Here is a 55611-nt window from a genome sequence, read left to right as displayed (position 1 = left end):
ACGAAGGCGGTCGAGATCTGCCGTGTCAGGATCGCTGCGATGAAGGCGACGATGGCCAGGAAGATGACCATGGTCAGGAGAAAGACCTGCGGGCTCGACAATTTGTGTGGATCGTAGATCAGCACGTCGGAGCGCCTGCCCATGCCGAAGGATCTGAGAAAAGCCATCCGTGCCCCGTTTCCGATGCCGCTGCCGCCGATCACGTCGTCGGCGACTCTAAACGGAATTGTGACCAAATTGAATGGTGCTTGGCAATATTGCCGCCAGCAGTTTCAGAGACGGTTGATGACCAGGCAATCGACCATCGCCGCCAGATGCAGGCCTGCGCCGGTGACCACGAAACCATGCCACAGCGCGTTGTGGAAGCGCAGCCCCTTCCAGGCGAAGAAGATCACGCCGCAGGAATAGACGACGCCGCCGGCGACGATGAGCACGATCGCCGTCGTCGGCAAGGTAGCGACGAGCGGCTCGACCAGGACGATGCCGCTCCAGCCGATGGCGAGATAGAAGACGATCGCCAGCCGGTCGAAGCGGCCGGGGAAAAACACCTTTATGGCGATGCCGATAATGGCCGCGGTCCAGACCAGGACGATCATCCAGCCGGCCAGCGCCGAGCCGTCGAGCTGCGCGAGAAAGGGCGTGTAGGTGGCGGCGATGAGCAGATAGATCGCAGCGTGGTCGAAACGCCGCAAAATCCATTTCACCGGCGAAGTCACCGGCCATAGATTGTAGGTCAGCGACACCGAGAGCACGGTGAGCAGCGACACGACATAGAAGGCGGCGGCGATGTATTCGCCCGGTCCGACCCGAAAGGCGGCCAGCGCCAGCAGCGCCGAACCGGCCGCGATCGCCAGCACGATGCCGACGGCATGGACGATGCCGTCGGCGATCATCTCGGCACGCGAATAGTGCCATCGTCCGACAAAGGGGATCTCGATCTGCGGCGGCGTCTTGATCATCATCGTCCTGCGTCAACCCTATCTGGGCAAGCGCCGGACAGTATTTCAAGCTTTGTTTGCCGTTTTGCGACTGCGGCGCTTCAGCGCGGCGGGGATTTGATATTACTCCGCGCTTATTCCTGCTTCAGCGGGCAGCGAGCGGCTTTTTCACGGCCTTCAGGAGGGCGCGCTGGATGATCTCGTTGCCGGCGACGACCGAACCGTTGTCGAGCATGTCCTGGCCGCCGTCCATGTCGGAGGCGAACCCTCCTGCTTCACGGATCAGCAACAGGCCGGCTGCGATGTCCCAGGGCGACAGGCCGACTTCCCAGAATCCGTCCATGCGGCCGGCGGCGACGTAAGCGAGATCGAGCGAGGCCGAACCCAGGCGCCGGACGCCGGAAACCTCGGCCATGACATTGCGTAATTCGATCAGGAAATTGCCATGCTGGCCACGCCCCAGATGCGGCACCCCGCAGCCGATGACGGTGTCGATGAGCTTGGTGCGGCCGGCGACACGCAGGCGGCGGTCGTTCATGAAGGCGCCGCCGCCGCGCTCGGTCGTATAGAGCTCGTCCATGGCCGGATTGTAGATCACGCCGGCCACGATCTGGCCCTGGCGCTCGAGCGCGATCGAGACAGCGAAAAGCGGAATGCCGTGCAGGAAATTGGTGGTGCCGTCGAGCGGATCGACGATCCAGCGGTGCTGGCTGTCATCGCCGGCGATCGTGCCGCGCTCTTCCATCAGGAAGCCGTAACCGGGCCGCGCCTTCGACAGTTCGGCAAAGACAATATCCTCGGCCTTGCGGTCGGCCTGGCTGACATAGTCGCCCGGTCCCTTCATCGAGACCTGCAGGTTCTGGACCTCGCCGAAATCGCGCGACAGCGAGCGGCCGGCCTTCATTGCGGCCTGGACCATGACGTTGAGAAGGGCTGAGCGTGCCATCGTAACTCTTCCTGCTGCCCGCGCTTTAACCTTTGTCCTGATGCATGTCGGTGACCCGAAACCTGGGCCACCTCTGGGCGACATGCATCAGTCGGCGCGGCGCATATAAGTGATTTCATTGGTGTCGACGACGATGCGTTCCCCCGCGCCGATGAAGGGCGGCACCAGCACGCGAATGCCGTTTTCCAGCACCGCCGGCTTGTAGGAAGAGGCCGCCGTCTGGCCCCTTACCACTGGGTCCGCTTCGGTGATGGTCAGCGTTACCTGGTCGGGGAGCGAAATGCCGATAGGCCTTTCCTCGTAGAGCTGGACCGTCACCATCATGCCGTCCTGCAGGAAAGCGGCGCGGTCTCCGACGAAGTCCTTCGCCAGCTCGAGCTGCTCGTAGCTCTCGGTGTCCATGAACACCAGGGCGTCGCCCTGCTCGTAGAGGAAGGAAAAATCCTTGAGATCGAGCCGGATCTGCTCGACCGTCTCTGCCGAACGGAAGCGCTCGTTCAGCTTTGTGCCGTTGATGAGGTTCTTCAGTTCGACCTGGTTATAGGCGCCGCCCTTGCCCGGCTTGACCGTGTTGGTCTTGACGGCCACCCACAGGCCGCCATCGTGCTCGATGACGTAGCCGGGACGGATTTCGTTGCCGTTGATCTTGGCCATGATGATGTGATCCGGGAATGAGATGTTCGCAAGACAGCGATTTCGGGCCTCCAAGACCACAAATCGCCCGAAGAGGCAAGCTGGCGCTGATCGGGTGTCCCGTGGCGGCGGCTCAATCGAAGCGCACGATGGTGCCGCGTTGCGGCGTCTTGTCCTGCGAGAGATCGAGCATGACCTCGTCGACATAGCACCAGCCCCACGTCTCGGGCGGGTCGTAGGCCTCGATGACCGGATGGCCGGTCGCCCGGTAGTGGCCGGTGGCGTGACGGTTCGGAGAACTGTCGCAGCAGCCGACATGGCCGCAGGTGCGGCACAGCCGCAGATGCACCCACCAGGAACCCGTCTTCAGGCACTCCTCGCAACCTTCGGCGCTTGGCGTTACCTCGAGGATGAAGCTGCCATGCGTGCATCGTTTGTCGGGCGAAGCCATTTCATTGCCTCCTTGGAGAAGCGATGCCGCGATATAAACCCTCAACCGCTCTCATCGAAACCGCGGCGACCGCTTCGGTAATGATATCGAAGACTTTTGCCAGCCGACGGATCTGCGACGACCGCATGATAGCCATCTGCATGGAAAGATCGAGGTCACTTGCCTCGACGAGCATCGCGCGATGACTTCCGCTGGATTTCCGCTGATCGCGTCAGGGCAGGCGGTTTGCCTTCTGCAGTGCCTGCTTGGTCTGGTCGTCGCTCAATCCTTGCAGGAAATCGTCCATCTCGGGGTCGATGAGGCCGGCGCGGCGGGCGACGATGTACCAGGCGCCGGCAAGCACGAGGTCCGGCTCGGTGCCGATGCCTTGCATATAGAGTTTCGCCAGGCGGTTCTGGGCGGCGACATTGCCGCCTTCGGCGGCCTGCTTCATCCAGCCGAAGGCGGATTTCAAATCACGCCCGCCGCCGCGGCCCTCGATCATCCAGGTGGCGAGGTCGAGTTGCGCGGTGTCATAGTTTTGCCGCGCGGCCTGAGCCAGCAGGCGCCGGGCCTGGGCGTCGTCGCGCGATTTGCCGCCGACGCCGTTGGCATAGATCTGTGACATCGCATACTGGGCGTCGGCGAGGCCGGTCGCCGCGGCGCGCTCGTAATAGGTCACGGCCTTGGCGATGCCGGCGTCGCCGGGGTCCTGCTGGACCAGCATCTGCGCGAAATTGAATTGTGCCAGCCGGTTGCCCGCTTCGGCGGCGGCCTGCATCAGCGCATAGGCTTCCTTTTCGTCCTTTTTGACGTAGCGGCCGTCGAGCAGCATCAGCGCATATTGGAACTGCGATTCCGGCACCCCTTGCTCGGCGGCGGCTGCGTACCATTTCGCCGCTTCGGCCGCATTGAGGGGCACGCCCAGTCCGCGCGACAGGATCTCGGCCACCAGCGTCTGCGCCGCCGGGTCGCCGTTTTGCGCCCGCACCAGCGCGAGGTTGTAGGCGGTCTTGTAGAGTCCGCGCTGGAAAGCCCCGTAGGCCGCATCCGCCGGCTTGGCGCCGAAGCGGTCGGGATTGATCGCGTCGGCCGAAGGCAATGGCGCTGGCTCGGCGGTGGTGGCGGGCTGCGGCAACTGCTTTTCGATCGGCTTGTCGGTATGCACGCCGGCATCCGGCTTAGGGTGCGGCGAAGGAATCGTTTCGGCGGCAGCGGCCTGGATCATGACCGCAGCAAGCAGGGCCTGAAGGGGAAGCCTTGCCGAAGACACGTCAGTCCTCGAAACGCGGTGCGGTTTCGTCGAGCAGCGCATTGGCCCGCGCGATCGCCGCCTTGGGATCGACGCCGTCGGCGAACACCGCACTCGACAGGGCGACGAACTCGGCGCCCGTATCTGCGACGGTTTCGATCGAAGCGAGCTCCGATCCGGCCATGACAATGCAGGGGATCTGAATCATCTGCGCCCACCATTGTCCCAGCGCCAGGTTGCGCGGATGCGGATCGGGCTTGTTGTCGTAGCCGAAGCGGCCGAAGAAAATATAGTCGGGCCTGACTTCGCCGAGTTCGAGCGCGTCATCACGTGTCTTGGCGCCGCCGGCGCCGACCATCATTTTTGCCTGGAAATGCTCGACCGTCTCGGCGAGCTCGGCCTTGGAGACCTCGACATGAATGCCGTCGGCCTGGACACGCCCGGCGATGCGCGTATCGCCGGCAATGACGAACGCGATGCCGGCCGCCTGTGCCGCCGGTACGATTTCGGCGGCGAAGGCCTGGAAGGAAGCTTCGTCCATGTCGTTCTGCGGCAGGATGAGCGAGGCGACGTCGCCGCCCTCGAAGGCCGAGACGATACGGGCGGCCGGCACGCCAGATGGCGCGATCAGCACGATGCGGCAGCGATTGGGGGGCGTTGCGTCGTTCATGGTCTTCGATCCCGGGTTTCGCCTATGCCGGGCGAAGATGGTTGGATTGCGGCATAGAGCAAAGTGCCCGCTTTGAACAGGCGGGCAGGCGGGATCACTATTTTTGAGCGCCGAAGCGCCGGCGATTGGCGTTACTCGATCGGTTGCGCACCTGCCGCGGCAGGCCTTGGCTTCCACAATGTCCAGCCGAGATTCATGCCGGCGGCCGCGATCAGGATGGCGGCGGCGCCGACGAGTTGGCTGAGATGCAGGCGATGGCCGAATGCCGTGACGTCGACCAGGATCGCAACGATCGGGTAGATGAAGGACAGCGACCCCTGCAGGTGCGTCGGCAGCTTCTGGATGGCGCCGTACATCAGGATGTACATCAGACCGGTGTGGACGATGCCGAGCGTCGCCAGCATGGCCCAGCTCCTTGCGTCGGTCGGAAGATGCGAGAGATTGGCGAAGGGCGCCAGCATCAACACGCCGACGCAGACCTGGACGAGCGCGATGAGATGCGGCGGCGTGCCCTTGAGCTTTTTGGTGACGATGGCGGCGACGGCCCAGAAGAAGGCAGCGGCCAGCGCCATGACGATGCCGGCGAAATAGTTGGTGCCGATATCGCCGGCGTCAGGGGCGGCCTCGACGATCAGCACCATGCCGGCGAAGGCGATTGCCAGCCAAGTCAATTTCGTCAGGGTCAGCCGCTCGCCGAAGAAGAGCGCGCCGAAGCCGACCAGCATGAAAGGCTGGGTATTGTAGACAGCGGTGGCGATCGAGATCGACGCGCGCGAGAATGCGCTGAACAGCAGCAGCCAGTTGACGACGATGGCGGCGCCACCGAGGGCCGCGATGGCGAAAACGCGAAGCGACAGCCTGTTGCGCAACAGGCCGAGGCCGACGCAGATGAAGAGCAGCGTCACCGCGCCGAAAGCGCAGCGCCAGAACACCACATCCATGATAGGCTGGCCGGACAGGACGACGAACCATCCGATCGTTCCCAGAATCGCCATTGCGGCGGACATTTCGATCGTCCCACGTGCTGTATCGCTCACGACAAATCTCCAGATCGTTGCTTGTGCATAATCTCATGCTGATCCTGAGCTTTCCACCCAGCGAGAAAGGTGACATGCTGGTTTTGCCTATTAAAAATAGGCAAATACCCGGAAATCCTGAGAATGTGAAATGCTTGACGATCTCGACCGACGTCTCCTCGAAATCCTGGTGAAGGATGCGCGGACTTCACTGAAGGAGCTGGCCGGCCAGGTCGGGCTGTCATCGCCGAGCGTTTCGGAGCGGCTGAGGCGGCTCGAGGAGCGCGGGGTTATCAGGGCTTTCACCGTCGAGATCGACCCGCTGGCGCTCGGCTATACATTGCAGGCGATCGTGCGCATCAAGCCGCTGCCGGGCAAGCTGCACATCGTCCAGAAGCTGATCGAGGAGATCGCCGAATTCGGCGAATGCGACAAGGTGACGGGGGACGACTGCTTCGTCGCCAGGCTGTTCGTGCGTTCGATCGCCGACCTCGACGGTATCCTTGATCGCATCGCCGACAAGGCCGAGACCAGCACCGCCATCATCAAGGCGCAGCCGATCCGGCGGCGGCCGCCACCGCTCGGCGCATGACCGGTCCGCGTTTCTTGACTCTGCTTGGCGGTGGTGGAAATGCGTGGCGGCTCCGCCAGTCAGGCATATGAACAACGAGGAAAGAACATGGCGCAGAATGTCTATGATCAGCCGGATTTCTTCGCAGGCTACAGCCAACTCGGCCGGTCCGTCGAAGGGCTGGACGGCGCCGCCGAGTGGCCGGCGCTGCGCGCGATGCTTCCCGACGTCAGCGGCTTGCGAATCGTCGATCTCGGTTGCGGTTTCGGCTGGTTCTGCCGCTGGGCTCTTGAACACGGGGCCAAGGAGGTTCTGGGTCTCGACCTGTCGGAAAAGATGCTCGCCCGGGCGCGTGCCGCCGGCCCGAATGCCGGCATCGTCTACGAACGCGCCGATCTCGATGAACTCAGCCTGCCGCGGACGGCTTTCGATCTCGCCTACAGCTCGCTTGCCCTGCACTATGTCAGCGATGCCGCGCGGCTGTTCCAGACCGTGCACCAGTCCCTGGTCCCCGGCGGGCATTTCGTCTTCTCGACGGAGCATCCGATCTATATGGCGCCGACCGATCCCGGCTGGTCTGTCGATGCCGAAGGTCGCAAGACATGGCCCGTCGACCGGTATCTGGTGGAAGGACCGCGCAAGACGGACTGGCTGGCCAAGGGAGTTGTGAAACATCACCGCACCATCGGCACCACGCTCAACACGCTCATCCGGTGCGGCTTCACCATCGAGCATGTCGAGGAATTCCGTCCGACGGACGCGCAGATCGCGGCCAAGCCCGAACTGGCGGAAGAGCTCGAGCGGCCGATGTTCCTGCTGGTCTCGGCCCGGCGATAGATCAGAGCAGAATGGGCAGGGCTTGCTGTGGCGACGCCCACATTGCTGTCGCTCCGCTCGGGAATCTGGGCTATTCAGGCGTTGACGCGCTTTCCCTCCAGACCAGTCCCTCCTCCATGTCAGGCCTGCTTTCCGATCCGTGGTTCTATGCGGCCGCCGCCCCGGCGGTCATTCTGGTCGGCCTGTCCAAGGGCGGATTTGGCGGCGCCGTCGGTTTCGTCGGGGTGCCGCTGATGGCGCTGACCATGCCGCCGGTGCAGGCGGCGGCCATCCTGCTGCCCATCCTGTGCCTGATGGACATCGTTTCGGTATGGACATGGTGGGGCGTCTATAACAGGAAGATGCTGGTCGACATGATGCCCGGCGCGATGATCGGCATCGGTCTCGGTTGGCTGACGGCCGCACTGGTCACCGAGGAGGCCGTGCGGCTGATCGTCGGCGCCGTCGCCATCATTTTCGTGCTGCGCTGGCTCTATCTGAAGTACCGCCACGGCGCCGACCATGCGGCGCAGCCCAACCGCGTCACCGCGGCCCTCTGGGGCACGGTCGCCGGCTTCACCAGCTTCGTCGCCCATGTCGGCGGCCCGCCCTTTCAGGTTTACGCGCTGCCGATCCGGCTCGACCCGAAGGTGTTGTCCGGCACGGCGGCGATCTTCTTTGCCGCCACCAACGCGCTGAAGCTCGTTCCCTATTTCGCGCTCGGCCAGTTCGACAGCACCAATCTGACCGCGTCGGCGGTGCTGATGCCGCTGGCGCCGCTATCCACCATCGCCGGCGCCTGGCTGGTGCGCCGCATGCGTCCGGAGATCTTCTATCCCTTCACCTATGCGACGGTGGCCGTCGTCGCGGTGAAGCTTCTGTGGGACGGGATCGCCGGCCTGATGTAGCCGGGACCGTTTTCGCCTGCCTCAGGCGACGCTCGGCACCATGCGCCTTGTTCGGCCGAGCGCCAGGGTGGCACCAGCCGCCAACACAAGCCCCATGGCGGCAAGGACCGTGAAGTCGTCGATGGTCGGCTTCAGCACCATGTCGGCGATGATGATCAGCATTACCGCATAGTCGAAGCGCGCCGCCCGCAAGATGCGCTGGCCAGAGGCAAGGGCGGCCGGCGTCACGCCATCCCTGGCGATCATCGCGCCCATGTGGTCGGCGCTCGGCTTGAAGACGAACATGCCGATTGAAAAGGTGGTGGCGTAGCCGGCAAGGCCGATCAGGATCCACAGTTGCGAGAAGCCGACCCAGAACCAGCACATGATTAGCCCGAAGGCCAATGTCAGCATCGACATCGGCGCGAAGAAGCGGTTTCCCAATTCGCCCGTAGCCCGCATTGCCTGCAGCGTTCCCTGGATGTTTCCCGACCGATCGGCGAGCGTCGCCAGCACCATCAGCGCGAAACCGCCGCCGACCCATAGGGTCGCCGAAAGAATGTGCAGCAATTTAACGATCGAATACCAGTCCATGCTTCTCCCCGGCGCCTGATGTAGCGGAAGGAGCGAATCCTCGCCTGCCGCTTCGATGGCCAAGCGTTTATCGCCGCGCCTGTTTCGGAACGATGTCGTGAAAAAACCAGTTCTGTTTCAAGTGCCGGCTAACGTAAGGAGCCACTGATATTGCGAGCGCGCCATTCGGTTTTCTGCTATTATGAGGGGCGTCCGGGGGCGCGACATCGTCCAGAAACAGTGCCGATGCTAGTGCGCCCGCGCCGGGAGCCCGGTGGCGAGAGCAATCGCCTGACGATCAACCCTTTCCCGAACACGGGAAAGGCAACTCGGGGGAAAGATATGCAAGGGGTAGCACGGAATTTCTTCACGCTGGCCGTTATCTATGCGCTGTGCGGCATGGCGCTCGGCCTGTACATGGCGATCAGCCAGGACCATGGCCAGATGCCGACCCACGCCCATACGATGGTCGCTGGCTGGCTGATGTCGGCGGTCTTCGCCTTCTTCTATCACCTGTTTCCGGCGGTCGGACAGAAGACGGCTGCCGTCGTTCACTTCTGGCTGACCGCAATCAGCGGCATCGGCCTTTTGATCGGGCTCTACTTCCTGCTTGGCGGCGATGCCGCGATCGAACCGCTGGTGGCGGCGTCTTCGATGGGTTTCTACGCGGCCTTGCTGCTGTTTGCCTTCATTGCCTTGCCGGCGGTTTGGAAAACGGCCTGAGCCGAGGCTCGGCACATCCTTCAGGAACTGTGCTGTTACGGCACAGTGGCGCGGGGTTCGCTCAAAAAACATCGGCGCCGTTAAGGGTTCATTAAGCTTTACAGGCGTTTACTATGCGCATCCAGTGATCTGGATTCTTACCGAGTGGTTGGAGCCACTTTGTTTGACGCCTCCCTGTTAAACTCCTGAGAGCCGCCTTATCCGCGGCTCTTTTTTTGTCCGCTTTCCAGCGACACGGTCCGCACCGGATCACGTTAACCTTCTGTTAAACATGTGCTTGCCTTCACCCCGGACGAGGCGCATTTTCAAGCTTCAGTTATGTAGGGTTCCGGGTGTATCGGCAGTAAGCCGAATCGGCCGGTTGCAAGTGCAGGGGCGTATCGATGAACGAGCCTTCGAAGGGCAGCGCGAAAACCGTCAAGCTGGCGGAACGTCGGGTCTTTTCGCACTCCTTCAAACCGCTCTACCAGGAAGGCATGGGGCTAGTCGAACAGGCGGCGGAGTATCTCGACGGCAAGGGCCGGGCCGAGGCCAAGAAGCTGTCGCGGCTGGCGGCCACGCTTTATGCGGCCGAATCGATGCGGCTGACCACAAGGCTGATGCAGGTCGCCTCGTGGCTGCTTCTGCAGCGCGCCGCGAATTCCGGCGAGATGACCCGCGACCAGGTCGCGTCGGAAAAGTCCAAGGTGCGCCTCGACACCGCCTCCGCCCATGACGAGGCGGCCGGCTGGGCCGAACTGCCCAAGGATTTCCTCGACCTCGTCAACCGGTCGCTGCGCCTGCAGGCACTGGTGCGCCGCATGGACGAGGAGATCTACGGCGCCGGTGCGGTGGTCGACATGCAGCCCTTGAGCCGCCGGCCCAATCCGGTCTCGGACCAGATCAGCCTGCTCAACACGGCTTTCGCCCGCAACTAGGGGGTTCGGAGCATTTCTGGCTCGGCGGGCTGCTGTTTCCGGTTTGTTCACATTTCGCTGGCATCGCTGTCTCCGGGAGGTAGAGTAACCGGATGGGGGACGCGATTCGCATCATCGGTATCGATCCGGGGCTCAGGCGCACCGGCTGGGGCATTGTCGAAAGCCTCGGCAATTCGCTGCGCTTCGTCGCGTCCGGCACGGTGCGTTCCGAAGACAAGGCGGCGCTGGCGACGCGGCTGTGCCAGCTGCATGACGGGTTGGCTGAAATCCTGCATACGGCCATGCCGCATGAGGCGGCCGTCGAACAGACCTTCGTCAACAAGGATGCGGTGGCGACGCTGAAGCTTGGCCAGGCGCGCGGCATAGCCATGCTGGTGCCGGCACGCGCCGGCCTGGTCGTTGCCGAATATGCACCCAATGCCGTCAAGAAGGCGGTGATCGGCGTCGGCCATGGCGACAAGAAGCAGATCCACATGATGGTGAAGGTGCTGCTGCCGAAAGCGACCTTCGACACCGAACATGCCGCCGACGCGCTCGCCATAGCCATTTGCCATGCGCATCACCGGCAAAGCGTCGCCTATCGGATGGCACTTGCCGGTTGACGATGTTCTTGACTTGTTCCCTTGTCTGTCGTAGGTAATACTTTGAGGTATTACCATGCGCGTCACCACCAAAGGCCAAGTCACGATCCCCAAACAGATAAGGGATCACCTGGGTATCCGCCCGGGCTCCGAGGTGGAATTCGTGGCCACCGATGAGGGTGCTCGGCTTGTGGCCGTCAACGAGAATCTCCCCGAGGAGGAGAAATTGCGCAGGTTCAGTAATGTCCTTGACCGGATGGAGGGGACGTTGGATCTGGGTGGCATGACGACCGACGAGTATATGGAGTGGCTGAGGGGGCCGCGTGAAGATCTCGACGTTGATTGACACAAATGTCCTGATCGACGTTTGGGGGCCGGCCGGACCGCTGACAAAATGGTCGGCGTCTGCAACCGCCTCATGCCGCCGCGACGGCGACTTGGTGGTCAATACGATCATCTGGTCTGAACTGGCGCCGCTGATCGCCTCGGAGGCAGCGCTTCGAAAAGCGGTCGACATGCTCGAGATCGATCGCGAGTTTCTGCCCTGGGATGCGGCCTTCCTTGCAGGTGTGACGCATTCCCGTTATCGCCGTGCTGGTGGAATCCGCGAACGAACCTTGCCGGACTTCTTTATTGGCGCTCATGCGACCGTTGCCGGACATCGTCTTTTGACGCGCGACGCCGCGCGTTATCGCAGTTATTTCCCGGACCTTGACATCATTTCTCCTGAAACGCACCCATGAGGGCCTATCTTCCATGAAAGATTTGGCATGATCGGCAAGCTCAAGGGTATGCTCGACGAGATCGACGAGGATCATTGCCTGGTCGACGTGCATGGCGTCGGCTACGTCGCCTACTGCTCGGCGCGCACGCTTGCCGCGCTGCCTTCGCCCGGCGAAGCGGTGGTGCTGTTCATCGAGACCTATGTGCGCGAGGACATGATCCGGCTCTACGGCTTCCAGTCGGTGCTGGAGCGCGAATGGTTCCGGCTGTTGATGAGCAATGTGCAGGGCGTCGGCGCCAAGGTGGCGCTGGCCATCCTGTCGACACTGGCGCCGGCCGACCTTGCCAACGCGATCGCGTTGCGCGACATCGCCATGGTTTCCCGGGCGCCGGGCGTCGGCAAGAAGGTGGCCGAGCGCATCGTTACCGAATTGAAAAACAAGGCGCCGGCCTATGCCGGTGCCGCGTCGGGCACGATCGGCTTGAAGCAGGAGCTCGGCGAAGGCGTGGCAGCCGCGCCGATCACAGACGCGGTCTCGGCCCTAGTCAATCTCGGCTATTCCCGCGACACCGCCGCCAATGCGGTGGCGGCGGCACTGAAGACGGCGGGCGAGGAGGCGGACGCGTCGAAGCTGATTCGCTTCGGGCTCAAGGAACTGGCGCGATGAGCGCACGCTTGTCCGGTTCCCGGCCATATGCAAGGAAGGCGGCATGAGCCTTGCCCCCCGTCTGATCGCTCCGGAAAAACGTGGCGAGGATGCCGACCAGAGTTTGCGGCCGCAGACGCTTGACGATTTCGTCGGCCAGGCGGCGGTGCGGGCCAACCTCAAAGTGTTCATCGAGGCCGCCAAGGGGCGCAAGGAAGCGCTCGATCATGTGCTGTTCGTCGGGCCGCCAGGTCTAGGCAAGACGACGCTGGCGCAGATCATGGCGCGCGAGCTCGGCGTCAACTTCCGCTCAACCTCCGGACCGGTCATCGCCAAAGCCGGCGATCTCGCCGCACTCTTGACCAATCTCGAAGAAGGCGACGTCCTGTTCATCGACGAGATCCACAGGCTGAATCCTGCGGTGGAAGAGATCCTCTATCCGGCGATGGAGGATTTCCAGCTCGACCTGATCATCGGCGAGGGGCCGGCGGCGCGCTCGGTCAAGATCGACCTTGCCCGTTTCACCCTGGTCGCCGCCACCACGCGGCTCGGCCTGCTCACCAATCCGCTGCGCGACCGCTTCGGCATCCCGGTGCGGCTCAACTTCTACACGGTCGAGGAACTGGAGCAGATCGTGCGGCGCGGCGCACGCATCCTGCAAATGCCGCTCGGCGATGACGGCGCGCTGGAGATCGCGCGGCGCGCGCGAGGCACGCCGCGCATCGCCGGCCGGCTGTTGCGGCGCGTGCGCGATTTCGCTTCGGTCGCCGGCGATGGTCATGTGAACCGCTTGATCGCCGACGAGGCCTTGACCCGGCTGGAGGTCGACGCGCTCGGCCTCGATGCGCTCGACCGCCGGTATCTTTCGATGATCGCGCGCAATTTCGGCGGCGGGCCGGTCGGCATCGAGACGATCGCCGCCGGCCTGTCCGAGCCGCGCGATGCCATCGAGGACATCATCGAGCCCTATCTCATCCAGCAGGGTTTCATCCAGCGCACGCCGCGCGGCCGCGTGCTGACGGCCAATGCCTGGCGCCATCTCGGCCTCGACGCGCCGAAGGACCTGGCGCAACAGCAGATCAATTTGTTTCAGGAAGAATAGCGGCCCCCGGCGGCGGCGTTCGGGCCGGCGATCAAGCGTTCGCAACCGCTTTGCGGCGTGCGACCGGAGATCTTGCTGATCGATCCCGGCGGTGTGGAGCAACGGCGCTCAGTGAAGCGACCGGATCACGTCCAGCACATCGTGCTCGGCCTTTTCGCCGTTGAAAGCATCGACGATGCCGAAAGCGCCGCCGTAACTCCAGACCGACCAGGAGAAGCCATGCGCCTCGGCGCGCGCGATCATGTCCCGGACATAGGCGGCACGATAGCCGGCCGGCATCACATAGGGATTGCCGTATTCCTGGCGGATCATGCCGAACTCGCCCAGCGTGACGTTTTCCGGCCTGATGCGGTTGGCCTTCGCCCAGGCATCGACGGCCTTGAATGGGGCGTCCATGAGACCAAGCAGCTTGGCGTCGGTGTCCATGCTGGCTACCTGCTCGTCGAGATAGGCAAGCAGCCCGCCCTGCCGCGCCCAAGGTGCCTCGGTCTTGATCCTGGCGCGGATGGCGTCGAGCGTGACGTCGAGCTCAGCCGGCGGCACCGCGGTCAGCGGGTAGGGCAGGCCGATCACATAGGGAATGAAATCGCCGGCCCAGGTCGCGCCCTGATGGGTAAGCAGGAACGGATCGTAGGAATGGAAGGTCCAGATGACGTTGTCGTCCGGGATCGCCATCGGATCGATTTTTTCCAGCGACGACGCCGCGGAATAGCAGGCCCCGGTCAGCACAAGCGTCAATCTCGTCGCCGAAGAACGCGCCGCGGCGAACAACCTCTGCTGGCGTTGCGGCCACAGGCTGGTGCCGTCGGCGTCGCAGTCGACGATCGGTTCGTTCATCGGTTCGAAGGCCACTTGCCCCGGATCTTCCCCGGCGAGCGTGTGCGCCATCTTGCGCACCACCTCGACATAGGCATCGAATGTCACCGGGTTGTTCATCACCTCGGCCATGCCGATCTTGCGCCCACTGCCGGCGGGGATCAGATGCATGTCGACGACAACCTTCAGGCCGGCGCGGTTGATCATGCGGACAGAGTCCAGCACGCTGGCATAGAGATCCTCGCGCAAGGCCATCGTGTTTTCGGAAAGGAAGGGCGAAGGATCGACCGGCATGCGCAGGAAATCGAAGCCTGCATGCTTCAAAGCCTCGAGATCGTCGTCCTTGAGAAATTTGCGCCATTCCGGGTAGGGCAGGATGGCCTTGGCGTTGCCCCATTGGTCTTCGCCCGGCCAGGTCACCCACTGGTCGAGATTGAGCCCGCGCTTGATGGAGAAGGTCGCGGCCTGGCTCGGCCCGGCCAGAGCCATCACGACGAACAGAGCCATCACCACGAACAGCGCCGCCGCCAAGGTCTTGATCATCGCCGTCAACAGTGCCATCCGATGCCATGTCACGCGCGGCACAGGTGCCTTGCCGCGACTGAAAAAGGAAGCGCAATGGACGATCATGGTGAATCCGCGACCTTGCTGGCGGGGATTTCCGGTGCGCTGACGGCGTTCGGCCATCGGCTGATGGCGCGGGTCTACTATGCCGACACCGATTTCTCCGGCGTCGTCTACCACGCCCGCTATCTCGAATTCCTCGAGCGCGGCCGCTCCGACTATCTGAGGCTGAGCGGCGTCCACCACACCGAACTTGCCGATGGCAAGCATGGCGAAAGAATAGTCTGGGTGGTGCGTCGCATGGAGATCGACTTCCGCATGCCGGCCCGCATGGACGACATCCTGACGATCGACACCCGGACCGAGGAAATCTCCGGCGCGCGCATCTTCATGGCCCAGCAGCTCAAGCGCGGCGACGAGGTGCTGGTCGAGGCCAGGGTGGAGGCGGCGATCATAGGCGAGAATGGCCGGCCACGCCGCTTCCCCAGGGAGTGGATAGCAGCGTTCATACCCAAGGCGGGCTAAAAGGCCGACGTCGTTGGTATCGCCGGCGCCGGCTTGAAGCGCGGCAATGCGCCGCGTCTGGTGGACTAACCCATCCTTAACCATAACGGTTCATGAAGAGATTGGTGAAGATTGGCGCTATCCAGCGCCTTCCTTTCACCAACATTTGCCCCGAAAAGGCCGCGAAAGGCACGTTTTGGGGTTGTTCCGGTAGCTTCGCGCGAACCGACCACAAGGGATGCCAGGGGCCAGCCGCCAGCTTCGCTCGGAAATCTTAAGGACGTTACGATGGAAAATATCGCACTCGCCGAACCGGGCGCGCAATTGTCGATTTGGGCGCTGTTCATGCAGGCCAGCTGGGTGGTCAAGCTGGTCATGATCGGGCTGCTCTGCGCCTCGGTCTGGACCTGGGCGATTATCGTCGACAAGCTCGTATCCTATGCCCGCATGCGGCTGGCGCTGAACCGGTTCGAGCAGGTGTTCTGGTCGGGGCAGTCGCTGGAGGAGCTTTACCGAACGTTGGCCGACCGCAAGACATCGGGCATGGGCGCCATCTTCGTCGCCGCCATGCGCGAGTGGAAGAAGAGTTTCGAAAAAGGCGCCAAGACGCCGCTCGGCTTGCAAACCCGCATCGATAAGGCGATGGACCTGGCGCTGACCCGCGAGATGGAGAAGCTCGAAGGCCGCCTCGGCTTCCTCGCAACCACGGGCTCGGCGGCCCCGTTTATCGGCCTGTTCGGCACCGTCATTGGCATCATGACGTCGTTCCAGGCGATCGCCGGCTCCAAGAACACCAGCCTGTCGGTGGTCGCGCCCGGCATCGCCGAGGCGCTGCTGGCGACCGCCATCGGCCTGCTCGCCGCCATTCCGGCCGTCATCGCCTACAACAAGCTGTCATCGGATGCGAGCAAGATCGCGGTGCGCATGGAAGGGTTCTCCGACGAGTTCTCCGCCATACTCTCGCGCCAAATCGATGAAAAAGTAGTGCCGAAGGCCTGAGGAGTAAGCCGATGGGAATGTCCGTAGGCATGGCTGGACGCGGCGGACGCGGCCATAGGCGGCGCGGCCGCCATCATGGCCTCATCGCCGAGATCAACGTTACGCCGATGGTCGACGTGATGCTGGTGCTGTTGATCATCTTCATGGTCGCCGCGCCGCTTTTGACGGTCGGCGTGCCGATCGATCTGCCGGATACGCAGGCCAAGGCGATGAATGCCGACACCCAGCCGATCACCGTTTCGATCAATGCCGCCGGCCAGATCTATCTCCAGGAAACCGAAATCCCGATCGAGGAATTGGTGGCGAAGCTGCAGGCGATCTCGAAGACCGGCTATGACGAGCGCATCTTCATCCGCGGCGACAAGTCCACCGACTACGGCACGGCGATGAAGGTGATGGCCCGCATTTCGGCCGCCGGCTACAAGAATATCGGCCTGGTTTCACTGCAGGAACAGGATCAATAGACCCACTATGAGGACCGGCCTCACCACATCGGTGATCATGCATGCGGCGCTGATTGGCTTCGGCCTGTTCACGCTGTCGGCACCGGCCGCGCTTCCGTCGGCCGACGTCGAGTCGGTCGCTGTCGACATCGTGCCGATCGAAGCCACTGCCCAGGTGCTGCAGGGCGACAAGAAATCGGTGGTGCATGAAAAGCCGGCGCCCTTGCCCACGCAGCGTCCCGATGTGGTGCCGGACGCGCAGAAGGTCGGCGAGAACAGCGTCGATACCGACAAGCCGATAACGCCCGAGGCCAAGCCGAAGCCGGTCGACATGACGTCGGCTCCGCCGCCGGCGCCAACGCCGATCGAAAAGCCGAAGACCGAGGACGTGCCGAAGCCGCAGGAAAAGCCCAAGCCGACGCCGGCCACGGAAGTGGCTCCCGCGCCGCAGCCCAAGGAAGAGGTCAAGCCCGAGCCGGTCAAGCAGACCGAGCCGAAGCCGGCGCCGGCCAAGGAGCCGACGCCCGCACCGCCACAGGACAAGACCGCGGCCATCGAGCCGACGCCCGAGGTGAAGCCGGACGCGGTCGCCCAGGCGATCGCCAAGGACCAGCCTGACGATGCCCAACTGCCGGACTCCGCGCCCGCGCCTCAGGCGCGGCCGAAGCCGCAGCCGGCACAGGCCGAAAGCGCCAAGGCGCCGGAGCGCAAGGACGCCGACAAACCGGTCAAGGAGGCTTCATCCAAGCCGAAATCGGAGGACAAGCAGTTCAATTCCGACGAGATCTCGGCCCTGCTGGACAAGCAGAAGCCCTCCGGCGGCGGCGCCAAGCGTTCGACACAGCAGGCTTCGCTCGGCGGCGAGAAGGACCAGGGCCAGAAGCTGTCGAGATCAGAACTGGGCGCCCTGTCGGATCAGCTTGGCGGTTGCTGGACATTGCCGGCGGGGCTGGAGGGCTCGGAGAATTTCGTCGCCGTGGTCATGTTCAACCTCGACCCCTCGGGCAAGCTGGATGGCCGGCCCACCGTCGAGAAATCGAGCGGGAATCGCCAATTCGATGAAAGCGCCGTGCGTGCGGTTCAGAAATGCAACATGGCCGGCCTTCAGGTTCCGGCGGGCAAACAGGACATCTGGGCCCAGGTCCGTGTCACTTTCGATCCGAGGGAAATGCTTGGCCTTTGAGGCCTGCCCTCCGCAGAATCAGTGAAGAGAAGCGAGAAGACATGAAATTCATCCTCAAGCCGCTCCTGATGGTCGCGACAATGGCGCTGGGCTCGATGGCCGGCGCCGTCATGCCTGCGTGGGCGCTCGTCGAGATCAACGTCAACAAGGGCAATGTCGAGCCGCTGCCGATCGCTATCACCGATTTCCAGTCGGGCGATGGGCTTGGCGCGCAGATTTCCGGCATCGTCACCGCCGACCTGAAGCGCTCGGGCCTGTTCGCACCGATCGACAAAAGCGCCTTCATCGAGAAGATCGCCAATCCTGACGCAGCGCCTCGCTTCGACGACTGGAAGGTGATCAATGCCCAGGCTCTGGTCACCGGCAGCGTCAGCAAGGAGGCCGACGGGCGCATCCGCGCGCAGTATCGGCTGTGGGACACGTTCGCTGGACAGCAGATGTCGGGCGAACAATTCTTCGCCAACGACGCCAATCAGCGACGCGTCGCTCACATCATCGCCGACGCCATCTACGAGCGGCTGACCGGCGAGAAGGGCTATTTCGACACGCGCGTCGTTTTCATCGACGAGTCCGGCGCCAAGAATGCGCGCAAGAAGCGCCTCGCCATCATGGACCAGGACGGCGCCAATGTGCGCTATCTCTCGGACGGCAGGGCGATCGTCTTGACGCCGCGCTTCTCGCCGAACCGGCAGGAAATCACCTACATGTCCTATGAGAGCGGCCAGCCGCGGGTGTATCTCCTGCAGATCGAGACCGGCCAGCGCGAACTGGTCGGCAATTTTCCGGGCATGACGTTTGCGCCGCGCTTTTCGCCGGATGGCCAGAAGGTGATCATGAGCCTGCTGCGCGACGACGGCAATTCCAACATCTTCGCCATGGACCTCAGGAGCCGCTCGACGACCCGGCTCACCAACTCGACCGCCATCGACACTTCGCCTTCCTATTCGCCCGACGGCAGCAAGGTAGTGTTCACCTCCGACCGCGGCGGCCGCGCGCAGATCTATGTGATGGGCGCCGACGGTTCGGGCCAGACCCGCATCTCCTTCGGCGACGGGGTCTATTCGACGCCGGTGTGGTCGCCGCGCGGCGATCTCATCGCCTTCACCAAGCAGACCGGCGGCGAATTCCAGATCGGCGTTATGAAGACCGACGGTTCGGGCGAGCGCATCCTGTCATCCGGCTTCCAGCAGGAAGGACCGACCTGGGCGCCGAACGGCCGCGTGCTGATGTTCTTCCGCGATTCCGCCGGCGGCCCGAAACTGGTTTCTGTCGATCTCACCGGCCGCAACGAGCAGTCGATCCCGACCGCGAACTTTGCCTCCGATCCGGCCTGGTCGCCGCTGCTGGAATAGGCTCGGCTGAAATTGCCACACATGCTGAAAAGGGGCCGGTTTCGGCCCCTTTTCCATGCATTGGTCGCGTTTTAGCCGCATTTCCGCCTACGGTCCGCGCTCAATGTCGCCCTTGGTCAAGCGTTGGGCGCAATGGCTGCGGACGGCAGCCTAAACCAAATTTTAACCGTGTTTCTTGAATGCCGGTTAACCCAAACGTGGTTACTGGGTGATCAACGAAATCACTCGAATGCGAAGGAGAGGCGGCATGAGCCGTATCGCAGCACTTACCAGAAATCCCGTCATGATCGCGCTGGTGGCGATGCTCGCCATTGCCGGTTGCGCTTCGAAGAAGACGCCCAACAGCGCCGCCGATCTCGGCCTCAACGGCGCCGGTGCCGCAACGCCCGGATCGGCGCAGGACTTCACCGTCAATATCGGCGACCGCATCTTCTTCGACACGGACTCCTCCTCGATCCGCGCCGACGCCCAGACGACGCTGTCGCGCCAGGCGCAGTGGCTGAACCAGTACAAGCAGTATGCGATCGTCGTTGAAGGCCATGCCGACGAACGCGGCACGCGCGAATACAATTTGGCGCTCGGTGCCCGCCGCGCCGCCGCCACGCGCGACTTCCTGGTCTCCAAGGGCGTCTCCGCCAACCGCCTGAAGACCATTTCCTACGGCAAGGAACGGCCGGTCGCGGTTTGCGACGACATCTCCTGCTGGTCGCAGAACCGCCGCGCGGTCACCACGCTCAGCGGCGCCGGTTCCTGACATTTTTCGCGCGTCGAGCGACGCGCGAAAAACACGACGACAAAAATGCAACACAGGTTTGCGAAAGGCGGCTGAAAGGCCGCCTTTTTCATGTTTGGTCCCTTCAAACAAAATTTGGCCGAAGTCTCGCGTCCTGCTATGAGCCGAGGGCGCTTGGCTGGTCCCATACCGATTGGAAGGCGCGAACAAGCTAACGACACGGCGAGAGGCATATGCATTTAAGATCAGTTCTGAGCGGCACGCTTGCGCTGCTGCTCCTTTCAGGCGTCACCGCGATGGCGGGTGGCTTAGGGACTGATGGCACGGGACAGCCAGCCGACAGCGGCTTCTCGTTCCATCTGCCCAGCATCGAGTTGCCTGGCGTTTTCGGCGAAAAGAAGAAGTCGGACCAGGTTCAGTTCGCGCAGCAGTCGACTGGCACAGGCGCCACCGGGCTCGAGGACCAACTGCGCCAGATGAACGGCAAGATCGAGGAACTGAACTTCCAGATCCTGCAAATGCAGGAGCAGATCCGCAAACAGCAGGAAGACAACGAGTTCCGCTTCCAGCAGCTCGAAGGCGGTACGCAGGGTGCGCAGCAGCCGGCCGGGCAGAAGAAGTCACAGGCCGCGCCCGCCGACAGCGATGACAGCGTGGCCGAGGCGCCGGCCACGCAACCGCCCGCGGAGGCCGACAATCGGGCAGCGGCCGGCCAGAGCGTCGAGGACGTCATCGTCGAATCCTCTGACGGTGATCCGGGCAAGGTGATCCCCGGAACGGGAGCGCCCGAAAAGACCTTCGGCAGCATCACCGTCGACAAGAACGGCAATGTGGTCGATGCCGGCGGCAGCACGCAGGCGACCGCACCGGCGCAGGATGTCGCTCCAGCCGCCGGCGCTCCGGCCAAGAGCGGCAAGTCCGACGGCACGGTGGTTGCGGCGCTGCCTTCCACGAACGATCCCGAGGAGCTCTACCGCAACTCCTACCAGTTCATCCTTTCGGGCGACTACGGCACCGCCGAACAGGGTTTTCGCGACCACATCGCGCGTTTTCCCCGTGACGCGAAAACGGCGGATGCGCACTATTGGCTGGGCGAATCGCTGCTTGGCCAGCAGAAATACCGCGATGCCGCGGAGGTCTTCCTCGCCGCCAGCAAGGACTATCCCAAGGCCAAGAAGGCCCCCGACATGCTGCTGAAGCTCGGCGTGTCGCTGGTCGGCCTGAAGCAGCACGACGTGGCCTGCGCCACCTTCAGCGAGGTCGGCAAGCGCTACCCCGACATTTCCAACACGCTCAAGGAGCGCGTGAAGCAGGAAAAGGCCCTGGCGGCGTGCTAGCCCTTCTCCTGCCTGCCGTTGCCTTGCCCTCGGAGCCGTGTTCGGGCGACATGCATTGATGCTCGACACCGAGCCTGATCTTTCGAAAGACCTTTTTTCGCACATCGACTTTACCAGCGGCGCCGTTGCGGCCGTATCCGGCGGCAGCGACTCGACCGCCCTACTTCTCCTTCTCAAACGACATCTCGACCGAACCGCGCCGTCCGCGAAGCTGCTGGCGGTGACGATCGACCACGGTTTGCGGCAGGGCGCGGCGGCCGAAGCGGAAGCGGTGGCCAGGCTTTGCGCCGCGCACGCCATCGCGCACCGCATCGTCGCCTGGTCCGGACGCAAGCCGTCGACCGGGCTGCCGGCCGCCGCGCGGGAGGCTCGCTACCGGCTGCTGGCCGAGGCGGCGCGGGAGGAAGGCCTCGGTCTGATCGTGACCGGTCATACGGCGGACGACCAGGCCGAGACGGTGCTGATGCGGCTAGTCCGAGGCAAGGGCGCCCGCGAGGAAGGGCGCGGCTTTGCCGGCATGGCGCCGGTCACCTTGCACGACTGGCACGAATGGATCGTGCGGCCGCTCCTTGGCATTCGGCGCGCGGCTTTGCGCAACTTCCTGCGGCGCGAGCATGTCGGCTGGGCCGAGGATCCGACCAATGCCGACGCGGCCTTCGAGCGACCGCGCATGCGCGCGGCACTGGCCGGCGCTGACGGTGCGCAGCGCATTGATGACGCATTGACGCTGGCGGCGCGCGAGAGCGAGGCGCGCAGCCGGCTTGGCATCCGCGCCGCGGATTTAATCGCGCGCTTCGCCAGCCAGCCGGCGCCGGGTCTTGTCCGCCTCGATCCGACCCTGCTTTCGGCCGGCGACGATCCGGCGGCCGTCTATGCGCTGCGCATCCTCCTCGCCACAAGCGGGGGCGTTGCGTTTCTGCCGGACAAGGCGCGATGCGAGGCGCTGTTCGGTAGGCTGAAGGCTGGATTTCTTTGCGCCACATTGTCGCGGACGGTGGTCGATTCCAGGCGCGCCGGCATCTTTCTGCGCCGCGAGACGCGAGGCTTGCCGCGTGTGGTCGCGGCCACCGGCGGGCTGCTCTGGGACGGCCGCCGGAACATCACGTTGGACGACGGCGGCAGTGCATTGTTGATCGCGCCGTTCGGGGCAGCGGCGGCGAAGCGTCTGGCGATCGCGGAAGGCGAAACGCCACGCAGCCTCGTGCGCGCCGCGCTGGCCTGCGAGCCGGCATCGCGGCAAGCCGTTGAGAACCCTGGCCTGCCTCAGGGTGGGCAGGCGTCGCCGGGGTTCACGGCACAGGCCGTCGTCGCCCCTTTTGTCCGTTTCCTGCCGTCCTTCGACCTGGCGCCGGCGCGGGTCGTCGCCGAATTGATCGGCGCACCGTTGCCTCCCGCCCTGCCTTTCAAGCGGCCATAGCGCCGGTCGGTCATGGGCGAAAGCTTAACCCAGACGTGCTGTTCTGCTTGGCAAGGGGGGGCGCTCTCCCTATGTTAGGCTCAAGTTTCCTCTCACGACGCGTGTCCGCCCGCGGACGCCAACGGGACAATTGATGAATCCGAACTATCGCAACCTCGCGCTCTGGGCGATCATAGCGGTCCTGCTCATCGCCCTCTTCAATCTGTTCCAGACGCCGCAGACGCGTGGGGCTTCGAGCGATGTACCTTATTCGCAGTTCCTGCAGGATGTCGCGGCGGGCCGGGTCAAGACGGTGACCATCGCCGGCGCCCGCATCTCCGGCACCTACACCGACAATTCGAGCGGCTTCCAGACCTATTCGCCCGGCGATCCGTCGCTGGTCTCGCGGCTGCAGGACAAGAACGTCACCATCAATGCGCGGCCGGAGACCGACGGTTCAAACTCGCTGTTCGGCTACCTGATCTCGTGGCTGCCGATGATCCTGATCCTCGGCGTATGGATATTCTTCATGCGCCAGATGCAGTCCGGCTCCGGTCGTGCCATGGGCTTCGGCAAGTCGAAGGCCAAGCTTCTGACCGAGGCGCATGGCCGCGTCACCTTCCAGGACGTCGCCGGCGTCGACGAGGCCAAGGAAGACCTGGAGGAGATCGTCGAGTTCCTGCGCGATCCGCAGAAATTCCAGCGGCTCGGCGGCAAGATCCCGCGCGGCGTGCTCTTGGTCGGCCCTCCGGGAACCGGCAAGACGCTGCTCGCCCGCTCGGTCGCCGGCGAGGCAAACGTGCCGTTCTTCACCATTTCGGGTTCGGACTTCGTCGAGATGTTCGTCGGCGTCGGCGCCAGCCGCGTGCGCGACATGTTCGACCAGGCCAAGAAGAACGCGCCCTGCATCATCTTCATCGACGAAATCGACGCGGTCGGCCGTCACCGCGGCGCGGGTCTCGGCGGCGGTAATGATGAGCGCGAGCAGACGCTGAATCAGCTGCTGGTCGAGATGGACGGCTTCGAGTCCAACGAAAGCATCATCCTGATCGCCGCCACCAACCGGCCCGACGTGCTCGACCCGGCGCTGCTGAGGCCCGGCCGTTTCGACCGCCAGGTGGTGGTGCCGAACCCCGACATCGTCGGACGCGAGAAGATCCTGAAAGTGCATGTGCGCAACGTGCCGCTGGCGCCCAATGTCGACCTCAAGGTCGTCTCCCGCGGCACGCCGGGCTTCTCCGGCGCCGATCTGATGAACCTCGTCAACGAGGCCGCCCTGATGGCGGCGCGGCGTAACAAGCGCCTCGTGACCATGGCCGAGTTCGAGGACGCCAAGGACAAGATCATGATGGGCGCCGAGCGCCGCTCCTCGGCCATGACCCAGGCCGAGAAGGAGTTGACCGCCTATCACGAGGCCGGTCACGCCATACTGGCGCTCAACGTGCCGTCGGCCGATCCGCTGCACAAGGCGACAATCATTCCGCGCGGCCGCGCGCTCGGCATGGTCATGCAGTTGCCGGAAGGCGACCGCTATTCGATGAGCTACAAGTACATGATCTCACGGCTTGCCATCATGATGGGCGGCCGCGTCGCCGAGGAGTTCAAGTTCGGCAAGGAGAACATCACGTCGGGCGCTTCCTCCGATATCGAGCAGGCGACCAAGCTGGCGCGCGCCATGGTCACGCGCTGGGGCTTTTCCGACAAGCTCGGCCATGTCGCTTATGGCGACAACCAGGAGGAAGTGTTCCTCGGCCATTCGGTGGCGCGCACGCAGAACATCTCGGAAGAAACCGCGCAGATCATCGACGCCGAGGTGCGGCGCCTGATCGACGAGGCCTATTCGACCGCGAGGTCGGTGCTGACTAAGAAGAAGAAGGAATGGATCGCGCTGGCGCAGGGCCTGCTCGAATACGAGACGCTGTCGGGCGACGAGATCAAGCAGCTGATCGCCGGCGAGAAGCCCGCGCGCGATCTCGGCGACGACACGCCGCCGAGCCGTGGTTCGGCCGTGCCGAAGTCGGGCCGCCGCAAAAAGGGTCCCGAGCCCGAGGGCGGCATGGAACCGCAGCCGTCGAGCTGAACTCGGCCAAGAACAAATTGAGAAACGCCGCGGTTCGACCGCGGCGTTTTTGTTTGGGGCAGGCTGCTGAGTTTCTCCGTGGCCTGCGCCTGCAAGGTTGGCTAGGCGATTGGCGGAAGCCGGCGTGGCAGCAGCCAATCTTCCCACTTTGTGGAAGATGACGGGCAGCTCAGCGGGGGCAGCGTCCGCCGACAAATCGAGTTAGGCCTTCCGGGCTGCGGGGGAGGATCTCTCTTGCCGTTCGACGATTCCTCGAGCCACCCTCGCCCAGCTTTTCGTGAATGCGAGGCAACCTGGCCGGAGCAGGCAACGATCCTTCGTGCCCCCCCTCTGGCCTGCCGGCCATCTCCCCCACGAGGGGAGTTTGCAGCGTCGCCGGCAACGCGCCTCTCGTCAGCGGGGATTCCTGCTGAAGCTGCGGGCAAAAAAGCCCGCGAACCCTGCGGCTCGCGGGCCTTACTTTCCTCAAATAGTGCTGTCGCTCAGCTCTTCAGCTTGGCATTGCACAGGCTGTAGAAGCCGCCGCCCTTCTGGATCCACTTCAAGCCGCCAAGCGTGTTGGCGTCCTTGTTGGCATAGTACTGCTGGAGGCAGGTATGCATGCGGGCCTTGGCCGGGGTTTCGGTGGCGAATTTCGGCGAGATTGCGGTCGGGAAACTCACGCCCTTCGGCGCAGCGACAGTCGGCTTTGCCGGCTCCTTGGTGTAGGTCGCCTCTGTTGGAGCCGGGACGGTGTCATCGTCCGAGGCGCTGGCGCCGCATTCGGCCTTCCGGAAGTCGTTCCACTTCATGCCGTTGAGCGTATTGGCGGTCTTGGCAGCCTGGTACTTGCTGCTGCAGTCGGCCATGCTCAGGCCCTTGCCCGAGCTGTCGGTCGCCGCAGCCGTGGTCGCCGCCTTGGTGGTCGCCGGTTTGGTGGCGGCGGCAGCGGATGCGCCGGCGGCAGCGGACGCGCCGGTGGCGCATTCGCTCTTGCGGAAGTCGTTCCACTTCATGCCGTTGAGCGTGCCGGCGGCCTTGGCCGCCTGGTACTTGGTGCTGCATTCCTTTGCGGTCAGGCCTTTGGCTCCGTCGTCGGCGGCGGCCGCAGCCTTGGTCGCCTTGGCCGGCTTCGTATCGGCCGCCTTGGTGTCCGCTGCCTTGGCGTCGGGCTTGGCTGTCGCGGCGGCATCAGTGCCGCACTGCGCCTTGCGGAACTGGTTCCAGGTCTGGCCGGCAAGTGTCCCCGCGTCCTTGGCCGCGTTATACTTCGTGCTGCACTCGGCCATCGTCAGCGCGTTGGCTGGCGCGGCCAGGAATAACGTCGCGACCGCAAGGCCGGTCAAAGTGGCAAGTCGGTGGATGAGCATAGCGTTTCTCCGTTGCAGCAGCCCATTATACGTCCCAGCGAATCAATAACGCTCAACGGTCGGTTGCGCCAGATGCTAAGTGGCGTATACATCGCCGAAACCCGGCTTCTGCCGGCAAGGTGATGAAATCGTTGCCTGTTGCCGGCTGGAAGACAAGAATTTGTGGGTAAATCCATGTCGAATGGTCCACAGGCATGGTATATTGTGGCGAGGCAGCGCCATCACGCTAGGTTGCGCCAGTCTCTGTGCAATGCACAACAAGGGTTTTCTAAAGGATTGGTAACAGATAATCACGAAATGTGATCGTAGTGCGCCGGCCAATTATGGCATGACGTACCGGGCAAGAACCACCGGGGACACTGACTAGCATGGCAGGAAATTATTTCGGCACGGACGGTATTCGCGGGCGCGCCAACAAGTTTCCAATGACGGCGGAAATCGCGATGAGGGTCGGCATGGCGGCCGGCCTGTCCTTCCAGCGCGGCAGCCATCGTCACCGTGTGGTGCTCGGCAAGGACACCAGACTTTCCGGCTACATGATCGAGAACGCCATGGTGGCGGGCCTCTGCGCCGCCGGCATGGACGTGTTCCTGCTCGGCCCCATCCCGACGCCGGCGGTCGCCATGTTGGTGCGTTCGCTGCGCGCCGATATCGGCGTCATGATCTCGGCCTCGCACAATCCTTATTACGACAATGGCATCAAGCTGTTCGGTCCCGACGGCTACAAGCTCTCCGACGAGATCGAAGAGCGCATCGAGAGCATGCTGGACAAGGATATCGAACTGGCACTCGCCGATTCCGACGGACTTGGTCGCGCCAAGCGCGTCGATGGCGTGCATGACCGCTACATCGAGTTTGCAAAGCGCACCTTGCCGCGTTCGATGTCGCTTTCAGGTTTGAGGATCGTCGTCGATTGCGCCAATGGCGCCGCCTACAAGGTTGCCCCCGAGGCGCTTTGGGAACTGGGCGCCGAAGTGGTGGCCATCAATGTCGAGCCCAACGGCTTCAACATCAACAAGGAATGCGGCTCGACCCATCCGGCAGGCCTGCAGAAGAAAGTGCACGAGGTGCGCGCCGACATCGGCATCGCGCTCGACGGCGATGCCGACCGTGTCGTCATCGTTGACGAGAACGGCGCGATCGTCGACGGCGACCAGATCATGGCAATGATCGCCGAGTCCTGGCACCAGAGCGGGCGGCTTGCCGGCGGTGGCGTCGTTTCGACGGTCATGTCCAATCTCGGCCTCGAACGCTTCCTCGGCGACATGAAGCTGCAATTGCACCGCACCAAGGTCGGCGACCGCTACGTCGTCGAGCATATGCGCGCGCACGGGCTCAATGTCGGCGGCGAGCAGTCGGGCCACATCGTGCTGTCGGACTTCTCGACCACGGGCGACGGCCTGGTTTCGGCGCTGCAGGTGCTGGCCTGCATCAAGCGGCAGGGCCGGCCGGTCAGCGAATTGTCGAAGAAGTTCGAGCCGGTGCCGCAACTCCTCAAGAACGTCCGCATCGCCGGCGGCAAGCCGCTCGAGGAAGCTCCGGTCAAGGCTGCGATCGAGGACGCCCGTCAACGCCTCGGCAAGGCGGGGCGGCTCGTCATCCGGCCGTCCGGCACCGAGCCGCTGATCCGTGTCATGGCCGAGGGCGACGACCCGCAGCTGGTCGAGGCCGTCGTCAACGACATCGTCGAGGTCATCTCGGAAACACGCAGCGCCGCCTGATCTCAGGTGCATTCGGAGGGCCGACGCCGCTCTGATTGCTTAGAAGCCCGCCCGTCCGGCGGGCTTTTGTTTGCCTGCGAAACTGGCTCGAGACATGTGGAACCATCCGAATTCCTCAAATGCTCGAGATTCGTGGTTAATAGACAGGGTTAAATGCCTTTTAACCTTTGCAATTCATTATCCACGCCTGAAAGCCAATCTCATTCGGACGCGACCGCTGTTCCGAGGGTTTCTAGGGGTGACAAGCATGTTCAATACAGCAAGAAAGGCCCTGTTCGCCGCGCTGTTCGCGGGCCTGGCATGGCCGGTGTTCGCGGCCGACCTTCCGGAGCCGGTGGTCGAAGAGGCGCCGCCGCCGGTATACGAGCAGCCAGTCGATGTCGGCGGCTGGTACATTCGCGGCGATCTCGACTACCACAAGTCGAAAGTGCGCGGCATCGATTACACGACCTACACCATCGATCCCTGTAATTGTAACGTCATTCCCGGCGACAGGAGCTTCGATTTCGGCAAGCTCAAGGGCGGCTTCTCGCTCGGCGCCGGCGTCGGCTACAAGATCAACGATCATTTTCGTACGGATTTGACCGCCGATTACTGGTTCAAATCGAACTTCGACGGCGGAACCTCGGACGCTTTCTCGACGTCGACCGAAGTGTCGAAAATGAGCGCCTTGCTGCTGCTGGCCAACGCCTATGTCGATCTCGGCACTTATCACGGCATCACGCCCTATGTCGGCGCCGGCATCGGCGGCGCGCATGTCAGATGGGACGATGTCAGGGACCCGAACACCACCGAGTTCAACCCCGGTGCGAAAAGCTGGCGCTTTGCCTACGCGCTCATGGCCGGCGCTTCCTACTGCCTGACCGACAAGCTGATCCTGGACGCGGGCTATCGCTACAGCCACATCCAGGGTGGCCGCATGTTCGAGTGGGATATCAGCAGCGCCGGGCCGGGCTTCGACCGCGGCATCGACACGCATGAGGTGCGCGGCGGCCTGCGGTACCAGTTCGGCGGCAACAACGGTTGCGCCGCGCCGACGGTGGCCTATCAGCCCGAACCCGAGCCGATCTACACCAAGTAACATCCGACCATCCAACGGTCCGAAACCGCCCGGCATCAGCCGGGCGGTTTTCGCTTGTCTGGCTGCCCGAAAATCATTCGCTAACGCTCTGTTAGCCTTAACCCCGACTTAACCACTATGGTTAACAATGCTTCCTGAAACGATGGCTGCCGTCTGGTGGCGCCGAAATCGGGAGCAGGGGATCATGAAACTCACATCGCGTATGGCGCCGGTGCTTGCCACATTCGCCATCATGCCGCTGACGCCTGCGCTGGCCGCCGACTATGATCCCCCGGTCTATGTCGACCAGGCGCCCGACTACGTGCCGGTCGAGGTCGGCTCGGGCTGGTATCTGCGCGGCGATGTCTCCTACCTGGTAGAGAAGAGCTTCAAGAATGAGGATTTCGCCTTCACGCCGGCGAGCTTCGACAACGAGGAAGACCCGGTCTTCGCCAGCATCGGCTTCGGCTACCACTTCAACGATTATCTGCGTGCCGATCTCAATCTGGGTTACCTGCCCGGCAACAAGATCGGCATTGGCTATGACGATTCAGCGACCGCGGCAGAGGCGACCCTGGCGTCGGCGTCCCTGAAGAACTATGCCTTTTCAGGCATGCTCAACGGCTATGTCGACCTTGGAACCTATGTCGGCATAACACCCTATCTCGGCGCCGGCATCGGCATCGTCAGGAGCACGCACAAGCTCTCGGCGAGCTATTTCACCGACAATGGCGATCCAACCGACGACTTCGGACTGAGTGACGACAAGACCAAGTATTCCTTCGCTTACACGCTGAATGCCGGCCTTGCCTATCAGGTGTCGAAGAATGTTTCCGTCGATCTCGGCTATCAGTATTTCTCGGCGCCCGACGCCGAATATGTGACGGCCGAGAGCCTGACCTCGTTTCCGGTCCACAAGGGAATCAGCAATCATCAGGTTAAGCTCGGGCTACGCTACGATCTCTGGTAGTAGGCTGGCATACATGAACCCTGGCGGCGGATCTCTTCGGTCCGCCGTTTGCGTTTGAAGCTCACGAGATCCTGATCGCGGATCGCCGATATCCTGCCCGCGACAAAAACTTTCCCCTTGACGCCCGAAGCCCGAGCGCATATCGCCGTCCGTGGGCCACCCCTCCCCAACGAGGGGCCACTATCTGGAAGGATAGACCACGATGACGACGCATACGAAGCCCGGATTCCGTCCGGCAAATCCCAATTTTTCCTCAGGTCCCTGCGCGAAACGTCCCGGCTGGTCGGTCGAGGCGCTGAAAGCTGCCGCGCTCGGCCGTTCCCATCGCGCCAAGATCGGCAAGACCAAGCTCGAACAGGCGATCGCGCTGACGCGCGAAATTCTCCAGGTTCCTGCCGACTACCGCATCGGCATCGTGCCGGCGTCCGACACAGGCGCCGTCGAGATGGCGCTTTGGTCGCTGCTGGGCGAGCGCGGCGTCGACATGGTCGCCTGGGAGAGTTTCGGCTCCGGCTGGATCACCGACGTGGTCAAGCAGTTGAAGCTTGCCGATGTGCGCAAGCTCGAGGCCGGTTACGGCGAACTGCCGGATCTCGGCAAGATCGATTTCGACCGCGACGTGGTCTTCACCTGGAACGGCACGACCTCGGGCGTGCGCGTGCCGAACGGCGATTTCATCCCGGCCGATCGCAAGGGTCTGACCATCTGCGACGCGACATCGGCCGCCTTCGCGCAGAAGCTCGACTTCGAGAAACTCGATGTCGTGACCTTCTCCTGGCAGAAGGTGCTGGGCGGCGAAGGCGCGCATGGCATGCTGATCCTGTCGCCCCGCGCCGTCGAGCGGCTGGAGAGCTATAAGCCTGCATGGCCGCTGCCGAAGATCTTCCGCCTGACCTCGGGCGGCAAATTGATCGAAGGCATCTTCAAGGGCGAAACCATCAACACGCCGTCGATGCTGTGCGTCGAGGACTATCTCGACGCGCTCAGCTGGGCGAAATCGATCGGCGGCCTCGATGCGCTGGTCGCCAGGGCCGACGCCAACGCGGCCGTGCTCGACCGTTTCGTCGCGAAATCCTCCTGGCTTGGCCATCTCGCCGTAGAGCCGGCGACGCGGTCGAACACGTCCGTCTGCCTGTCCTTCACCGACGGACAAGTCGCTGCACTCGACGCCGACGCACAGGCGGCCTTCGCCAAGGGTCTGGTTTCAGCGCTCGACAAGGAAGGTGTCGCCTATGACATCGGTTCCTATCGCGACGCGCCGCCTGGCCTGCGCATCTGGTGCGGCGCAACGGTCGAGACCTCCGATCTCGAAGCTCTGCTGCCCTGGCTCGACTGGGCCTTCGCCGGCCAGAAGGCGTCGCTGAAAGCGGCGGCCTGAAACTCAACAGTTATTTTCTGGAACAGCCCTCATCCGGCCGCTTCGCGGCCACCTTCTCCCACAAGGGGAGAAAGATCGGCGCCCGACCTTCTCCCCCGTGGAGAAGGTGCCTGAGCGAAGCGAAGGCGGGTGGGGTAAGCAACAAGGACCAATCCCATGCCTCGCGTTCTCGTCTCGGATAAACTTTCCACCACCGCTGTTCAGATCTTTAGGGATCGCGGCGTCGAGGTCGACTATCTTCCAGATCTCGGCAAGGACAAGGAGAAGCTGCTTGAAGTGATTGACCAGTATGACGGCCTCGCCATCCGCTCGGCGACCAAGGTTACCGAGAAGCTGATCAATGCCGCCACCAGGCTCAAGGTCGTCGGCCGGGCCGGTATCGGCGTCGACAATGTCGACATACCGGCGGCCAGCCGCAAGGGCATTATCGTGATGAACACGCCGTTCGGCAATTCGATCACGACAGCCGAGCATGCGGTAGCGATGATCTTCGCGCTCGCCCGCCAGATCCCGGAAGCCAACGCCTCGACGCATGCAGGCAAATGGGAAAAGAACCGCTTCATGGGCGTCGAGATCACCGGCAAGACGCTCGGCGTCATCGGCTGCGGCAATATCGGCTCGATCGTCGCCACGCGCGGCGTCGGCCTGAAGATGCATGTCGTCGCCTTCGATCCGTTCCTGTCGGACAAACGCGCCGAGGAACTCGGCGTCGACAAGGTTGAACTGGACGAGCTCTTCGCCCGCGCGGACTTCATCACGCTGCACACGCCGTTGACCGACAAGACGCGCAACATCATCGATGCCGCCGCGATCGCCAAAATGAAGGACGGCGTGCGCATCATCAACTGCGCCCGTGGCGGGCTGGTCGTCGAAGCCGACCTGGTGGCGGCGCTGAAGAGCGGCAAGGTGGCCGGCGCCGGCATCGACGTGTTCGAGGCCGAGCCGGCCGAACAGAACGCATTGTTCGGCATGGAGAATGTGGTGGCCACCCCCCATCTCGGTGCCTCGACGGCGGAAGCACAGGAGAACGTCGCGCTGCAGGTCGCCGAACAGATGGCCGACTATCTGATCAAGGGCGCCGTCTCCAACGCCATCAACATGCCGTCGATCACCGCGGAGGAAGCGCCGCGGCTCAAGCCCTTCGTCAAGCTCGCCGAAGTGCTTGGCGCCTTTGTCGGCCAGGTCACCGAGGACCCGATCAAGGAGGTGGAAATCCTGTTCGACGGCTCGACCGCGACGATGAATACGCGCGCGCTGATCAGCGCGGCCCTTGCCGGGCTGATCAGGCCGCAGGTAGCAGACGTCAACATGGTGTCGGCGCCGATCATGGTGAAGGAGCGCGGCATCATCGTCGCCGAGGTCAAGCGCGACAAATCGGGCGTGTTCGACGGCTATATCAAGCTGACGGTCAAGACCGAGCATATGACGCGCTCGATCGCCGGCACCTGTTTTTCCGACGGCAAGCCGCGCTTCATACAGATCAAGGGCATCAATCTCGATGCCGAGGTCGGCCAGCACATGCTCTATACGACCAATGCCGACGCGCCGGGCATTATCGGCCTGCTCGGCACGGTGTGCGGCGAGAACGGCGTCAACATCGCCAACTTCCAGCTCGGCCGCAACCGGCCAGGGGGCGATGCCATCGCGCTGCTCTATCTCGACGCACCGTTCCCGGAAAAAGTGCTGGAGCAGGTGCGGGCGCACAAATCGATCGATTCGGCCAAGCGGCTACAGTTCGACGTCGGCAGCGTGTAGGGCTCTTCCCGCACAGGCTGCAACTGCACGATCGCGATGCTCCGCGCATCGAGTGTTTTCCGGCAAGCCTAGATGGTCTTGATCGTCCGTCTGAGGATACTTGCCTTCGCGATAGCGGGGCGTCTGCTGCTGACCTTAGCTGCCCCGATGCCTGATCATTTTCGCAGCGTGCAAAGCAGCGCATGGTTTCCCAGGCGCCCAAGCCCGACGAAACCCGCATGGCCGCTGGCGAGGCGATCTACCATGACAATTGCTCGGCCTGCCATGGTGGAGACGGCGCCGGCGCCGGGGCTCTTTTCCCGCCGCTCGCCGGCAATTCGATCGTAGCACAGGCCAGCACCGAAACGCTTGCCCGGGCCGTTCTGGCGGGAAGCCAGGCCGTGCATACGGCCCGCGCGCCGACGACGCCGGCGATGCCCTCGCTGGCGTGGCGCCTGAAGGATCAGGAGATCGCCGACGTCTTCACTTACGTGCGCGGCAGCTGGGGCAATGCCGCCCCGGCAGTCTCGTCCGACGACGTGGCGGCGGTGCGCAAGGAATTGCAGTAGTCCTGCGAATTGCCGGGCGAGCCGACGCTCTCCTTGAAGCTGACGATCGGGGCGCGAAGTGAGTTTACTGGCGCCTCGGCATGGCTGCCTTGCGGCCGCTATATTCGGCAAGCGCGATGCCGCCCAGCACGAGGACGAGCGCCAACGCCTGGTAGAGCTGGAATGTCTCGCCGACGATCAGCACCGAAAGCAGGGTGCCGAAGATCGGCACCAGGTTGATGAACAGGCCGGCCCGGTTGGCGCCGATCAGCTCATTGCCCCTGATGTAGAATATCTGCGAGACGACCGAGGCGCCGATCGCGGTATAGACGATCACCGCCCAGCCGCGCGCGTCGGGAACGATGACCTTGCCGGCCACGATTTCCCATAGGAAGAACGGCAGCGAGGTGACGAGCGCGGCGAGCGACATGGCCAGCATCAGGCTCTGCCATTGCATGGCCGGCTTCAGCCGCAACCCGACCGAATAGCCGCTGTAGAGAATGACCGCGACCAGCATGATGGCGTCGCCGAAATTGAGCGCCAATGTCAGCAGCCGGCGCGGATCGCCGTGGCAGGCGGTCAGGATGACGCCGAAGATCGTCAGCACCACGCCGGCGATCTGCGCCCAGTTCACGCGCAGGCGGAAGAAGATGAAATTGGCTACGATGATCAGGATAGGCATCGCCGCCTGCTCGATCGAAACGTTGATCGCGGTCGTGTAGTTGAGCGCCGTATAGAAGATCGTGTTGAACAAGGTGAAGCCGCTGGCGCCAAGTGCGGCGAGCACGAACCAGTGCCTGCGCACGACGGGCCAATCTCTTTTCAGCGCATTCCAGCCGATCGGCAGCAGGATTGCTACTGCCAGCACCCAGCGCAGGAAGACCAGCGTCATCGGCGAGACGTGATCGACCGCCAGCTTGCCGGCCACCGAGTTGCCGCCCCACAGCAAGGTGGTGAGCAGCAGGAACATGTAGGCGCTTCGGTGCATGGCGGGTCGCAGCGGGGAGGAGGTGAATGGGGCGTGCCTGCCGGCCTATTGCCCCCGCCTGGACAAGTAAATGATGTCAAAGCTGAAAATTGTTGTGCCTCAGCCCATTTTCGGCGGCAAAGAAAGGTCGCATCGGCCTGCTCTTGACGTTATAGAGGCCTGTCGTTTCGAACCGTATCCAAGCCGCGCGGCGGCGCCTCGAAGGAAAAGAAACATGGCCAATGTGGTGGTCGTCGGCTCGCAATGGGGTGACGAAGGCAAGGGCAAGATCGTCGACTGGCTGTCGGAGCGCGCCGATGTCGTGGTGCGTTTCCAGGGCGGCCACAATGCCGGCCACACGCTGGTCGTCGACGGCAAGGTCTACAAGCTGTCGCTGTTGCCGTCGGGCGTCGTGCGGCAGGGCAAGCTGTCCATCATCGGCAATGGCGTCGTCTTCGATCCGCACGCATTCGTCGCCGAAGTGGCGAAGCTCAAGGGGCAGGGCGTCGAGGTAACGCCGGAGCGCCTGAAAATAGCCGAAAACACAGCGCTTATCCTGTCCCTGCACCGGGAACTGGACGGCTTCCGCGAGGACGCCGCTTCAAATTCCGGAACCAAGATTGGCACGACCCGCCGCGGTATCGGCCCCGCCTATGAGGACAAGGTGGGCCGGCGCGCGGTGCGGGTGATGGATCTGGCGGATTTGGAAACACTACCCTTGAAGGTCGACAGGCTGTTGACGCATCACAATGCACTGCGTCGCGGACTTGGCCATGCCGAAGCCACCCATGACGCGGTCATGCAAGAGCTGACCTCGGTCGCCGGCGAAATCCTGCCCTACATGGACCGGGTCTGGAAGGTGCTCGACGACAAGCGCCGGGCCGGCGAGCGCATCCTGTTCGAGGGCGCGCAAGGCACGCTGCTCGACATCGATCATGGCACCTATCCGTTCGTCACCTCGTCCAACACCGTCGCCGGCCAGGCGGCAGCCGGTGCCGGCGTGGGCCCGGGCGCCATTGGCTATGTGCTTGGCATCACCAAGGCCTATACGACGCGCGTCGGCGAGGGTCCGTTCCCGACCGAGCAGCAGAACGAGATCGGTGAATTCCTCGGCACGCGCGGCCATGAATTCGGCGTCGTCACCGGCCGCAAGCGCCGCTGCGGCTGGTTCGACGCGGTGCTGGTGCGCCAGGCCGTCGCCGTCAACGGCATCAAGGGCATCGCCCTGACCAAGCTCGATGTGCTCGACGGGCTGGACGAGATCAAGGTCTGTACCGGCTACCGCCTCGACGGCGAGACGATCGACTATTTACCCGCCAGCCAGGGCGCGCAGGCCCGCGTCGAGCCAATCTACGAGACGCTGGAGGGGTGGAAAGGCACCACCGCCGGCGCGCGCAGCTGGAACGACCTTCCGGCCCAGGCCGTCAAATATGTCCGCCATATCGAGGAGTTGATCGGCGCGCCGGTCGCGCTCCTCTCCACCAGCCCGGAACGGGACGACACGATACTTGTGACCGATCCGTTTCAAGACTAGTTTCTCAAGCCTTTCCGGGCGTTGCGGCTGATTTGCGGAGGCCGGCCCGGAGCACAATACAGGTCGACTGACGCATGGCGAAAGATTTCGTTTCTGCTCTGAGGGATACGATAAACAATTTTGGCGATCCTACGCCGGAGCTGCGGGCCAAAGTCTACGACAAAGCGCGCTCGACGATTGCAAAGAAGATTGCCGAGCGCGAGCCGCCGCTTTCGCCGTCGGAAGCCGAAAGGCAGAAGCGCGGCTTGGAAGACGCCATATCGAGGCTCGAGCGCGAATATGCCAAAAGCGTGCCGGAGACCGATCCGCTTGCCGAACTGGAGCACATATTTTCCTCCATCGATCGCAACAAGAACCAGTCGAACCATACCAAACAGCCGGTAAAGGCGGAGCCGGCCTGGCCGGCTCCGCCTGCCTCGAAGGCTGAACCCTACAAGCCGCCGCCCCCCGCTCCGGAGCCCGACATCTCCAGGCCTGCATCGCCCGCCGCCGAGGTCGAGCCGAACTGGCAAAAGCCCGTACCGGTGCAGCCGGCCCCGGAGTTCGACGACAGGGCTCAGCCTGGCATGGATGTGGGTCAGGACGACGAGCATGCCGATGTCTTTGCGAGCGACGAAGAGGCTGCGGCCGCCGACACTTTCCAGCGCTTGCGTCCGGCTGAACGCAAGCGCAGCTATGGCGGGCTGATTGCCGCTGCCGTTGCGTTGCTGGTCATTGCCGGCGGCGGCTATGGCATCTGGCTGAACAAGGATGCCTTCGGCAAGATGCTGGGTCTGGGCGGCAGCAAGGTCGCGACGACCGAGCCGGTCAAATCGACACCCGCCAAGCCGGCGAGCGATGCGGCGGCAACGCCCCCGGCACCTGCGGCTAGCGGTGCCGAGCCCGAAGGGACACCGAAGTTCACTCAAAGACTGACACCGCAAGGAAGCGAGGTCGATCCTGGCCCGGCCGGCGGACAGAGCGGCGTGGGCGAGGGCGAGTCCGTCGCGGCGCTGACGACGCCGCCTTCAGCCACGACCACCCCGGCCTTGTCGGCTCCGGCAGGAGGCACGCCGGCCGCAGGCGCGCCCGCCGGGACCACGCCCCCTGCACCGGGCGCTGCGCCGGCGGCGCCGCCCGCCAATGGGACCGCACCCGCGGCGCCGGCTGACAACGCCGCCACGCCGCCCTCGCCTGCCGGTGCGCCGACGCAAACCTCTCTGCCGGTCGGCCAGAAGGCGATCTTCTATGAGGAGCGCACCAGCACCGCGCAGGGTTCGGCCGAGCCGGGCAACATCGTCTGGTCGCTGGTGCAGGAATCGCCCGGCGGCGACCTGCCGCCTGAGCCGGCGATCCGCGCCGAGGCGACCATTCCCGGCAAGGACATCCAGTTGCGCATGACCATTCGCCGCAACACTGACCAGACTCTGCCGGCCAGCCACATCATCGAGATGATCTTCCTGACGCCCGACGGGTTCGAGGGCGGCGGCGTCGACAACATTCTGCGCGTGGCCATGAAGAGTTCCGAGCAGGATGCCGGCAGCCCGCTGATCGGCATTCCGGCCAAGATCGCCGACGGCTTCTTCCTCGTCGCGCTCAACGACACCAAGGCCGACGAGGACGCCAACCTGACCTTGCTTCGGGGACAGGACTGGATCGACGTGCCGGTCGTCTACAAGACCGGACGACGAGCGTTGCTGACGATGGAAAAAGGCATTCCCGGCGAGAAGGTGTTCGACGAGGCGATCAAGGCTTGGCAGGCGAAGACGGCGGGCTGAGCCGACGGCAACGGTCGGCTCCGGTCAGAAGCCTTGGAACAGCATGTCGAGCGCGGCGACGATGTCGTCGTGGTGCTTGGAGAGATTTCCCTCGGCATCCGGCAATTCAGTGGCCATCAAGGCAGAGCCGGCGGCCAGGAACGGGGGCTGTGTCGGGCGGCATCAACGGAATGACGACTCTCGTGTTCAGCCTCTCAAGAAGGTCGGACTGAACATCGACAAGGTAACCACTGCCTCCGGCATTCCGATAGAGATCGTAACGGGCCATCAAAACAGCGGGCGTGTGGCCAATGGCAACCCGTTCCGCTCGACATAGGCGTTGGAGCTCACAATCGCCTCAAAGTTCTCCTCTTGCCACCGACGCGTTTTTTCCGCCGCGATGGCCTTCGCAATACCCGCCTCGGCGGCGCGCGAGAGATTGATACCCGACGCTTTGGCGTCTTTGATCAGCTGAGCGTCAACGGATGTATTGACAGACTTTCGCTGAGGTTTTGTCGTCGATTGAAGCACGGAGACAGCCCTCTTTTAAGCGCATAACGTAGCGCATACCATCCTCACCCCTCCATCTCCTCGCGCAACATCTCCAGTTCGAGCCACTCTTCCTCCAGTGCCGCCAGTGTCGCGCGCTCCTTGTCGAGGGCGGCGATGGTCTTCTGGAACGAGGCCGGATCGCGCTCGTAATAGGCGGGATCGGCGATGTTGTTCTCCAGCCGCGAGATCGAGGCTGTGACCGCCTCGATCTTCTTGGGCAGCGATTCCAGCGCGAATTTCTGCTTGAACGAGAGTTTTTTTGCCGGGGCTTTGGCGGTGGCGCTGTCCGCCTTGGCCGTCGGGGCCCCGCTTGCATCCGCCTTCGCCCGCGCCTTGCGGTCATCGAGCCTGGTGCCGCCGCGCTGCGCCAGCATGTCGGAATAGCCGCCGGCATATTCGACCCAGCGACCGCCGCCGTCCGGCGCGATCACGCTGGTCACGGTGCGGTCGAGGAAATCGCGGTCGTGGCTGACCAGGATGACCGTGCCGGCAAAGCCGGCGACCAGTTCCTGCAACAACTCCAGCGTTTCCATGTCGAGATCGTTGGTCGGCTCGTCGAGCACCAGAAGGTTGGCCGGCCGCGCCAGCACACGCGCCAGGATCAGCCTCGCGCGTTCGCCGCCGGACAGCTCGCGCACCGGCGTGCGCGCCTGTTCCGGTTTGAACAGGAAATCCTTCATGTAGGAGACGACGTGGCGCTGCTCGCCATTGATGACAAGGTTCTCGCCGCGCCCATCGGTGAGATACTGAGCCAGCGTCTCCTGCGGATCGACCGCCTCGCGCTTCTGGTCGAGCGTGGCGATCTCCAGATTGGTGCCGAGCCGCACCGAACCGGCATCCGGCTGCAATTCTCCGGTCAGCATCTTCAGAAGCGTCGTCTTGCCGGCGCCGTTCGGCCCGACGAGGCCGACGCGATCGCCGCGCTGGATGCGGGTCGAGAACCCCTTGACCACGGTGAGGTCGCCAAAGCTCTTCTCGATGTTCCTGGCCTCGATCACCAGCTTGCCGGATTCGGCGGCGTCGCTGGCCACCATGGTCGCGGTGCCTTCGGCGCCGCGATGGCCGCGAAAACGCTGGCGCATGGTCTGCAATTCGCCCAGGCGGCGCATGTTGCGCTTGCGCCGCGCCGTCACGCCATAGCGCAGCCAGTGTTCCTCGCGCACGATCTGGCGGCCGAGCTTGTGCTGTTCGCGCTCTTCTTCCTCAAGCACCTGGTCGCGCCATTCCTCGAAATGGCCGAAGCCCTTATCCAGCCGGCGCGTCTGGCCCCGGTCGAGCCACGCGGTGGCGCGCGAGACGCGCTCGAGGAAACGGCGGTCGTGCGAGATGACGATGAGGGCCGAGGAGGTGCGGACGAGCTCCTCTTCCAGCCATTCGATCACCGAGAGATCGAGATGGTTGGTCGGCTCATCGAGCAGCAGGATATCGGGCTCCGGCGCCATGACGCGGGCAAGGGCGGCGCGCCTGGCCTCGCCGCCAGACAGGTCGCCCGGCTGCTCCTCGCCCGAGAGGCCGAGATGCTCCATCAGGTAGCTGGCGCGATAAGGATCGTCGGCGGGACCGAGGCCGGCCTCGACATAGGCGCGCACGGTTGCGAAGCCGTCCATGTCGGGCATTTGCGGCAGATAGCGGACGGTCGCCGATGGCTGGCGGAACACCTCGCCGTCCTGGGGCTCAATCAGGCCGGCGGCGATCTTGAGCAGCGTCGACTTGCCGGACCCGTTGCGGCCGACCAGCGCGATCTTGTCGCCGGCCGACGCAGCCAAGTCGGCGCCGTCGAGCAGCGGCGTGCCGCCGAAGGTCAGTTTTATTCCGTCGAGATTGAGAAGAGGCGGCGCCATGTCAGCTTTCTGGCAAGGGATAGGGATGGGCGAGCAGCAGCGCGCGGCCCGCTCCCAGCGCGATCTCGAGCCTGCCCTTGACCTCGTTGGAGATGGTCAGCGACGAGCCGAACGCGACCTTGACGCGGTCAAGCGGCCATTTCGCGCCGGCGACGGTCAGCCCGGCAAGCTCGGAAAAACCCAGGATCGAGAACAGGGTGCCGTCGGCATAGTCGAAGCGGACCGTGCCGTGCGCCAGGGGCATGCCTTCCTGCGCGCCGCTGGTCAACAGCACCTTTGTCCCGGCCCCGGCCAGCCGCAGGGCGAGCGCCATGTGCAGGAAGGCATGGTCGGCGCGCTTGCCGCCGAAGGCGCCGGCAAGCACGAGGCTGGTAGCGCCGCGCTCCAGGGCGGCCGATATCGCGAGTTCTCCATCGGTGGCGTCTTTCTCTGCCGGAAAGGTCCGGCGCGGCACCGCGGCCAACTCATCCGGCAGGCCGGCGGGCACGGAGTCGAAATCGCCGACCCACAGTTCCGGCACAAGGCCGAGCGTCCTCGCATGGCCGATGCCGGCATCGGCGGCGATGACGCGGGTTCCCTCGACCTGACGGTCGAGCCGTGGCGTGCGGACGAGATCGCCGCCAAGCAGGATGGTGAATGTGCTCATATCGTGTGGCCCTTACCAGCCCGACAGCGGAAACGGAAGGCCGGCAAACAGCCACTTGCGCGGTTCACCGGCCGGGCCTATGTGTCGAGGCGCTCTAACGGGGTGCCGGACGCGATATTTCGCGGACCGGCTGAGAGGCAGTCTCGCCAACCCGCTGAACCTGATCCGGTTTGTACCGGCGGAGGGATTAGACGTTTCGGACAGTCCGACGCCTCAATTCCTTTAACCCGAACGAAGGAGGCGCCGATGCGCACGCTTTTATACGCCCTTGTCTCTGCAATGGTCGTGGTTCTGTCCGGGCCGGCCTTAGCCAAGGACAAGCTCACCGTCTACACTTATGAGAGCTTTACCGCCGACTGGGGCCCCGGCCCGGTGGTGAAGAAGGAATTCGAGGCCGAATGCGGCTGCGATGTCGACTTCGTCTCGGTTGCCGACGGCGTCGCGCTGCTCAACCGCGTCAAGCTGGAAGGGGCCGCGACCAAGGCCGACATCGTGCTTGGCCTCGACACCAATCTCACCGCCGATGCCAAGGCCACTGGCCTGTTTGCGCCGCATGGCGCCGTGACCGGGCTCAATGTGCCGGGCGGCTGGAACAACGACATCTTTGTCCCGTACGACTATGGCTATTTCGCCGTCGTCTATGACACGCAGAAGCTGAAGACGCCGCCCAAGAGCCTGAAGGAATTGGTCGAGGGCAGTGCCGACGACAAGATCGTTATCCAGGATCCGCGCACCTCGACGCCGGGCCTCGGCCTGCTGTTGTGGGTGAAGTCGGTCTATGGCGACAAGGCGCCGGAGGCCTGGGCCAAGCTCAAGGCAAAGGTCTTGACCGTGACGCCGGGCTGGAGCGAGGCCTACGGCCTGTTCACCAAGGGCGAGGCGCCGATGGTGCTGTCCTACACGACCTCGCCCGCCTACCACATGGTTGCCGAGAACACCGAGCGCTACCAGGCCGCTTCCTTCGAGGAGGGCGAGTATCTGCAGATCGAGGTCGCCGGCATCACCACGACGGGAGCCAAAAATCCGCTGGCGGAAAAGTTCATCGCCTTCATGACCGGGCCGAAATTCCAGGATGCCATCCCCGAGACCAACTGGATGTTCCCGGCCGGCAAGACCGACAAGCCGCTCAATCCGGCCTTCGACAGACTGGTCAAACCGACCAAAACCTTGCTGTTCAGTCCCGAGGAGGTCGCGGCCAACCGCAAGGCATGGGTGGATGAATGGCTGGCGGTGATGAGCAAGTAGTTTGGTCGTATGATCGGATGATGAGTGCTCTACAGCGCCCCCCACTGTCCTGCCGGACATCTCCCCCACGAGGGGGGAGATTGGCCGTCACGACGGCTTTCGCCAATTGGCGACGTCACAGGAGAGGGTGGAGCGCTGAAGCAGCCAATCTCTCCCCAAGTGGGGGAGATGTCCGGCAGGACAGAGGGGGGCGCGAAGGAACGCGACGCTCGCTAAAGGTCCTTTGGGTGGCGCAGCGTGCAGCGCGCGTCTGACCCCCGCATCTCCGCCGGTATCCTCGCGCTTGCGGCGATCGGGCTCCTGATCGGCGGCGCGTTTGCGGGTCTTCTTTTCGAAGGCGCGAACGATTTCTCCGGAGCCTGGGCAGCCTTCGATCCTTATCTCCTGCGCGTCGTGCGCTTTACGTTGTGGCAGGCGGCGCTTTCGACGCTGTTGTCGGTGGCGCCGGCCCTGTTCGTGGCTCGCGCGCTGTCGCGGCATCCGCGCTTTCCCGGCCGCGGCTTCATCCTCCAGCTCTTCGCCCTGCCGTTGGCGCTGCCGGCGATCGTGGCGGCGCTCGGCATCCTGGCGCTCTATGGCCGCGCCGGCTATTTCGCCGGCTTTCTTGGTGCCGTCGGCGGTTACAATTGGCCGGGCATCTATGGCCTCTCCGGCATCCTCGTTGCTCATGTCTTCTTCAACCTGCCGCTGGCCACGCGGCTGTTCCTCGAAGCGCTGCAAACCATCCACGCCGACCAATGGCGGCTGGCGAGCCAGCTCGGCATGGGTGCCGCACCGGCTTTCCGGCTGATCGAGTGGCCGACACTGCGCGCCGCTCTGCCGGGCGTCGCCGGCCTGGTGTTCATGCTCTGCATCACGTCCTTCACGATCGTGCTGACGCTGGGCGGTGGCCCCGGCGCGACGACGCTGGAGGTCGGCATCTACCAGGCTCTGCGTTTCGATTTCGATCCCGCGCGGGCGGTGGCGCTGACGCTGCTGCAGATCGCGCTGACCTTTGTCGTGGTGCTGGCGTTGACGCGGCTCGGCGCCAACACCACCGGCGACGCCAATCTGCCGGTGGCGCCGCGCCGCTACGTCTCGGCCGGCAGGACCGAGGCCGCGCTGAATGCCGCGCTCGTCGTGCTGGCCCTTTTGTTCGTCGCCGGGCCGATGACGGCGACGGTGATGTCAGGCCTCGGCGCCGACCTCGGTCGTCTCGCCGGCGAAGCGGCGGTGCGGCAGGCGACGCTGACCAGCGCCGTGCTGGCTTTCCTGTCGGCGCTGCTGTCGGTTGCGCTGTCGCTTTCGCTCGTCATGGCGCGCCGCGTGCTGGCCCTGAAGCGCCGCTCCGGTCCGCGGACCGTGCTCGAACACGCCACCGACACCGGTGCCGGCTTCGTCCTGGTCGTGCCGCCCATCGTCATCGGCGCCGGCTGGTTCCTTCTGCTGCGCCATGTCGGCGATGTCTTTGCCATAGCCCCGGTCATGGTCGTCACTGTCAATGCAGTCATGGCGATGCCTTTCGCCATCCGTGCCATCCGCCCCGCCTATGATGCGGCGAGCGAGCGCCATGAGCGGCTCTGCGCGCTTCTGGGAATAGCGGGCTGGGCCCGGTTGCGGCTGGTCGACTGGCCCTCGCTGCGACGGCCGCTGGCCACCGCCTTCGCGTTTGCCATGGCGCTGTCGCTTGGCGATCTCGGCGTCATCGCATTGTTCGGCAGTGATTCCGTGCAGACCTTGCCCTACCTTCTCCTGGCGCGCATGGGCAGCTACCGTACCGAGGACGCCGCCGGCCTGGCGCTGCTGCTCGGTCTGGTCTGCCTTGCGCTTGTGGTGGCGGCGAGCGGGCTGGGAAGGGGAGAACGAGACTGATGGCTGCGGGCGCCACCAATGGTGCGACAAGGGGAGCCGAGGTGCGGCTGGACACGGTCTCGTTCAGCTACGGCGACGCGCCGCTCGTTTTCGATGTCGATTTCGCCGCGTCGAAAATTACCGCCATCATGGGGCCGAGCGGCTCGGGCAAGTCGACGCTGCTCAATCTGGTGGCGGGCTTCGAGACGCCGCAGGCTGGCCGCGTGCTGATCGGCGGCGCCGATGTCGGCGCGGCGCCGCCTTCGGCGCGGCCGGTGTCGATGGTGTTCCAGGAAAACAATCTTTTTGCCCATCTTTCGGTCGAAAAGAATGTCGGGCTCGGCCGCTCGCCCTCGCTGCGGCTGACCGAGGCCGACCGCGCTGACATCGCGGAGGCGATCGCGCGCACCGGCCTCGCGGGCAAGGAAAGACGCCTGCCGCGCGAACTTTCGGGAGGCGAACGCCAGCGTGTCGCATTGGCGCGCGTGCTGGTTCGCAACCGCCCCGTGCTTCTTCTGGACGAGCCTTTCGCTTCACTCGGACCGGCCTTGCGCGACGACATGCTCGATCTTGTCGCCGACGTGCGTGCCGAGCGGGGCATGACGCTGCTGTTCGTCACGCATCAGCCACAGGACGCACGCCGTATTTGTGAGGAGGTGGTGTTCCTCGACAACGGCATGGTTGCCGCCAAGGGCAAGGCGGATGATTTCTTTGCCGGGGCTGGTCCTGAAGTTTTCCGGCGCTATGTTGGCACAAGCGCCTGGGAGGCTGGATCACGAGATATTGCCCGGAAGCGGACATAATTTACGCTCAAACCGGCTCCTGGCGACGGGGCGATTGCTTGCCATGACAGAGGTAGTGTGGCTAGGTCCGCCCTGTACCGGTCCGGTGCAGGCCGTGATTTGCCTGCAGCATCCGCCGCGCGTTGGTATGGCGTGGATGCTGTAATGCTTTGATTTGCGCATGAGCCCTTGCGAGGATCGCCCCGATTTTCGCGGGCATGCGCCAGACCCGAAAGGAAGCCGTTCTGCCGACCGGCACGGAAAGACCAAGAGGGAAAATGCTGGCGCGCTTTCTGGCGCTGGCCGGCTTTGTCGTGGCCCTGGCAAGCTGCCAGATGTTCACACCTCCGGAAGTCCAGGAATCCGGCTTCCAGCCTTCCGACAAACCGATCACGGTCGACAATGTCGCGGCCAATAACAAATTGGCCGAACTGGCCAAGGCGCAGCATCCACGCATCCTGGCGACCTATGGCGGCGAATACTCCGATCCCAAGCTCGAGCGCATGGTCGCCAAGGTCGTAGGCAGCCTGACGGTGGTGTCGGCCAACCCGACCCAGACCTATCGTATCACCATCCTCAATTCGCCCAACGTCAATGCCTTCGCACTGCCGGGCGGCTATCTCTACGTCACGCGCGGCCTGCTGGCGCTGGCCAATGATTCGGCCGAGCTCGCCGCCGTCATCGCGCATGAGATGGGCCACGTCACCGCCAACCACGGCCTGCAGCGCCAGCAGCTCGAGGCCGAGGAGGGGCTCGCCACCAAGGTTGTTTCCGACGTGCTCGGCGACAGCCCGACCGCCAAGGCGGCGCTGATCCGCGGCAAGCTGAGACTGGCGCAGTTTTCGCGTAACCAGGAACTGGAGGCCGATGCGATCGGCATCAAGTCGATCGGCGAAGCCGGCTACGATCCTTACGCCGCCGGCCGCTTCCTGCAGTCCATGTCGGCCTACACCGATTTCCGCTCGATCAGCGGCGCCACCGACGCCAGCCTCGATTTCCTGGCAACGCATCCCAATACGCCGCAGCGTATCGACCTTGCGCAACGCCATGCCCGCCAGTTCGGCCCGCCGGGCGTCGGCACCCGCGATCGCGACGCCTTCCTCGCCGGGATAGACGGCCTGCTCTACGGCGACACGCCGGAAGAAGGGTATGTGCGCGGCGAGACCTTTCTGCATCCGGGCCTGGGCGTGTCCTTCTCGGTGCCGGAGGGCTTCATCATCGACAATTCGGCCGCCGCCGTGACGGCGACCGGGCCGGGCGACATTGCGATCCGCTTCGACGGCGTGTCGATCGACAAGAACCGTGCGCTGACCGATTATATCAGGAGCGGCTGGGTGGCCGGTCTCGACGACGCGAGCGTCAGGCAGGAAACGATCAACGGCAACGAGGCGGCGACGGCGCATGCAGGCGCCGAAGGCTGGCAGTTCGATATCGCGGTAATCCGCGCCGGCGGCCAGGTCTACCGGCTGCTGACGGCGGCACCATCCGCCAGCACGTCGCTCGACACCGTGGCGCGTTCCGTCAGCGGCTCGTTCCGCATTCTGAGTGCCGCCGAAAAGGCGGCGCTGAAGCCGCTGCATATCCGCGTGGTCACCGTCCAGCCGGGGCAGACGATGGGTTCGCTTTCGGCGCAGATGGTCGGCGTCGACCGCAAACTCGACCTGTTCCGGGTGCTCAACGCGCTGTCGCCGGGGGCTGCGGTTTCGGCCGGCGACAAGGTCAAGATCGTCACCGACAAATAGCCGATAGTCGGCGCTGACCCGCTCTCTCGTTTCTGGGACGAGAAACTTCTAGGTAGTTTTCCTGGAATGGATTTAGGCGGCGGTGGCGAGGAATTCCGGGTTCTGCTTCACCAGCGCCACTTTCAGCTTTTCCATGGCGCGGGCCTCGATCTGGCGCACGCGTTCCTTGGAAATGCCAAGCGTCTCGCCGAGCGCTTCGAGCGTCGCGCCCTCGTCGCTCAGCCGACGCTCCTCGATGATGCGCAGCTCACGCGCGTTGAGTGCGGCAAGCGCCGCCTTCAGCCACATCGAGCGGCGTTCGATATCGATGGTGTCGCTGACGACCTCGTCGGGCAAGGGATCGTCCGACACGAGGAAGTCCATCCGCTCGGTCGCGCCCCCATCGTCGGCAAGCGGGACATTGAGGGAGGAGTCGGGCGCCGAGAGCCGCGAATCCATCAGCGCGACATCGGCTTCGGAGACGCCGAGGGCCGCTGAAACCTCGCGGTACAACGTCCTGTTCGACAGCGGCTCCGCGGCGCCGTTCGCCAGCCGGGCGCGCAGGCGCCGCAGGTTGAAGAACAGAGCCTTTTGCGCCGAGCTGGTGCCGCCGCGCACGATCGACCAGTTGCGCAGGATGTAGTCCTGCATCGAGGCCCGGATCCACCAGGTCGCATAGGTCGAAAACCGCACTTCGCGCTCCGGCTCGAAACGGGCCGCGGCCTCGAGCAGGCCGACATGGCCCTCCTGGACCAGATCGCCAAGCGGCAGGCCGTAATGACGGAATTTGGAGGCCATGGAAATGACCAGGCGCATATGCGCCACGGTGATGCTGTGCAGCGCGTTCTGGTCGTTGTCCTTTTTCCAGCGCAGCGCCAGCCGCAACTCCTCGTCGCGTTCGAGATAGGGAGCCCTCATTGCCGCGCGGACCATGATCCGTCCTGCCGTGTCTTCCATCATGAGGCACTCCCTGGCTCTGGCGATACGGATGTCATTTCGAAACCCGGCAGCCGCTCGACTTGAAATGACGGCGTCCTGCCCTACAACGAATGCAAAACGTGCCATGCGCGGGAAAGGTTCCGCCGCCGGCGGCGCGGCGTGGAGGCTGCGCGAAAAAACTCCGGGCGGGTTCGAGGCACCGCCAGAAACGTCAGTGGTAGAATCCGATTCCGAATAATGGATGTTTTTGAAATCTCATTCCTTATTTTTTCAACTCACATCTGTCAATTTCCAGCGCTCACACACCATGCCGGATATCAGGCCAGGACGGGATCACAGAAAAATGAAATGGCTCAAGTCGCTCATCGTCGCCGGAACTTTGCAGGTTCTGGCTGTTACCGCAGGCTATGCCGGCGCCAATCTCGACCAAATCAAGCAGGCCGGCGTCATCAAGGTCGGCACGGAGGGCACCTACGCACCCTTTACCTATCATGATGCCGGCGGAGCGCTGGTCGGCTTCGATGTCGAAATCGCCAAGGCGATCGGCGACAAGCTCGGCGTGAAGGTAGAGTTCCTCGAGGGCAAATGGGACGGGCTGATCGCGGGCCTCGATGCCAACCGCTATGACGCGGTCATCAACGAAGTCGGCATCACCGACGCCCGCAAGGCGAAATACGATTTCTCCGACCCCTACATCGCCTCCAAGGCAGTGCTGATCGTGCGCGGCGACAATACCGACATCAAGAGTTTCGCCGATCTCAAGGGCAAGAAGTCGGCGCAGTCGCTGACTTCGAATTTCGGCAAACTGGCCGAGGCCAACGGCGCCGAACTGGTCGGCACCGACGGGTTCGACCAGTCGATCCAGCTGCTTCTGACCGGCCGCGCCGACGCAACCATCAATGACAGCCTGTCCTTCCTCGACTTCAAGAAGCACAAGCCGGATGCCAATGTGAAGATCGCGGCCCAGGAAGAGAACGCCGACTATTCCGGCGTCATCGTTCGCAAGGGCGACCCGGAACTGGTTGCCGCGATCAACAAGGCGCTGGCCGACATCAAGGCAGACGGCACCTATCAGAAGATCGCAGACAAGTATTTCGGCCAGGACGTTTCGAAGTAATTTACGGCCGGGCCGTTGGCGGCCCGCGCGACATCGCCCGGCGGCGGACCGTTTTGACGGCCCGCCGCCTTTCGCGTGATATACGGCAGTCGCAAGAAGGAGCCTTTCGTGCCGCACTGGCTGCAACTCATGCTGGAATCGCTGCCTTCGCTGCTATGGGCCGCGTTGATCTTCACCGTACCGCTGACGCTCCTGTCCTTTGTGCTTGGCTTGAGCGTCGGTCTCGGAACCGCGCTGATCCGGCTCTTCGGGCCAATGCCCCTGGTCGCGGTGGCGCGCTTCTACGTGTGGATATTCCGCGGCACGCCGCTCTTGGTGCAGCTGTTCCTGATCTTCTACGGCCTGCCCTCGGTCGGCATCCTGCTTGACGCGTTCCCCGCGGCGTTGATCGGCTTCACGCTCAATATCGGCGCCTATTCGTCGGAAATCATTCGCGCGGCGATAGGCGCGGTGCCAAAGGGGCAATGGGAGGCGGCCTATTCGATCGGCATGACCTGGAGCCAGGCGATGCGCCGCACCATCTTGCCGCAGGCTGGGCGCGTGGCGGTGCCGCCGCTCTCCAACACCTTCATCTCGCTGGTCAAGGACACGTCGCTGGCCGCCGCCATCACCGTGCCGGAAATGTTCCAGGCCGCGCAGCGCATCGTCGCCACCACCTATGAGCCGCTGATCCTCTATGTCGAGGCGGCGATCCTCTATCTGGCGATGAGTTCGGTGCTGTCGGCCTTGCAGACGCGGCTGGAGGCGCGGCTCAATCGCTATGGCGGGTTCCTGGAGGCGCGCTCGTGATCGACCTTGCCAACATCGAAAAGCGCTTCGGCGACAATCTCGTGCTGAAGGGCGTGACGGTTGCCATTGCCGAAGGCAGCGTCACCGCGCTGGTCGGTCCTTCGGGTGGTGGCAAAAGTACGCTGCTGCGCTGCATCAACCTGCTTGAGATCCCAACTTCGGGCACAGTGCGTATCGGCGATCAGGCGCTGGAGTTCCATCCGGGAGCGAAGGTGGCGGCCCGGGACATTCAGCGGCTGCGGCTGCAGACCGGCATGGTGTTCCAGAACTTCCAACTGTTCCCGCATCGCACCGCGATCGAGAACGTCATGGAAGGGCTGGTGACGGTGCTGAAGTGGCCCCAGGCACGGGCGCGCGAACGGGCGCTCGCGCTGCTGGAAAAGGTCGGCATGGCGCACAAGGTCGATGCCTGGCCGGCAACGCTGTCGGGCGGCCAGCAGCAGCGGGTAGCGATCGCCCGGGCGCTGGCGCCGTCGCCAAAGGTGCTTTTGTGCGACGAGCCGACCTCCGCGCTCGACCCGGAACTGGCGCAGGAAGTCGTCGACGTGCTCGGCCGGCTCGCCAGCGAGGGGACGACGATGGTGATGGCCACGCACGATCTGCGGCTTGCTTCAAAGATCGCTCGCGAGGTGGTGTTCCTCGACGCCGGCATTGTCGTCGAAAAGGGCCCCGCAGCGGTGCTGTTCGGCAATCCGGAGCGCGAACGGACAAGGCGATTCATCGCGACGCTAAAGCAGGAAATGGCGGAGAAGGAGGGTGGGGGAGAAGGCGGTAATTTCTCGTCCTAGGCCTGCGCTACCCTTGCCCCCTGCCGGGCATTTCCTCGTGAGCCGGCCGTCAGGCACGGTGTTTCTATTTCGATGGACGGGCGTGTCCATGCGCTGCAATAGTCGGGCTGATGGTTCGCAACGTTGCTCTTGTTCTCGGTGGTGGCGGGGCCGCCGGAAATGCCTGGCTGATCGGCATCATCGCGGGCCTCGCCGAAGCTGGTGTCGATCTGACGGAGGCCGCCGATCTGGTGATCGGAACCTCGGCAGGCGCCAATGCGGTAGTGCAGGTGCGCAGCGGCATACCGCCGGGCGAACTGTTGGCCGCGGTGCTGTCCCCGCTGCCGGTTCAACCGGCCGGACCGAGCCGTCAACCGCCGTTGCCGCCGATGGATAGTGTATTCGAGCGGATGCGTTCTATTTCCGCCGCCGCTACCTCGGCAGCCGATCTGCAACGGGCGATGGGCGCATTCGGATTGGAGAGCGATGCCAAATTCGGACCTGAAGTGGCCAAACAGCGGCGCGCGCTGGTCGCCGCCAGATTGCCTCGCCATGAATGGCCGGAAAGGCCGATGATCGTGGTGGCCGTCGACGCGCTTACCGGTGAACTGGCCGCGTTCGACCGCGATTCCGGCGTCGATCTGGTTGACGCGGCCACCGCGAGCACCGCGCTGCCCGGTGCGGGGCCCACGCACAGCATCAATGGCGTCCGCTACATCTCCGGTGGCGTGCGCTCCGCCGATAATGCCGACCTTGCCTCGGGCTATGCGAACGTGATCGTGCTCTCGCCGTTCAGCGGACGGAGCCGACCGCTACCGGAAGGCCAGTTCGAGGGCCTGCGCAGACCGCCGGGCGCGGACCTTGCAAGCGAGGTCGAAGCCCTGCGCCAGCAGGGCAGCCGGGTGGTGGTGATCACGCCTGATGTCGATTTCCCGCGCCGCAATGGGCACCAACCAGATGGATCTGGCGACCCGCATCCCCGCGGCCAGTGCCGGTTTCGCCCAAGGCAAGAAGGAAGCGACCCGCGTAACGTTCCTGTGACGATTGCACGCCGAGGGCGTGCACCAACTTTCCAAATATTGCCTGCAACAAAAAACCCGGCGCAAGACCGGGTTTTTCAAAAACTCAAAAGGCGCAAGGCCTCAAGCAGCTTCTTCCTGCTCGGCTTCCTCATTGTCGGCCTTGGCGCCGCGCTTAGGGCCCTTGTTGAGATTGACCTCGATCAAACGCACGGCTTCGGTTTCCGACATGCGGTTGACAGCGGCGATCTCGCGGGCCATGCGGTCGAGCGCGGCTTCGTAGAGCTGGCGTTCGGAATAGGACTGCTCCGGCTGGTTGTCGGCGCGGTAGAGGTCGCGAACAACTTCCGAGATCGAGATCAGGTCGCCGGAATTGATCTTGGCATCATATTCCTGCGCGCGACGCGACCACATGGTGCGCTTGACGCGGGCGCGGCCTTGCACGACCTTCAGTGCGCGTTCGACATAATCCTCTTCCGACAGCTTGCGCATGCCGATCGAGGTTGCCTTGGCGACCGGCACCTTGAGGCGCATCTTGTCCTTCTGGAAATCGATGACGAACAGTTCCAGCTTGTGCCCGGCCACTTCCTGCTCGTCGATCGAGACGATCTGGCCGACACCATGCGCCGGATAGACGATGTACTCGCCGGTCTTGAAACCGTGACGTGCAGCGGTGGACTTCTTCTGCGGGGTGATCGTTGCCATTACGCCCTGAACTCCTTGTTGTGGGCCGGCGGCGGTGCCGGCTGAACTCGCGCGATCGGGTTACCGATCATTAGCCGCACAACAGATGAACCCACCGGAAAAGCCGGGACCGGCAAACCGCACGATTGCGATCGCCTGGCCCAGATCGCTCTGGTCCGATATGGGATTTTCACCTTTCAGTGATTTGGGGCGTTAGCGCCATAAATCGACGTTGTGTCACCGGCATGTTTCGCTCATGTAACACAAAAAGTCGGAAGAATCAAGGTTTTGCTGCATAAGCGAAGGCCACAGGTTCACGCCGCCTGTCAAGGCGGTTAATAGGCCGTACCTCTTACGCCGCGTCATGCCGGTTGAAACGGCAGCGCTGTCAGTCGCCTTCTCCGGGTTCAGCCGAGAAATATTTCTCGAACTTGCCGGCCTCGCCATCGAAGGCCTTGGCGTCGGCCGGCGGCTCCTTCTTGGCGGTGATATTAGGCCATTTCTCAGCGTATTCGGTGTTTATCTGCAGCCATTTGTCGAGGCCCGACTCAGTATCGGGCTTGATCGCGTCGGCGGGGCATTCCGGTTCGCAGACACCGCAGTCAATGCACTCGTCGGGATGGATGACGAGCATGTTCTCGCCCTCGTAGAAACAGTCGACCGGACAGACCTCGATGCAGTCCATATATTTGCATTTGATGCAATTGTCGGTCACGACATAGGTCATCGATCTGCTCCGGGACGTCCCGTTTTTGTTGGCTTTTTCCGTGAGGTAACGCCTTTGGCGCCCGCTTGCAAGGGCGGCCATTCCGGCCATGCCGGCATTGCCGGAATGGAATTCCAACGGCTCGGCAATGGCGGGCATCGGTCATGTGCTCGGACCGTTGTGTCGGCGGCGTGGAAGAACATACATGCCTCCGTGCACCGGCGGTCAGTCGTCGCCAAGCAAGCGGTCGGTCTCGCGGCGCTCCTTCTTCGTGGGGCGGCCGCTTCCGGCCTCGCGCAGCCCTGGGATCGCGTCGGGAGGCGCCTCGCCCGTCGGTGCGGCAGGCGGCGACATGTCTTCGTAGAGCGTGCGTGCCTCCACGGCGGGGCCGCGCCGGCTTCCCGCATCGAGCACCTTCCAGATGAAGATGCGCCGCTCCAGCGTGATGGTCAGGACGTCGCCAGGCTTGACCAGGTCGGAGGCCTGCGCTGCTTTGTCGCGATTGATGCGCACCCGGCCGGCCACGACCAGTTTGGCGGCCAGCGAGCGCGATTTCACCGCGCGCGAGAAGAACAGCCATTTGTCGATACGCTGGCGGTCGGTGGCCATCGGGGCGACCATCGGATCCTGTGCGGCTATTTCTTCAGCTGGTCGCGCAAAGCGGCGAGCTTGGCGAAGGGAGAGTCGGGATCGAAGCGCACCGGGCGCTCCTCGCGCGGTTTTGCCTGAAACGAGGGTTTGCCGCCTTGCGGGCCGCCCTTGCCTTCCGGACTGCCGCCCGGCCGGCCCTCACGGCGGTCAGAACGCTCGCCCTGCGGCTTTCCCTCCCGCCGTTCCCCGCCTTCGCCTTGCGGCCTGGGCTTGAACTTCGAGCGATCGAAACGCGGCTTGCCGGCGCCATCGCGGCGCCCTTCATGGGCGAGCCGGGTGCCGGGCTGGCCGACAGCGGCATCCGCCGGGGCATCGGAGCGCGCCGCCTGGCCGTTGCGCGGCCGGGCGCGGTTCTCGTGGTGACGGTGACGAGGCCGCTGGTCGAAGCGGCCCTGCCGCCACAACAGGATCGGCTTAGGCTCTTCGGCTTCCGCAGCGGGTCCCTGTTGGGGAGCGTCGGCGCTGTCCCCCTCCTCGCCTCGCTCCGCGATCTCCCCCGTCGAGGGGGAAGTGAGAGCGTCGGCGCTTTCGGCGGCAGGAGTCTCAGGCACGGCTTCTGCTACAGGCGCAACCTCTTCCGTAGCTTCGGCTGGAGCTTCGGGTTGTTCTTCCGCAACAGTTTCGGCCGGTTCCGCAATGGGTTCAGCAGGAATTTCGACGGCGGTCTGGGCAGTCGCAGTTTCCGGATCTTCCGCTGATGTCTCCTCAGGCGTGTCCGTCGCAGCCGCCTCCGCCGCCTTGGCCTGCTCGGTGCGCGCGGCCTCTTCCGCTGCCAGCTTGGCCGCCACGGCTTCCCGGGCGGCATTGTCCTGCGCTTCCAGCCGTGCCTTGATTTCGGCCGCCGGCTTCGGCTCGGCACGATAGCCAAGACCTTTCAGGATTTCTTCCATGTCGTCGGCCGTGGCGCCGAGAATCGACATCATCGGCGGCGTCACCATGAAAGACTGGCCATCATAGGCGCCATCCGGACGCTGGCCGAGGCCGGGCTTCCAGTTGGTCGCCGGGCGGATCAGGTCGGCCAGCCGTTCCAGAATGTCGATGCGCACGGCGCGGCGGCCGAGATTTCGGTAGCCCGCAAGCTTGTAGAAGGCCTTGTCGAAAGCCGGATCGATGACCACCGAGGTGCGGCCCGATGCCAGCGCATGGACGACGTCGCCGAAGCCGAGCTTGTCCTTGCCATCGTTTTTCAGCGCCCACAGCAACGTCACCAATCCCGCGGGCGCCGGCTTGATCAGCGCCGGCACGAAGACATGATAGGCGCCGAAGCGCACGCCCAGCCGGCGCAATGCCGCGCGGCCTTCCTGGTCGAGCGACTTCATCTCCTCGGCGATGTCGCGACGATTGATAAGGCCGAAATTCTCGACCAGCTGGAAGGCAATGCCGCGGCCGATACCCGATATCTGCTCGGCATTCTTCAAATCGACCAGCGGCTTCAGCAGGGATTCGATCTGGAAATTGACGAAGCGCTCGGCACGCGCCGCGACCTTGTCACGCGCTGGGCCGGTCAGCTGTTCATCGGCCAAAAGCACCAGGCGCGGCTTCAGCGCGTCCTCGCCGGCAACAAGCGTGCCGATCGGCGCGCCGATCCAGCGCAGCGTGCCGTCGGAACCGAGCGCGATGTCGCCATTGGCGCATGCGCCGAAGCGTTCGGCGCGTGCCTCGAACTCCGCCGCCAGCGCCTTCTGGGCGGCCGCGCGCACGGCCTTGGCGTCTTCGCCGCCAGCGCTCTGATCGGCGGTGAAACGGAACCCCTGCAACTCGCCGACATGGTGGCCTTCGACGAGGACGGTTCCGGTTGGGCTTATTTCGGCTTCAGGCATGGTATTTTCTCTAAGGCGCCGCATGAGGACGGAAGTCCTGCGGTCTACGAAGCGTTTCGTCAACCGCTCATGCAGCGCATCCGACAATCTGTCTTCGATTTCGCGCGTCTTTTCCTGCCAGTGTGCCTGATCGGCCAGCCAGCCGGGCCGGTTCGACACGAATGTCCAGGTGCGGATCTGGGCGATGCGATGCGACAGCGTATCGATGTCGCCCTCGGTGGTGTCGGCGCGGCGCACCTGCTCGGCCATGTAATTCTCGTCGACATGGCCATGCCTGGCGAGGTCCATGTAGATCGACGCAATGAGGTCGGCGTGCTGGGCCGGCGCTATCTTGCGGTAGTCGGGGAGCGCGCAGGCCTCCCACAGCAGCGCGACGCGCCTTGCGTCGGTGGCGAGCGCCCTGATGTCCTCGTCACGCGACAGGTGCTCAAGCGCCTGCGCATCGACTGCCGGCAGCGCACGGGTCAGGCCTTCCACCGGGGCATTGGTCTCGATCGAGCGCTTCAGCGCGTCGAGGCTGGCGAAATTGAAACGCGCTGTGCGCCACTGCAGAACCTTCACGGGGTCGAAGTCGTGGCTTTCGATCTTCTTGACCAATTCCTCGTCCAGCGGGTCGACCTGGCCGGTGACGCCAAAGGTGCCGTCGCGCAGGTGCCGGCCGGCGCGCCCGGCG

At 63.9% G+C, this 55611-nt stretch carries 57 protein-coding genes and 1 riboswitch (2 of these 58 cut by a window edge); of the genes, 34 read left to right on the top strand and 23 right to left on the bottom strand.

The window, feature by feature from the left end:
- The 9 genes from FJ490_RS07640 to FJ490_RS07605 all read right to left on the bottom strand — a co-directional run.
- Positions 1 to 167, bottom strand: partial view of a MotA/TolQ/ExbB proton channel family protein gene (locus tag FJ490_RS07640; protein WP_140493167.1) — the beginning only. Its footprint begins 859 nt before the window's first position; 167 of the gene's 1026 nt are visible here — the first part of the coding sequence; its start codon is at positions 165 to 167; its stop codon lies beyond the left edge, outside the window.
- Between the two features lie 105 nt (positions 168 to 272).
- Positions 273 to 959, bottom strand: a complete 687-nt coding sequence (locus FJ490_RS07635; RefSeq protein ID WP_140493526.1) for a hemolysin III family protein — start codon at positions 957 to 959, stop codon at positions 273 to 275.
- 124 nt (positions 960 to 1083) lie between these two features.
- Positions 1084 to 1884: an inositol monophosphatase family protein gene (locus FJ490_RS07630; RefSeq protein WP_140493170.1), complete on the bottom strand. Its 801-nt coding sequence runs from the start codon at positions 1882 to 1884 to the stop codon at positions 1084 to 1086.
- Positions 1885 to 1971: 87 nt separating this feature from the next.
- Positions 1972 to 2538 carry an elongation factor P gene (gene efp / locus FJ490_RS07625; protein WP_140493174.1) on the bottom strand — a complete coding sequence of 189 codons (567 nt, stop codon included), beginning with the start codon at positions 2536 to 2538 and terminating at the stop codon, positions 1972 to 1974.
- 112 nt (positions 2539 to 2650) lie between these two features.
- Positions 2651 to 2968: a UBP-type zinc finger domain-containing protein gene (locus FJ490_RS07620; RefSeq protein WP_140729301.1), complete on the bottom strand. Its 318-nt coding sequence runs from the start codon at positions 2966 to 2968 to the stop codon at positions 2651 to 2653.
- Between the two features lies 1 nt (position 2969).
- Entirely contained in the window at positions 2970 to 3143 is a 174-nt protein-coding gene (locus FJ490_RS32625) for a hypothetical protein (protein WP_181165380.1), read from the bottom strand.
- Between the two features lie 36 nt (positions 3144 to 3179).
- Positions 3180 to 4220 carry a tetratricopeptide repeat protein gene (locus FJ490_RS07615; RefSeq protein ID WP_140517548.1) on the bottom strand — a complete coding sequence of 347 codons (1041 nt, stop codon included), beginning with the start codon at positions 4218 to 4220 and terminating at the stop codon, positions 3180 to 3182.
- A 1-nt stretch (position 4221) separates the two neighbouring features.
- A complete protein-coding gene (locus FJ490_RS07610; protein ID WP_140729300.1) occupies positions 4222 to 4869 on the bottom strand; it encodes a thiamine phosphate synthase in 648 nt (215 codons plus the stop codon).
- A 131-nt stretch (positions 4870 to 5000) separates the two neighbouring features.
- A complete protein-coding gene (locus FJ490_RS07605; protein WP_140729299.1) occupies positions 5001 to 5906 on the bottom strand; it encodes a DMT family transporter in 906 nt (301 codons plus the stop codon).
- A gap of 130 nt (positions 5907 to 6036) precedes the next feature.
- Between FJ490_RS07605 and FJ490_RS07600 the strand changes: the two genes are divergently transcribed.
- The 3 genes from FJ490_RS07600 (at position 6037) to FJ490_RS07590 (ending at position 8180) form a co-directional block, all read left to right on the top strand.
- Positions 6037 to 6477 carry an Lrp/AsnC family transcriptional regulator gene (locus FJ490_RS07600; RefSeq protein ID WP_140493190.1) on the top strand — a complete coding sequence of 147 codons (441 nt, stop codon included), beginning with the start codon at positions 6037 to 6039 and terminating at the stop codon, positions 6475 to 6477.
- A gap of 87 nt (positions 6478 to 6564) precedes the next feature.
- Entirely contained in the window at positions 6565 to 7293 is a 729-nt protein-coding gene (locus FJ490_RS07595) for a class I SAM-dependent methyltransferase (RefSeq protein WP_140729298.1), read from the top strand.
- Between the two features lie 116 nt (positions 7294 to 7409).
- Positions 7410 to 8180 (top strand): sulfite exporter TauE/SafE family protein, encoded by a 771-nt coding sequence (locus tag FJ490_RS07590; RefSeq protein WP_140729297.1) that lies wholly within the window; start codon positions 7410 to 7412, stop codon positions 8178 to 8180.
- A 21-nt stretch (positions 8181 to 8201) separates the two neighbouring features.
- Here FJ490_RS07590 and FJ490_RS07585 read toward each other — a convergent pair whose 3' ends face one another.
- Complete coding sequence (locus FJ490_RS07585; RefSeq protein WP_140729296.1) at positions 8202 to 8753, bottom strand: DUF2269 family protein; 552 nt, start codon at positions 8751 to 8753, stop codon at positions 8202 to 8204.
- A gap of 321 nt (positions 8754 to 9074) precedes the next feature.
- Between FJ490_RS07585 and FJ490_RS07580 the strand changes: the two genes are divergently transcribed.
- The 7 genes from FJ490_RS07580 (at position 9075) to ruvB (ending at position 13425) form a co-directional block, all read left to right on the top strand.
- Positions 9075 to 9455 carry a cbb3-type cytochrome c oxidase subunit I gene (locus FJ490_RS07580; RefSeq protein WP_140729295.1) on the top strand — a complete coding sequence of 127 codons (381 nt, stop codon included), beginning with the start codon at positions 9075 to 9077 and terminating at the stop codon, positions 9453 to 9455.
- A gap of 383 nt (positions 9456 to 9838) precedes the next feature.
- Positions 9839 to 10372 carry a DUF1465 family protein gene (locus FJ490_RS07575; RefSeq protein ID WP_140525047.1) on the top strand — a complete coding sequence of 178 codons (534 nt, stop codon included), beginning with the start codon at positions 9839 to 9841 and terminating at the stop codon, positions 10370 to 10372.
- Between the two features lie 92 nt (positions 10373 to 10464).
- Complete coding sequence (gene ruvC, locus FJ490_RS07570; RefSeq protein ID WP_140628015.1) at positions 10465 to 10974, top strand: crossover junction endodeoxyribonuclease RuvC; 510 nt, start codon at positions 10465 to 10467, stop codon at positions 10972 to 10974.
- A 55-nt stretch (positions 10975 to 11029) separates the two neighbouring features.
- The gene (locus tag FJ490_RS07565) at positions 11030 to 11299 is read left to right on the top strand and encodes an AbrB/MazE/SpoVT family DNA-binding domain-containing protein (protein WP_140493211.1); all 270 of its coding nucleotides are present in this window, start codon (positions 11030 to 11032) and stop codon (positions 11297 to 11299) included.
- Entirely contained in the window at positions 11277 to 11696 is a 420-nt protein-coding gene (locus FJ490_RS07560) for a type II toxin-antitoxin system VapC family toxin (RefSeq protein WP_140729294.1), read from the top strand. The genes FJ490_RS07565 and FJ490_RS07560 overlap by 23 nt, the downstream gene beginning before the upstream one ends.
- A 27-nt stretch (positions 11697 to 11723) precedes the next feature.
- Positions 11724 to 12344: a Holliday junction branch migration protein RuvA gene (gene ruvA / locus FJ490_RS07555; protein ID WP_140566844.1), complete on the top strand. Its 621-nt coding sequence runs from the start codon at positions 11724 to 11726 to the stop codon at positions 12342 to 12344.
- A 43-nt stretch (positions 12345 to 12387) separates the two neighbouring features.
- Positions 12388 to 13425 carry a Holliday junction branch migration DNA helicase RuvB gene (ruvB, locus tag FJ490_RS07550; protein WP_140628012.1) on the top strand — a complete coding sequence of 346 codons (1038 nt, stop codon included), beginning with the start codon at positions 12388 to 12390 and terminating at the stop codon, positions 13423 to 13425.
- A gap of 108 nt (positions 13426 to 13533) precedes the next feature.
- Here the strand turns inward: ruvB and FJ490_RS07545 are convergent, their stop codons facing one another.
- Entirely contained in the window at positions 13534 to 14802 is a 1269-nt protein-coding gene (locus FJ490_RS07545; RefSeq protein WP_140729293.1) for a cellulase family glycosylhydrolase, read from the bottom strand.
- A 57-nt stretch (positions 14803 to 14859) separates the two neighbouring features.
- Between FJ490_RS07545 and ybgC the strand changes: the two genes are divergently transcribed.
- From ybgC to ftsH, 9 genes are all read left to right on the top strand, one after another.
- Positions 14860 to 15330 carry a tol-pal system-associated acyl-CoA thioesterase gene (ybgC, locus tag FJ490_RS07540; RefSeq protein WP_140662867.1) on the top strand — a complete coding sequence of 157 codons (471 nt, stop codon included), beginning with the start codon at positions 14860 to 14862 and terminating at the stop codon, positions 15328 to 15330.
- A 267-nt stretch (positions 15331 to 15597) separates the two neighbouring features.
- Complete coding sequence (tolQ, locus tag FJ490_RS07535) at positions 15598 to 16308, top strand: protein TolQ (protein WP_140729292.1); 711 nt, start codon at positions 15598 to 15600, stop codon at positions 16306 to 16308.
- Positions 16309 to 16319: 11 nt separating this feature from the next.
- On the top strand, positions 16320 to 16772 hold the full coding sequence (gene tolR, locus FJ490_RS07530; RefSeq protein WP_140493239.1) for a protein TolR: 453 nt from the start codon (positions 16320 to 16322) through the stop codon (positions 16770 to 16772).
- A gap of 7 nt (positions 16773 to 16779) precedes the next feature.
- Complete coding sequence (locus tag FJ490_RS07525) at positions 16780 to 17934, top strand: energy transducer TonB (protein ID WP_140493242.1); 1155 nt, start codon at positions 16780 to 16782, stop codon at positions 17932 to 17934.
- Positions 17935 to 17975: 41 nt separating this feature from the next.
- Positions 17976 to 19286: a Tol-Pal system beta propeller repeat protein TolB gene (gene tolB, locus FJ490_RS07520; RefSeq protein ID WP_140493245.1), complete on the top strand. Its 1311-nt coding sequence runs from the start codon at positions 17976 to 17978 to the stop codon at positions 19284 to 19286.
- 247 nt (positions 19287 to 19533) lie between these two features.
- Positions 19534 to 20040 (top strand): peptidoglycan-associated lipoprotein Pal, encoded by a 507-nt coding sequence (gene pal, locus FJ490_RS07515; RefSeq protein WP_140493251.1) that lies wholly within the window; start codon positions 19534 to 19536, stop codon positions 20038 to 20040.
- A gap of 212 nt (positions 20041 to 20252) precedes the next feature.
- On the top strand, positions 20253 to 21356 hold the full coding sequence (ybgF, locus tag FJ490_RS07510) for a tol-pal system protein YbgF (RefSeq protein WP_140729291.1): 1104 nt from the start codon (positions 20253 to 20255) through the stop codon (positions 21354 to 21356).
- A 58-nt stretch (positions 21357 to 21414) separates the two neighbouring features.
- The gene (gene tilS, locus FJ490_RS07505) at positions 21415 to 22773 is read left to right on the top strand and encodes a tRNA lysidine(34) synthetase TilS (RefSeq protein WP_140729290.1); all 1359 of its coding nucleotides are present in this window, start codon (positions 21415 to 21417) and stop codon (positions 22771 to 22773) included.
- Positions 22774 to 22906: 133 nt separating this feature from the next.
- Entirely contained in the window at positions 22907 to 24832 is a 1926-nt protein-coding gene (ftsH, locus tag FJ490_RS07500; RefSeq protein WP_140493260.1) for an ATP-dependent zinc metalloprotease FtsH, read from the top strand.
- Between the two features lie 482 nt (positions 24833 to 25314).
- On the opposite strand, the gene FJ490_RS07495 is transcribed toward ftsH, so the two are convergent.
- Positions 25315 to 26181: a hypothetical protein gene (locus FJ490_RS07495; RefSeq protein ID WP_140493263.1), complete on the bottom strand. Its 867-nt coding sequence runs from the start codon at positions 26179 to 26181 to the stop codon at positions 25315 to 25317.
- 368 nt (positions 26182 to 26549) lie between these two features.
- Between FJ490_RS07495 and glmM the strand changes: the two genes are divergently transcribed.
- The 6 genes from glmM to FJ490_RS07465 all read left to right on the top strand — a co-directional run bounded on the left by glmM (position 26550) and on the right by FJ490_RS07465 (position 33613).
- Positions 26550 to 27902: a phosphoglucosamine mutase gene (glmM, locus tag FJ490_RS07490; protein ID WP_140493266.1), complete on the top strand. Its 1353-nt coding sequence runs from the start codon at positions 26550 to 26552 to the stop codon at positions 27900 to 27902.
- 247 nt (positions 27903 to 28149) lie between these two features.
- On the top strand, positions 28150 to 28983 hold the full coding sequence (locus tag FJ490_RS07485) for an outer membrane protein (protein WP_140493269.1): 834 nt from the start codon (positions 28150 to 28152) through the stop codon (positions 28981 to 28983).
- Positions 28984 to 29167: 184 nt separating this feature from the next.
- Positions 29168 to 29932: an outer membrane protein gene (locus tag FJ490_RS07480; protein WP_140493272.1), complete on the top strand. Its 765-nt coding sequence runs from the start codon at positions 29168 to 29170 to the stop codon at positions 29930 to 29932.
- Positions 29933 to 30134: 202 nt separating this feature from the next.
- On the top strand, positions 30135 to 31310 hold the full coding sequence (locus tag FJ490_RS07475) for a phosphoserine transaminase (RefSeq protein ID WP_140525054.1): 1176 nt from the start codon (positions 30135 to 30137) through the stop codon (positions 31308 to 31310).
- 156 nt (positions 31311 to 31466) lie between these two features.
- Complete coding sequence (serA, locus tag FJ490_RS07470; protein WP_140554925.1) at positions 31467 to 33065, top strand: phosphoglycerate dehydrogenase; 1599 nt, start codon at positions 31467 to 31469, stop codon at positions 33063 to 33065.
- 182 nt (positions 33066 to 33247) lie between these two features.
- Positions 33248 to 33613, top strand: coding sequence for a cytochrome c (locus FJ490_RS07465; RefSeq protein ID WP_246672777.1), 366 nt, complete (start codon positions 33248 to 33250; stop codon positions 33611 to 33613).
- Between the two features lie 64 nt (positions 33614 to 33677).
- Here the strand turns inward: FJ490_RS07465 and FJ490_RS07460 are convergent, their stop codons facing one another.
- Positions 33678 to 34580, bottom strand: a complete 903-nt coding sequence (locus FJ490_RS07460) for a DMT family transporter (protein ID WP_140729289.1) — start codon at positions 34578 to 34580, stop codon at positions 33678 to 33680.
- Positions 34581 to 34794: 214 nt separating this feature from the next.
- On the opposite strand from FJ490_RS07460, the gene FJ490_RS07455 reads away from it, so the two are divergent.
- Both FJ490_RS07455 and FJ490_RS07450 read left to right on the top strand, forming a co-directional pair.
- Positions 34795 to 36093, top strand: coding sequence for an adenylosuccinate synthase (locus FJ490_RS07455; protein WP_140493285.1), 1299 nt, complete (start codon positions 34795 to 34797; stop codon positions 36091 to 36093).
- A 74-nt stretch (positions 36094 to 36167) separates the two neighbouring features.
- Complete coding sequence (locus tag FJ490_RS07450) at positions 36168 to 37850, top strand: hypothetical protein (RefSeq protein WP_140729288.1); 1683 nt, start codon at positions 36168 to 36170, stop codon at positions 37848 to 37850.
- A 106-nt stretch (positions 37851 to 37956) separates the two neighbouring features.
- Here the strand turns inward: FJ490_RS07450 and FJ490_RS07445 are convergent, their stop codons facing one another.
- The 4 genes from FJ490_RS07445 to FJ490_RS07430 are packed head-to-tail and all read right to left on the bottom strand — an operon-like array spanning position 37957 to position 40868.
- Positions 37957 to 38118, bottom strand: coding sequence for a CcdB family protein (locus FJ490_RS07445; RefSeq protein WP_318012467.1), 162 nt, complete (start codon positions 38116 to 38118; stop codon positions 37957 to 37959).
- Complete coding sequence (locus FJ490_RS07440) at positions 38118 to 38360, bottom strand: type II toxin-antitoxin system CcdA family antitoxin (protein WP_140729287.1); 243 nt, start codon at positions 38358 to 38360, stop codon at positions 38118 to 38120. The genes FJ490_RS07445 and FJ490_RS07440 overlap by 1 nt, the downstream gene beginning before the upstream one ends.
- 44 nt (positions 38361 to 38404) lie before the next feature.
- Entirely contained in the window at positions 38405 to 40222 is a 1818-nt protein-coding gene (locus FJ490_RS07435) for an ABC-F family ATP-binding cassette domain-containing protein (protein ID WP_140729286.1), read from the bottom strand.
- Between the two features lies 1 nt (position 40223).
- The gene (locus FJ490_RS07430) at positions 40224 to 40868 is read right to left on the bottom strand and encodes a thiamine diphosphokinase (protein ID WP_140729285.1); all 645 of its coding nucleotides are present in this window, start codon (positions 40866 to 40868) and stop codon (positions 40224 to 40226) included.
- Between the two features lie 88 nt (positions 40869 to 40956).
- A riboswitch (TPP riboswitch) is annotated at positions 40957 to 41072 on the top strand.
- Positions 41073 to 41114: 42 nt separating this feature from the next.
- Between FJ490_RS07430 and thiB the strand changes: the two genes are divergently transcribed.
- The 4 genes from thiB to FJ490_RS07405 all read left to right on the top strand — a co-directional run bounded on the left by thiB (position 41115) and on the right by FJ490_RS07405 (position 46467).
- Positions 41115 to 42113 (top strand): thiamine ABC transporter substrate binding subunit, encoded by a 999-nt coding sequence (gene thiB, locus FJ490_RS07425; RefSeq protein WP_140729284.1) that lies wholly within the window; start codon positions 41115 to 41117, stop codon positions 42111 to 42113.
- A 237-nt stretch (positions 42114 to 42350) separates the two neighbouring features.
- A complete protein-coding gene (thiP, locus tag FJ490_RS07415; RefSeq protein ID WP_140729283.1) occupies positions 42351 to 43964 on the top strand; it encodes a thiamine/thiamine pyrophosphate ABC transporter permease in 1614 nt (537 codons plus the stop codon).
- Entirely contained in the window at positions 43964 to 44746 is a 783-nt protein-coding gene (thiQ, locus tag FJ490_RS07410; RefSeq protein WP_140729282.1) for a thiamine ABC transporter ATP-binding protein, read from the top strand. The genes thiP and thiQ overlap by 1 nt, the downstream gene beginning before the upstream one ends.
- A gap of 257 nt (positions 44747 to 45003) precedes the next feature.
- On the top strand, positions 45004 to 46467 hold the full coding sequence (locus tag FJ490_RS07405; RefSeq protein WP_140493312.1) for a M48 family metalloprotease: 1464 nt from the start codon (positions 45004 to 45006) through the stop codon (positions 46465 to 46467).
- Positions 46468 to 46539: 72 nt separating this feature from the next.
- Here FJ490_RS07405 and FJ490_RS07400 read toward each other — a convergent pair whose 3' ends face one another.
- Positions 46540 to 47406, bottom strand: a complete 867-nt coding sequence (locus FJ490_RS07400; RefSeq protein ID WP_140517570.1) for an RNA polymerase factor sigma-32 — start codon at positions 47404 to 47406, stop codon at positions 46540 to 46542.
- 322 nt (positions 47407 to 47728) lie between these two features.
- On the opposite strand from FJ490_RS07400, the gene FJ490_RS07395 reads away from it, so the two are divergent.
- The 3 genes from FJ490_RS07395 (at position 47729) to FJ490_RS07385 (ending at position 50079) form a co-directional block, all read left to right on the top strand.
- Positions 47729 to 48502 (top strand): amino acid ABC transporter substrate-binding protein, encoded by a 774-nt coding sequence (locus FJ490_RS07395; protein ID WP_140493318.1) that lies wholly within the window; start codon positions 47729 to 47731, stop codon positions 48500 to 48502.
- A 108-nt stretch (positions 48503 to 48610) separates the two neighbouring features.
- Positions 48611 to 49291 carry an ABC transporter permease subunit gene (locus tag FJ490_RS07390; protein WP_140517571.1) on the top strand — a complete coding sequence of 227 codons (681 nt, stop codon included), beginning with the start codon at positions 48611 to 48613 and terminating at the stop codon, positions 49289 to 49291.
- A complete protein-coding gene (locus FJ490_RS07385) occupies positions 49288 to 50079 on the top strand; it encodes an amino acid ABC transporter ATP-binding protein (protein WP_140654769.1) in 792 nt (263 codons plus the stop codon). Before FJ490_RS07390 ends, FJ490_RS07385 begins: the two co-directional genes overlap by 4 nt.
- On the opposite strand, the gene FJ490_RS33025 is transcribed toward FJ490_RS07385, so the two are convergent.
- From FJ490_RS33025 to FJ490_RS07360, 5 genes are all read right to left on the bottom strand, one after another.
- Positions 50076 to 50753 (bottom strand): hypothetical protein, encoded by a 678-nt coding sequence (locus tag FJ490_RS33025; RefSeq protein ID WP_246672779.1) that lies wholly within the window; start codon positions 50751 to 50753, stop codon positions 50076 to 50078. The two genes, FJ490_RS07385 and FJ490_RS33025, sit on opposite strands and share 4 nt — an antisense overlap.
- 447 nt (positions 50754 to 51200) lie before the next feature.
- On the bottom strand, positions 51201 to 51782 hold the full coding sequence (locus FJ490_RS07375) for a CarD family transcriptional regulator (protein ID WP_006327799.1): 582 nt from the start codon (positions 51780 to 51782) through the stop codon (positions 51201 to 51203).
- Positions 51783 to 52149: 367 nt separating this feature from the next.
- Positions 52150 to 52488 (bottom strand): ferredoxin FdxA, encoded by a 339-nt coding sequence (gene fdxA / locus FJ490_RS07370; protein WP_140493333.1) that lies wholly within the window; start codon positions 52486 to 52488, stop codon positions 52150 to 52152.
- Between the two features lie 204 nt (positions 52489 to 52692).
- Positions 52693 to 53088: an RNA-binding S4 domain-containing protein gene (locus FJ490_RS07365; protein ID WP_224518929.1), complete on the bottom strand. Its 396-nt coding sequence runs from the start codon at positions 53086 to 53088 to the stop codon at positions 52693 to 52695.
- A gap of 14 nt (positions 53089 to 53102) precedes the next feature.
- Positions 53103 to 55611: the 3' portion of a helicase-related protein gene (locus tag FJ490_RS07360; protein ID WP_140729281.1), read on the bottom strand. The gene runs 806 nt beyond the window's last position; the window shows 2509 of its 3315 coding nt (coding positions 807–3315); its start codon lies off the right edge, out of view; its stop codon occupies positions 53103 to 53105.

This window comes from Mesorhizobium sp. B2-5-11, from assembly GCF_006440835.1.
In the GTDB taxonomy this organism is placed as follows: domain Bacteria; phylum Pseudomonadota; class Alphaproteobacteria; order Rhizobiales; family Rhizobiaceae; genus Mesorhizobium.
The sequence above is the reverse complement of the archived record's forward strand: the minus strand, read 5'-3'. Positions and strand labels throughout refer to the sequence as shown.

Coding starts and splice junctions, on each gene's coding strand:
- FJ490_RS07405 (WP_140493312.1), top strand. CDS start 45,004: ATGCTGGCGCGCTTTCTGGCGCTGGCCGGCTTTGTCGTGGCCCTGGCA.
- tolB (WP_140493245.1), top strand. CDS start 17,976: ATGAAATTCATCCTCAAGCCGCTCCTGATGGTCGCGACAATGGCGCTG.
- FJ490_RS07460 (WP_140729289.1), bottom strand. CDS start 34,580: ATGCACCGAAGCGCCTACATGTTCCTGCTGCTCACCACCTTGCTGTGG.
- efp (WP_140493174.1), bottom strand. CDS start 2,538: ATGGCCAAGATCAACGGCAACGAAATCCGTCCCGGCTACGTCATCGAG.
- tolQ (WP_140729292.1), top strand. CDS start 15,598: ATGGAAAATATCGCACTCGCCGAACCGGGCGCGCAATTGTCGATTTGG.
- FJ490_RS07445 (WP_318012467.1), bottom strand. CDS start 38,118: ATGGCCCGTTACGATCTCTATCGGAATGCCGGAGGCAGTGGTTACCTT.
- FJ490_RS07595 (WP_140729298.1), top strand. CDS start 6,565: ATGGCGCAGAATGTCTATGATCAGCCGGATTTCTTCGCAGGCTACAGC.
- FJ490_RS07465 (WP_246672777.1), top strand. CDS start 33,248: ATGGTTTCCCAGGCGCCCAAGCCCGACGAAACCCGCATGGCCGCTGGC.
- fdxA (WP_140493333.1), bottom strand. CDS start 52,488: ATGACCTATGTCGTGACCGACAATTGCATCAAATGCAAATATATGGAC.
- FJ490_RS07485 (WP_140493269.1), top strand. CDS start 28,150: ATGTTCAATACAGCAAGAAAGGCCCTGTTCGCCGCGCTGTTCGCGGGC.
- FJ490_RS07435 (WP_140729286.1), bottom strand. CDS start 40,222: ATGGCGCCGCCTCTTCTCAATCTCGACGGAATAAAACTGACCTTCGGC.
- FJ490_RS07375 (WP_006327799.1), bottom strand. CDS start 51,782: ATGGCAACGATCACCCCGCAGAAGAAGTCCACCGCTGCACGTCACGGT.
- FJ490_RS32625 (WP_181165380.1), bottom strand. CDS start 3,143: ATGCTCGTCGAGGCAAGTGACCTCGATCTTTCCATGCAGATGGCTATC.
- ybgF (WP_140729291.1), top strand. CDS start 20,253: ATGCATTTAAGATCAGTTCTGAGCGGCACGCTTGCGCTGCTGCTCCTT.
- thiB (WP_140729284.1), top strand. CDS start 41,115: ATGCGCACGCTTTTATACGCCCTTGTCTCTGCAATGGTCGTGGTTCTG.
- FJ490_RS07525 (WP_140493242.1), top strand. CDS start 16,780: ATGAGGACCGGCCTCACCACATCGGTGATCATGCATGCGGCGCTGATT.
- FJ490_RS07455 (WP_140493285.1), top strand. CDS start 34,795: ATGGCCAATGTGGTGGTCGTCGGCTCGCAATGGGGTGACGAAGGCAAG.
- ybgC (WP_140662867.1), top strand. CDS start 14,860: ATGGACGATCATGGTGAATCCGCGACCTTGCTGGCGGGGATTTCCGGT.
- ruvB (WP_140628012.1), top strand. CDS start 12,388: ATGAGCCTTGCCCCCCGTCTGATCGCTCCGGAAAAACGTGGCGAGGAT.
- FJ490_RS07610 (WP_140729300.1), bottom strand. CDS start 4,869: ATGAACGACGCAACGCCCCCCAATCGCTGCCGCATCGTGCTGATCGCG.
- FJ490_RS07495 (WP_140493263.1), bottom strand. CDS start 26,181: ATGCTCATCCACCGACTTGCCACTTTGACCGGCCTTGCGGTCGCGACG.
- ruvC (WP_140628015.1), top strand. CDS start 10,465: ATGGGGGACGCGATTCGCATCATCGGTATCGATCCGGGGCTCAGGCGC.
- FJ490_RS07400 (WP_140517570.1), bottom strand. CDS start 47,406: ATGATGGAAGACACGGCAGGACGGATCATGGTCCGCGCGGCAATGAGG.
- thiQ (WP_140729282.1), top strand. CDS start 43,964: ATGGCTGCGGGCGCCACCAATGGTGCGACAAGGGGAGCCGAGGTGCGG.
- FJ490_RS07475 (WP_140525054.1), top strand. CDS start 30,135: ATGACGACGCATACGAAGCCCGGATTCCGTCCGGCAAATCCCAATTTT.
- FJ490_RS07585 (WP_140729296.1), bottom strand. CDS start 8,753: ATGGACTGGTATTCGATCGTTAAATTGCTGCACATTCTTTCGGCGACC.
- FJ490_RS07600 (WP_140493190.1), top strand. CDS start 6,037: ATGCTTGACGATCTCGACCGACGTCTCCTCGAAATCCTGGTGAAGGAT.
- FJ490_RS07590 (WP_140729297.1), top strand. CDS start 7,410: ATGTCAGGCCTGCTTTCCGATCCGTGGTTCTATGCGGCCGCCGCCCCG.
- FJ490_RS07430 (WP_140729285.1), bottom strand. CDS start 40,868: ATGAGCACATTCACCATCCTGCTTGGCGGCGATCTCGTCCGCACGCCA.
- FJ490_RS07365 (WP_224518929.1), bottom strand. CDS start 53,088: ATGGTCGCCCCGATGGCCACCGACCGCCAGCGTATCGACAAATGGCTG.
- pal (WP_140493251.1), top strand. CDS start 19,534: ATGAGCCGTATCGCAGCACTTACCAGAAATCCCGTCATGATCGCGCTG.
- FJ490_RS07580 (WP_140729295.1), top strand. CDS start 9,075: ATGCAAGGGGTAGCACGGAATTTCTTCACGCTGGCCGTTATCTATGCG.
- FJ490_RS07575 (WP_140525047.1), top strand. CDS start 9,839: ATGAACGAGCCTTCGAAGGGCAGCGCGAAAACCGTCAAGCTGGCGGAA.
- ruvA (WP_140566844.1), top strand. CDS start 11,724: ATGATCGGCAAGCTCAAGGGTATGCTCGACGAGATCGACGAGGATCAT.
- FJ490_RS07395 (WP_140493318.1), top strand. CDS start 47,729: ATGAAATGGCTCAAGTCGCTCATCGTCGCCGGAACTTTGCAGGTTCTG.
- FJ490_RS07635 (WP_140493526.1), bottom strand. CDS start 959: ATGATCAAGACGCCGCCGCAGATCGAGATCCCCTTTGTCGGACGATGG.
- ftsH (WP_140493260.1), top strand. CDS start 22,907: ATGAATCCGAACTATCGCAACCTCGCGCTCTGGGCGATCATAGCGGTC.
- serA (WP_140554925.1), top strand. CDS start 31,467: ATGCCTCGCGTTCTCGTCTCGGATAAACTTTCCACCACCGCTGTTCAG.
- tilS (WP_140729290.1), top strand. CDS start 21,415: ATGCTCGACACCGAGCCTGATCTTTCGAAAGACCTTTTTTCGCACATC.
- FJ490_RS07620 (WP_140729301.1), bottom strand. CDS start 2,968: ATGGCTTCGCCCGACAAACGATGCACGCATGGCAGCTTCATCCTCGAG.
- FJ490_RS07450 (WP_140729288.1), top strand. CDS start 36,168: ATGGCGAAAGATTTCGTTTCTGCTCTGAGGGATACGATAAACAATTTT.
- tolR (WP_140493239.1), top strand. CDS start 16,320: ATGGGAATGTCCGTAGGCATGGCTGGACGCGGCGGACGCGGCCATAGG.
- FJ490_RS07480 (WP_140493272.1), top strand. CDS start 29,168: ATGAAACTCACATCGCGTATGGCGCCGGTGCTTGCCACATTCGCCATC.
- glmM (WP_140493266.1), top strand. CDS start 26,550: ATGGCAGGAAATTATTTCGGCACGGACGGTATTCGCGGGCGCGCCAAC.
- FJ490_RS07630 (WP_140493170.1), bottom strand. CDS start 1,884: ATGGCACGCTCAGCCCTTCTCAACGTCATGGTCCAGGCCGCAATGAAG.
- FJ490_RS07545 (WP_140729293.1), bottom strand. CDS start 14,802: ATGGCACTGTTGACGGCGATGATCAAGACCTTGGCGGCGGCGCTGTTC.
- FJ490_RS07565 (WP_140493211.1), top strand. CDS start 11,030: ATGCGCGTCACCACCAAAGGCCAAGTCACGATCCCCAAACAGATAAGG.